General features: G+C 69.2%; 58 protein-coding genes and 1 tRNA gene (1 of these 59 only partly in view). 19 read left to right on the top strand and 40 right to left on the bottom strand.

Annotated elements, in window-relative coordinates:
• Positions 1 to 127 precede the first annotated feature (127 nt).
• From VHR41_06685 to VHR41_06605, 17 genes are all read left to right on the top strand, one after another.
• Positions 128 to 577: a DUF1801 domain-containing protein gene (locus VHR41_06685; GenBank protein HEX3233864.1), complete on the top strand. Its 450-nt coding sequence runs from the start codon at positions 128 to 130 to the stop codon at positions 575 to 577.
• A 239-nt stretch (positions 578 to 816) separates the two neighbouring features.
• Complete coding sequence (locus VHR41_06680; GenBank protein HEX3233863.1) at positions 817 to 1,605, top strand: hypothetical protein; 789 nt, start codon at positions 817 to 819, stop codon at positions 1,603 to 1,605.
• Between the two features lie 141 nt (positions 1,606 to 1,746).
• Positions 1,747 to 2,655, top strand: coding sequence for a diguanylate cyclase (locus tag VHR41_06675; GenBank protein HEX3233862.1), 909 nt, complete (start codon positions 1,747 to 1,749; stop codon positions 2,653 to 2,655).
• A gap of 85 nt (positions 2,656 to 2,740) precedes the next feature.
• On the top strand, positions 2,741 to 3,100 hold the full coding sequence (locus VHR41_06670; protein HEX3233861.1) for a response regulator: 360 nt from the start codon (positions 2,741 to 2,743) through the stop codon (positions 3,098 to 3,100).
• Between the two features lie 144 nt (positions 3,101 to 3,244).
• Entirely contained in the window at positions 3,245 to 5,299 is a 2,055-nt protein-coding gene (locus VHR41_06665) for an ATP-dependent DNA helicase RecQ (protein HEX3233860.1), read from the top strand.
• Between the two features lie 134 nt (positions 5,300 to 5,433).
• On the top strand, positions 5,434 to 6,699 hold the full coding sequence (locus VHR41_06660; protein HEX3233859.1) for a DUF512 domain-containing protein: 1,266 nt from the start codon (positions 5,434 to 5,436) through the stop codon (positions 6,697 to 6,699).
• Positions 6,696 to 8,018: a ribosome biogenesis GTPase Der gene (der, locus tag VHR41_06655; GenBank protein ID HEX3233858.1), complete on the top strand. Its 1,323-nt coding sequence runs from the start codon at positions 6,696 to 6,698 to the stop codon at positions 8,016 to 8,018. The genes VHR41_06660 and der overlap by 4 nt, the downstream gene beginning before the upstream one ends.
• Positions 8,015 to 8,635: a glycerol-3-phosphate 1-O-acyltransferase PlsY gene (gene plsY / locus VHR41_06650; protein HEX3233857.1), complete on the top strand. Its 621-nt coding sequence runs from the start codon at positions 8,015 to 8,017 to the stop codon at positions 8,633 to 8,635. The genes der and plsY overlap by 4 nt, the downstream gene beginning before the upstream one ends.
• Positions 8,632 to 9,630, top strand: coding sequence for an NAD(P)H-dependent glycerol-3-phosphate dehydrogenase (locus VHR41_06645; protein ID HEX3233856.1), 999 nt, complete (start codon positions 8,632 to 8,634; stop codon positions 9,628 to 9,630). Before plsY ends, VHR41_06645 begins: the two co-directional genes overlap by 4 nt.
• Entirely contained in the window at positions 9,627 to 10,001 is a 375-nt protein-coding gene (locus tag VHR41_06640; protein HEX3233855.1) for a MerR family transcriptional regulator, read from the top strand. The genes VHR41_06645 and VHR41_06640 overlap by 4 nt, the downstream gene beginning before the upstream one ends.
• Positions 9,998 to 10,747, top strand: coding sequence for a 5'/3'-nucleotidase SurE (gene surE / locus VHR41_06635; GenBank protein HEX3233854.1), 750 nt, complete (start codon positions 9,998 to 10,000; stop codon positions 10,745 to 10,747). The genes VHR41_06640 and surE overlap by 4 nt, the downstream gene beginning before the upstream one ends.
• Positions 10,729 to 11,397 (top strand): protein-L-isoaspartate(D-aspartate) O-methyltransferase, encoded by a 669-nt coding sequence (locus tag VHR41_06630; GenBank protein HEX3233853.1) that lies wholly within the window; start codon positions 10,729 to 10,731, stop codon positions 11,395 to 11,397. The genes surE and VHR41_06630 overlap by 19 nt, the downstream gene beginning before the upstream one ends.
• Before the next feature lie 3 nt (positions 11,398 to 11,400).
• Positions 11,401 to 12,027: a DedA family protein gene (locus VHR41_06625; protein ID HEX3233852.1), complete on the top strand. Its 627-nt coding sequence runs from the start codon at positions 11,401 to 11,403 to the stop codon at positions 12,025 to 12,027.
• Positions 12,024 to 12,299, top strand: a complete 276-nt coding sequence (locus VHR41_06620; protein HEX3233851.1) for an acylphosphatase — start codon at positions 12,024 to 12,026, stop codon at positions 12,297 to 12,299. The genes VHR41_06625 and VHR41_06620 overlap by 4 nt, the downstream gene beginning before the upstream one ends.
• Positions 12,296 to 12,832 carry an adenine phosphoribosyltransferase gene (locus tag VHR41_06615; protein HEX3233850.1) on the top strand — a complete coding sequence of 179 codons (537 nt, stop codon included), beginning with the start codon at positions 12,296 to 12,298 and terminating at the stop codon, positions 12,830 to 12,832. Before VHR41_06620 ends, VHR41_06615 begins: the two co-directional genes overlap by 4 nt.
• Before the next feature lie 201 nt (positions 12,833 to 13,033).
• Positions 13,034 to 13,107: transfer RNA gene (locus tag VHR41_06610), tRNA-Arg, on the top strand.
• 162 nt (positions 13,108 to 13,269) lie between these two features.
• Positions 13,270 to 13,818, top strand: coding sequence for a tetratricopeptide repeat protein (locus VHR41_06605; protein ID HEX3233849.1), 549 nt, complete (start codon positions 13,270 to 13,272; stop codon positions 13,816 to 13,818).
• 298 nt (positions 13,819 to 14,116) lie between these two features.
• Here VHR41_06605 and dapF read toward each other — a convergent pair whose 3' ends face one another.
• From dapF to VHR41_06520, 17 genes are all read right to left on the bottom strand, one after another.
• On the bottom strand, positions 14,117 to 14,944 hold the full coding sequence (gene dapF / locus VHR41_06600) for a diaminopimelate epimerase (GenBank protein ID HEX3233848.1): 828 nt from the start codon (positions 14,942 to 14,944) through the stop codon (positions 14,117 to 14,119).
• Complete coding sequence (locus VHR41_06595) at positions 14,941 to 15,660, bottom strand: polyprenol monophosphomannose synthase (protein HEX3233847.1); 720 nt, start codon at positions 15,658 to 15,660, stop codon at positions 14,941 to 14,943. The genes dapF and VHR41_06595 overlap by 4 nt, the downstream gene beginning before the upstream one ends.
• Positions 15,653 to 18,034, bottom strand: a complete 2,382-nt coding sequence (locus VHR41_06590) for a hypothetical protein (protein HEX3233846.1) — start codon at positions 18,032 to 18,034, stop codon at positions 15,653 to 15,655. Before VHR41_06590 ends, VHR41_06595 begins: the two co-directional genes overlap by 8 nt.
• Positions 18,021 to 18,947, bottom strand: coding sequence for a lysylphosphatidylglycerol synthase domain-containing protein (locus VHR41_06585; GenBank protein HEX3233845.1), 927 nt, complete (start codon positions 18,945 to 18,947; stop codon positions 18,021 to 18,023). The genes VHR41_06590 and VHR41_06585 overlap by 14 nt, the downstream gene beginning before the upstream one ends.
• Complete coding sequence (locus VHR41_06580) at positions 18,940 to 20,082, bottom strand: glycosyltransferase (GenBank protein HEX3233844.1); 1,143 nt, start codon at positions 20,080 to 20,082, stop codon at positions 18,940 to 18,942. Before VHR41_06580 ends, VHR41_06585 begins: the two co-directional genes overlap by 8 nt.
• Before the next feature lie 3 nt (positions 20,083 to 20,085).
• Entirely contained in the window at positions 20,086 to 21,042 is a 957-nt protein-coding gene (locus VHR41_06575) for a glycosyltransferase family 2 protein (protein HEX3233843.1), read from the bottom strand.
• The gene (gene rpoN / locus VHR41_06570; protein HEX3233842.1) at positions 21,039 to 22,559 is read right to left on the bottom strand and encodes an RNA polymerase factor sigma-54; all 1,521 of its coding nucleotides are present in this window, start codon (positions 22,557 to 22,559) and stop codon (positions 21,039 to 21,041) included. Before rpoN ends, VHR41_06575 begins: the two co-directional genes overlap by 4 nt.
• Positions 22,556 to 23,719: an LPS export ABC transporter ATP-binding protein gene (gene lptB, locus VHR41_06565; protein HEX3233841.1), complete on the bottom strand. Its 1,164-nt coding sequence runs from the start codon at positions 23,717 to 23,719 to the stop codon at positions 22,556 to 22,558. Before lptB ends, rpoN begins: the two co-directional genes overlap by 4 nt.
• Positions 23,716 to 25,125, bottom strand: coding sequence for a hypothetical protein (locus VHR41_06560; GenBank protein HEX3233840.1), 1,410 nt, complete (start codon positions 25,123 to 25,125; stop codon positions 23,716 to 23,718). The genes lptB and VHR41_06560 overlap by 4 nt, the downstream gene beginning before the upstream one ends.
• Positions 25,122 to 25,682 carry an LPS export ABC transporter periplasmic protein LptC gene (gene lptC / locus VHR41_06555; protein HEX3233839.1) on the bottom strand — a complete coding sequence of 187 codons (561 nt, stop codon included), beginning with the start codon at positions 25,680 to 25,682 and terminating at the stop codon, positions 25,122 to 25,124. Before lptC ends, VHR41_06560 begins: the two co-directional genes overlap by 4 nt.
• Positions 25,679 to 26,644, bottom strand: coding sequence for a KpsF/GutQ family sugar-phosphate isomerase (locus VHR41_06550; protein ID HEX3233838.1), 966 nt, complete (start codon positions 26,642 to 26,644; stop codon positions 25,679 to 25,681). The genes lptC and VHR41_06550 overlap by 4 nt, the downstream gene beginning before the upstream one ends.
• Positions 26,634 to 27,173: an HAD hydrolase family protein gene (locus VHR41_06545; GenBank protein HEX3233837.1), complete on the bottom strand. Its 540-nt coding sequence runs from the start codon at positions 27,171 to 27,173 to the stop codon at positions 26,634 to 26,636. The genes VHR41_06550 and VHR41_06545 overlap by 11 nt, the downstream gene beginning before the upstream one ends.
• A gap of 7 nt (positions 27,174 to 27,180) precedes the next feature.
• Positions 27,181 to 27,981: a 3-deoxy-8-phosphooctulonate synthase gene (gene kdsA / locus VHR41_06540; protein ID HEX3233836.1), complete on the bottom strand. Its 801-nt coding sequence runs from the start codon at positions 27,979 to 27,981 to the stop codon at positions 27,181 to 27,183.
• Complete coding sequence (locus VHR41_06535) at positions 27,981 to 29,696, bottom strand: CTP synthase (GenBank protein ID HEX3233835.1); 1,716 nt, start codon at positions 29,694 to 29,696, stop codon at positions 27,981 to 27,983. The genes kdsA and VHR41_06535 overlap by 1 nt, the downstream gene beginning before the upstream one ends.
• A complete protein-coding gene (kdsB, locus tag VHR41_06530) occupies positions 29,650 to 30,396 on the bottom strand; it encodes a 3-deoxy-manno-octulosonate cytidylyltransferase (protein HEX3233834.1) in 747 nt (248 codons plus the stop codon). The genes VHR41_06535 and kdsB overlap by 47 nt, the downstream gene beginning before the upstream one ends.
• A 92-nt stretch (positions 30,397 to 30,488) precedes the next feature.
• Positions 30,489 to 31,103, bottom strand: coding sequence for an aminodeoxychorismate/anthranilate synthase component II (locus VHR41_06525; GenBank protein HEX3233833.1), 615 nt, complete (start codon positions 31,101 to 31,103; stop codon positions 30,489 to 30,491).
• An 11-nt stretch (positions 31,104 to 31,114) separates the two neighbouring features.
• Positions 31,115 to 31,831: a hypothetical protein gene (locus tag VHR41_06520; GenBank protein ID HEX3233832.1), complete on the bottom strand. Its 717-nt coding sequence runs from the start codon at positions 31,829 to 31,831 to the stop codon at positions 31,115 to 31,117.
• A 107-nt stretch (positions 31,832 to 31,938) separates the two neighbouring features.
• Here VHR41_06520 and VHR41_06515 point away from each other — a divergent pair, with 107 nt between their 5' ends.
• Positions 31,939 to 32,676, top strand: a complete 738-nt coding sequence (locus VHR41_06515; protein ID HEX3233831.1) for an ABC transporter ATP-binding protein — start codon at positions 31,939 to 31,941, stop codon at positions 32,674 to 32,676.
• Positions 32,673 to 34,397, top strand: a complete 1,725-nt coding sequence (locus VHR41_06510) for a putative ABC exporter domain-containing protein (GenBank protein ID HEX3233830.1) — start codon at positions 32,673 to 32,675, stop codon at positions 34,395 to 34,397. The genes VHR41_06515 and VHR41_06510 overlap by 4 nt, the downstream gene beginning before the upstream one ends.
• 2 nt (positions 34,398 to 34,399) lie before the next feature.
• Here VHR41_06510 and VHR41_06505 read toward each other — a convergent pair whose 3' ends face one another.
• The 23 genes from VHR41_06505 to VHR41_06395 form a co-directional block, all read right to left on the bottom strand.
• Positions 34,400 to 37,501 (bottom strand): efflux RND transporter permease subunit, encoded by a 3,102-nt coding sequence (locus VHR41_06505; GenBank protein HEX3233829.1) that lies wholly within the window; start codon positions 37,499 to 37,501, stop codon positions 34,400 to 34,402.
• 16 nt (positions 37,502 to 37,517) lie between these two features.
• Positions 37,518 to 38,501 carry an HlyD family efflux transporter periplasmic adaptor subunit gene (locus VHR41_06500; GenBank protein ID HEX3233828.1) on the bottom strand — a complete coding sequence of 328 codons (984 nt, stop codon included), beginning with the start codon at positions 38,499 to 38,501 and terminating at the stop codon, positions 37,518 to 37,520.
• Positions 38,501 to 39,907, bottom strand: coding sequence for a TolC family protein (locus tag VHR41_06495; protein ID HEX3233827.1), 1,407 nt, complete (start codon positions 39,905 to 39,907; stop codon positions 38,501 to 38,503). The genes VHR41_06500 and VHR41_06495 overlap by 1 nt, the downstream gene beginning before the upstream one ends.
• Positions 39,908 to 39,910: 3 nt before the next feature.
• A complete protein-coding gene (gene xerD / locus VHR41_06490) occupies positions 39,911 to 40,831 on the bottom strand; it encodes a site-specific tyrosine recombinase XerD (GenBank protein HEX3233826.1) in 921 nt (306 codons plus the stop codon).
• Complete coding sequence (locus tag VHR41_06485) at positions 40,828 to 41,850, bottom strand: TerB family tellurite resistance protein (protein HEX3233825.1); 1,023 nt, start codon at positions 41,848 to 41,850, stop codon at positions 40,828 to 40,830. Before VHR41_06485 ends, xerD begins: the two co-directional genes overlap by 4 nt.
• A 44-nt stretch (positions 41,851 to 41,894) precedes the next feature.
• The gene (gene ispF / locus VHR41_06480; GenBank protein HEX3233824.1) at positions 41,895 to 42,371 is read right to left on the bottom strand and encodes a 2-C-methyl-D-erythritol 2,4-cyclodiphosphate synthase; all 477 of its coding nucleotides are present in this window, start codon (positions 42,369 to 42,371) and stop codon (positions 41,895 to 41,897) included.
• On the bottom strand, positions 42,368 to 43,426 hold the full coding sequence (mqnC, locus tag VHR41_06475; protein HEX3233823.1) for a cyclic dehypoxanthinyl futalosine synthase: 1,059 nt from the start codon (positions 43,424 to 43,426) through the stop codon (positions 42,368 to 42,370). The genes ispF and mqnC overlap by 4 nt, the downstream gene beginning before the upstream one ends.
• Positions 43,427 to 43,523: 97 nt before the next feature.
• Complete coding sequence (locus VHR41_06470) at positions 43,524 to 44,345, bottom strand: menaquinone biosynthesis protein (protein ID HEX3233822.1); 822 nt, start codon at positions 44,343 to 44,345, stop codon at positions 43,524 to 43,526.
• Complete coding sequence (gene mqnE / locus VHR41_06465) at positions 44,342 to 45,538, bottom strand: aminofutalosine synthase MqnE (protein ID HEX3233821.1); 1,197 nt, start codon at positions 45,536 to 45,538, stop codon at positions 44,342 to 44,344. The genes VHR41_06470 and mqnE overlap by 4 nt, the downstream gene beginning before the upstream one ends.
• Before the next feature lie 82 nt (positions 45,539 to 45,620).
• Entirely contained in the window at positions 45,621 to 46,664 is a 1,044-nt protein-coding gene (locus VHR41_06460) for an AI-2E family transporter (GenBank protein HEX3233820.1), read from the bottom strand.
• Positions 46,665 to 46,698: 34 nt separating this feature from the next.
• Positions 46,699 to 47,940 carry a beta-ketoacyl-ACP synthase II gene (gene fabF / locus VHR41_06455; GenBank protein HEX3233819.1) on the bottom strand — a complete coding sequence of 414 codons (1,242 nt, stop codon included), beginning with the start codon at positions 47,938 to 47,940 and terminating at the stop codon, positions 46,699 to 46,701.
• A gap of 1 nt (position 47,941) precedes the next feature.
• Positions 47,942 to 48,181 carry an acyl carrier protein gene (locus VHR41_06450; GenBank protein ID HEX3233818.1) on the bottom strand — a complete coding sequence of 80 codons (240 nt, stop codon included), beginning with the start codon at positions 48,179 to 48,181 and terminating at the stop codon, positions 47,942 to 47,944.
• 30 nt (positions 48,182 to 48,211) lie between these two features.
• Positions 48,212 to 48,952 (bottom strand): 3-oxoacyl-[acyl-carrier-protein] reductase, encoded by a 741-nt coding sequence (fabG, locus tag VHR41_06445; protein HEX3233817.1) that lies wholly within the window; start codon positions 48,950 to 48,952, stop codon positions 48,212 to 48,214.
• A complete protein-coding gene (gene fabD, locus VHR41_06440; protein HEX3233816.1) occupies positions 48,949 to 49,878 on the bottom strand; it encodes an ACP S-malonyltransferase in 930 nt (309 codons plus the stop codon). The genes fabG and fabD overlap by 4 nt, the downstream gene beginning before the upstream one ends.
• Positions 49,875 to 50,867 (bottom strand): beta-ketoacyl-ACP synthase III, encoded by a 993-nt coding sequence (locus VHR41_06435; GenBank protein ID HEX3233815.1) that lies wholly within the window; start codon positions 50,865 to 50,867, stop codon positions 49,875 to 49,877. The genes fabD and VHR41_06435 overlap by 4 nt, the downstream gene beginning before the upstream one ends.
• Complete coding sequence (gene plsX / locus VHR41_06430) at positions 50,864 to 51,877, bottom strand: phosphate acyltransferase PlsX (GenBank protein HEX3233814.1); 1,014 nt, start codon at positions 51,875 to 51,877, stop codon at positions 50,864 to 50,866. The genes VHR41_06435 and plsX overlap by 4 nt, the downstream gene beginning before the upstream one ends.
• Before the next feature lie 2 nt (positions 51,878 to 51,879).
• Positions 51,880 to 52,062 carry a 50S ribosomal protein L32 gene (rpmF, locus tag VHR41_06425; GenBank protein ID HEX3233813.1) on the bottom strand — a complete coding sequence of 61 codons (183 nt, stop codon included), beginning with the start codon at positions 52,060 to 52,062 and terminating at the stop codon, positions 51,880 to 51,882.
• Positions 52,063 to 52,069: 7 nt separating this feature from the next.
• Entirely contained in the window at positions 52,070 to 52,492 is a 423-nt protein-coding gene (locus tag VHR41_06420; GenBank protein ID HEX3233812.1) for a DUF177 domain-containing protein, read from the bottom strand.
• 100 nt (positions 52,493 to 52,592) lie between these two features.
• A complete protein-coding gene (ndk, locus tag VHR41_06415) occupies positions 52,593 to 53,024 on the bottom strand; it encodes a nucleoside-diphosphate kinase (protein ID HEX3233811.1) in 432 nt (143 codons plus the stop codon).
• A 117-nt stretch (positions 53,025 to 53,141) separates the two neighbouring features.
• Complete coding sequence (gene sucD / locus VHR41_06410) at positions 53,142 to 54,011, bottom strand: succinate--CoA ligase subunit alpha (GenBank protein ID HEX3233810.1); 870 nt, start codon at positions 54,009 to 54,011, stop codon at positions 53,142 to 53,144.
• Positions 54,008 to 55,147, bottom strand: a complete 1,140-nt coding sequence (sucC, locus tag VHR41_06405) for an ADP-forming succinate--CoA ligase subunit beta (GenBank protein ID HEX3233809.1) — start codon at positions 55,145 to 55,147, stop codon at positions 54,008 to 54,010. The genes sucD and sucC overlap by 4 nt, the downstream gene beginning before the upstream one ends.
• Positions 55,144 to 56,085: a carbamate kinase gene (locus VHR41_06400; GenBank protein ID HEX3233808.1), complete on the bottom strand. Its 942-nt coding sequence runs from the start codon at positions 56,083 to 56,085 to the stop codon at positions 55,144 to 55,146. Before VHR41_06400 ends, sucC begins: the two co-directional genes overlap by 4 nt.
• A 58-nt stretch (positions 56,086 to 56,143) precedes the next feature.
• Positions 56,144 to 56,639, bottom strand: the final stretch of a protein-coding gene (locus VHR41_06395; protein ID HEX3233807.1) for a UPF0182 family protein. It continues 1,958 nt past the right edge of the window; the window shows 496 of its 2,454 coding nt (coding positions 1,959-2,454); its start codon lies off the right edge, out of view; the stop codon is at positions 56,144 to 56,146.

Below are 56,639 nucleotides of genomic sequence, written 5' to 3'. Positions count from 1 at the left end.
TCAACTCCAGTCTCGAAGGTAACGTCAGACGCGCGATCGATTTCCATGAAGGCGACGAAGTCGATGCGGATGCGTTCAAGACGCTCGTGCGCGCGGCCGTAGCCCTGAACGAGTCCTGATTCAGCGGATGGCGGCGGCTAGAAAGAAGGCGAAAGTCGCAAAGAAGCGCGCCGCGAAGCCGCGCCTGCTCTCCGGCGGCAATCCTCAGATCGCGAAGGCGTATGGCGATGCGCCGGTGCAGGCCTATATCGCAGCGATGCCGGGCTGGAAGAGCGACGTCGGGCGCCGCCTCGACGCGCTCATCGTGCGAACCGTCCCCGGCGTGCGCAAGGCAGTCAAATGGAACTCGCCCTTCTATGGCATCGAGGGCCGGGGCTGGTTCCTCAACTTTCATTGCTTCACGAAGTACATCAAAGTGGCTTTCTTCCGAGGCGCGTCACTGCGCCCTCTTCTCCCCGGCAACTCCAGACACAAGGAAGTGCGCTACCTCGACATCCACGAGGACGATCAGCTCGACGAGGAGCTCGTGGCGAGGCGGATTCGGCGGGCATCGGAGCTGCCCGGCTGGGTCCCGTAGCGCCGGCAAAGTCCCATAGAGCCGGCAGCATCCCGCAAAGCACTCCCTCAGTGTGCACCGACCGGCCGGCACAGAGTGCAGGCAGCCTCCCGTCGCGGCCGCTTCATCGTCTGGCAATCATGACTCCAGGGTAAGTTACCTAGTGCGGGAAACTTACCTATGTGCTATGACATTGCCTCCCAGGAACTTAGACGACGCCGCTCTCTTGACCTCTCAAGGGCTGAGCCCTAGCGTACGGGGTGATCCCGTCACTGGTCTCTTCGGTCCCCCCACGCTCCGGCCGCTCCCCACTGGAGCTGGCCGCCATCCGCCGCGTCCGCGACGACGTGGCGGCCTTTCCCGCGTCCCTGGTCGTCTCGCTCCTCCTCTGGCCCGAGACCATCGCCGACTGGGCCCGGGCACAGCAGGTGACTCCGCCCCTGGTACACAATGCGCTGGCCGGCCGGAAGCCGTTCGTCCGGGTTCGGCAGGCGCTGGCGGAACGGCTCGACGTGCCGACGACGGTGCTCAGCGCGCTGATCGAGACCCGGTGTCCCGTGCCCCGTACGGTTCGACCCCCCGTGCCCCCGGTGGCGTTGGAGAGCGGTGCGGCGGCGCGGGACCAGGGATGGACCTGGCATCCCGCCGCGGGCGAGCGTCCCCAGCGGCGCGATGGCAGCAATCCGCTGGAGCGGAAGGTGATCTACCGGGTGGCCCTGGATATCGCGACGCTCCCTGCCTCGCTCGTGGTCCAGCTCATCCTGCATCCCACCACGCTGGCCGCCTGGTGCCGGATGCAGGCATTCCCTCCGTCGGTGGTCTACGCCCTTCTGGCCGGCACTCAGCGCGCCGCTCGGGTGGAGGCGGCGCTGGCTCGCGGCCTGCGCGTGGAGCCGGCCGTGCTCCGGGCGCTCATCGACGCGCCGCTTGGCCTGCCGCTGCCGCCCGCGCCACCGGATCCAGAGCCGGTGCCCGAGCGGCCACTCAGGCGTTCCGTGCCCCGGCAGCCAAGCCCGCTTCAGCTCCGGCTCGATCTCGATCAGAAATGATCTCGCCGGGTTGAGGCCGTCGAGCGCCTCGGTGCTTGACTCCCACGACATACTCCCCGATGTTTCCGTCCCCCTCGAGCCACTGCAGCACACTCCGCCCATTCCCAAGCACACGGCCGGAGCCTTTCTGAGGTTGCCTCGTTGAGCTCTTCCACCACCCGCGGCCCGTCGACCGTTCTCCTGGTCGAGGACAATCCTGCCGACACGTTCCTTGCCCGACGGATTCTGGCCGAAACCGATGATCCCACGCCGGCGGTGGAGACAGAGGACCGTCTGGCGGGCGCCATTCAGCGGCTCGCCCGAGGTGGGGTGGACGTGGTCGTGCTCGATCTCGGCCTTCCCGACAGCAAGGGGCTCGAATCGTTCGAGCGGCTCAGCCGCGAGGCACCGAGCGTGCCGCTGGTGATCCTCAGCAGCTTGGAGGATCAGGCGATCGCGGCCGAAGCTGTGCGGCGCGGCGCGCAGGATTTCCTGGTGAAGGGACGGTTCAACGGCGGCGTGCTGAGCCGCACGCTGCGCTACGCGATCGAGCGGCACCGGCTGCAGTCGCAGATCTTCGCGCTGTCGTTGACGGACGAGCTGACCGGCCTCTCCAACCTTCGCGGCTTCGAGGGCCGGGTGCTCGACGATCTCCGGCGGGCCAAGCGCCAGCAGAGCGAGCTGGTGCTCGGATTCGCCCGGTTGGAAGGACTCCGGACGATCAACGAGCGGTACGGCCGGGTCGAAGGCGATCGGCTGGTGCGCGACACCGCGACCATCCTGCGCTCGACCTTCCGCGAGACCGACGTTTTGGCGCGACCCGGCGGTGACCGCTTCACCATTCTCTTGCGCGACGCAGGATGTCACTCCACCGAACAGGCGCGTCACCGATTGGTGGGCCACCTGGACGACTACAACTCCTGCCTGGATCGCCCATTTCAGGTCTCCATCCGGCTCAGATTTTCCCGACAGGTGCCAACCCGGGAGGAGACGCTGGAAAACCTCCTGCGGTGCGCCGACATGGCGCTGCGCTCAGACCAGGACCAGACTCGCCATGCACCAACGCCCTGACCCGAGGAGAGCTGCGGCGGTCGCCGTACCCGCCAGCGACGAGATGCGTTCCCGTCCGGCCTCGGCGGACCATGCCGACCGGCGAATGACGGTGCTCGTCGCCGAGGACGAAGCCGAGATCCGCTCGCCACTGCGCCGGCTGCTCGTGGCGCAGGGGTTTCGGGTGCTGGATGCGGCCGATGGACCAGGCGCGCTGCAAATCTCCGAACGCCACGAGGGGACGATTCACCTGCTGCTCACGGACATTCTCATGCCGGGCATGAACGGCGGAGAGCTGGCGCGCCGCCTCCTGCTGGTCCGACCGGCGCTCCGAGTCATCTTCATGTCCGGCTACAGCGATGAGGCAATCACCACCAACGGCATGCTCACGCCGGGCGCGAAATTTCTGCAGAAACCGTTCAGCATCGAGGAGCTGGCCTGCCGGCTCCGTGAGGCGCTGGACTGACTCACTCCCCACACCGGTCGGCGGGTTTCCGCACCCTGTCGCGTCACCGCGGGTAGGCGATCCCATCGCTTCACACCATGCTCGAGTGTCTGAACGGAATCGGTCGCCCAACCGAGTAGATTTCTTCGTGTGACGAGCGCACCCGTGTCCTCCTCCCCTGCCGTGGCCCAACTCGAGCGTGCCCTGCACGCGCGCTTCGGCCTGAGCGCCTTCCGTCCCGGCCAGCGGGAGGCGGCAGAGGCGGTGATCGAGGGTCGCGACGTGGTAGCGGTCATGCCGACGGGCGCGGGGAAGTCCCTCTGCTTCCAGCTGCCGGCCCTGCTGCTGGGTGGTCTCACCGTCGTCGTGTCGCCGCTCATCGCGCTGATGAAGGACCAGGTGGACGGATTGCGTGCCCGAGGCATTCCGGCGGCCGCGCTCCACTCCGGTCTCTCGCCAGAGGAGCGCAGCACGGTGGAGGGCGAGCTCGCGCGCGGCGCGCTCGCGCTGCTCTATATCGCCCCCGAGCGGCTGGCCAGCGGGTCGTTTCGCGACCTGCTCGGGCGGGCTCGTCCGGTGCGGCTGGTGATCGACGAGGCGCATTGCATCAGCCAGTGGGGTCACGATTTCCGGCCCGACTACCGGCGGCTGGCCGGCCTGCGCGCGGAGCTCGGCGTGGCGGTAGCGGCGTTCACCGCCACTGCCACGCCGGAGGTGCGGGCCGACATCGCGGCGCAGCTCGGGCTGCAATCGCCGCTCGAGCTGGTCACCGGCTTCGAACGCTCCAACCTCACTCTCGCGGTCGAAAGCTGCCGCGGACGGGAGGAGAAGGAGGCGGCGCTCCGCCGGTTGCTCGCGGAGGTCGGTCCACCCGGCATCGTCTACGCCGCCACCCGCAAGTCGGTCGAGCTGTGGGCCGATTTCCTGGCGGGCCAAGGGCTCCGCACCGGGCGGTACCACGCGGGCCTGGGTGACGAGGAACGCACCCGGGTGCAGGAGGATTTCCTGGCCGGGCGGGCCGAGGTCATCGCCGCCACCAACGCCTTCGGCATGGGGGTGGACAAGGCAGACATCCGCTTCGTGGCGCACGCCGAGCTGCCGGGCAGCGTGGAGGCCTACTATCAGGAGGTAGGCCGGGCCGGCAGGGACGGCCGTCCTTCGCGCTGCACGTTGCTGTTTTCCGGCGCCGACGTGCGAACCCAGGAGTTCTTTCTGGCGGGCGCCAACCCGAGCGCGTCGGTGTTGCGGACCGTATGGCGGCTGCTGGGCGAAGGCGTGCCGGAGGAGGGCATCGGCGAGCGGGTCGGGGGCAACGCGGTCACCTCGATGAGCGCCGCCACGGCCACCCGAACGCTGCGCCGCGCCGCGGAGAGCGCCGGCATCCCCTTGGGCACAGGACCGCTTCCATTTCCGCTGGAGCCGCTGGCGCTCAAGGCGCGGCGGGATCGCGAGCGACTCGATACCATCATCCGGTATGCGTTTTCCCGCGGCTGCCGAACCCGGTTCGTCTTCGACTACTTCGCCGGCGGAGCTAGCCGCGGCGCCGCGCCACGCTGCGGTACCTGCGACGTCTGTCTCGGCTGGCGTCAGGGTACGGCGCGTCCACTCGACGATGCCGAGCTGCTGCGCGTCCGGATCGCGCTCTCCGGGGTGGGGCGGCTCTCCGGACGATTCGGTGTCGAGCGGGTCGCGCAGGTGCTGGTGGGAAGCCGGGTCCGGCCAGTGCTCGACCGCGGACTCGACCGGATTCCGACGTACGGGAAGCTCGCGGGAATGCCGCTGGAGGAGGTGAAAGATCTGCTCGGCGTGCTGGCGGACGCCGGCCTGGTCGAGCGCCACGGCATCGACGGAGGCCGGCCGGGCGCCTTCGTGCTCGCGCTCACCGCGGACGGCTTCGCCGTGGCACGGGGCCAACGCCGGCCGGAGCTGGCACTGCCCTCGGCGGCCACACCTCGTGGCTCGGACCGGAAGCGGGTCAAGCCCGCCGAGCCGGCCGTGGCGGACGACGTCGACCCGGAGTTGCTCGCCCGGCTCAAAGGCTGGCGCACCGAGGAGGCACGACGTCGGGGAATGCCGCCGTACATCGTCTTCCCGGACCGTACTCTGGTGGCGTTGGCGGCCGCGCAGCCACGGACCCGTGAGGCATTGCTTCAGGTGCGGGGAATCGGGCCCGCCAAGCTGGAAGCGTACGGGGAGAGACTGCTCCAGTTGCTGGCCTGACTCGGGTTGAGAAGTCACTTCCCCATTGGCAGGGAAGTAGCGTCGGATCTTGAATTTACCCCGCGGGGCGAGCATCTTTCCGGGCTTCGCCGGACCCAACTTCCCGCGGGATGAGTCAAGATCGCATGATTCGTGTGAGTGGCGTACAAGCCGATTCGATCGCCGAAGAGATGGGGCTCGCGGTCGGCACCGAGCTGATCTCGGTGAACGGGCGCGAGCTGGAAGACTTCCTCGATTGGGAATTCCTCACGGCCGAGGAGCAGTTCCTGCTGCACGTGCGGCAGCCCGACGGATCGGAAGTGGAGTTCGACCTCGAGCGGCCGCTGGGAGAGCCGCTCGGCGTCTCCCTCGAGCCGGTGCGGATCAGGCGTTGTGCCAACCGCTGTGACTTCTGCTTCGTCGACGGACTGCCCGACGGGCTCCGAGACGTGCTGTACATCCGCGACGACGACTACCGCCTCTCCTTCCGCTACGGCAACTTCGCGACGCTCACCAACCTCAAGCCCAAGGACGTACAGCGCATCACGGAGTACCGACTGTCGCCGCTGTACGTGTCGGTGCACGCCACCGACCCGACGGTGCGACGCTACCTCCTCCGGAATCCCACCGCGCCGGAGATCATTCCGCAGCTGCGGAATTTCGCCGAGCACGGAATCGAGTTCCACACCCAGGTCGTGCTGTCGCCGGGGGTGAACGATGGCGCCGTCCTGGTCGAGACCCTGGGCGATCTGTACGCGTTCGGGCCCGCCATCCTGGGGTGCTCCGTGGTGCCGGTGGGCCTGACCGAGTTCAGCAAGCATCATCTGGTACGCGAGCCCACCAGGGAGGAGTGCCGTGCCGCCATCGAGCTCATCGAGCGGCAGGCGCTGATCGCCCGCCGGGAGCGCGGGATTCACTGGGTCTTCGGTGCGGACGAGCTCTACCTGAGGGCAGGCGTGGAGCTGCCGTCGGCGGAGATCTACGACGGCTTCGACCAGGTGGAGAACGGCGTCGGCGCCGTGCGCTGGCTGCAGCAGCGGATCGCGGAGGAGGCGGCTGAGCTCACCGGATGGACCGGCCGACGCGTGGGCGTGGTGACGGGAACCGCCATGGCCGCGCTCATGCCGATGGTGCTCGAGCCGCTCTCACGCATCAGCGGCGCGCGGTTCGAGTTGATCCCGGTGGTCAACAGCTTGTTCGGCCCCTCGGTCACGACCGCGGGCCTGCTTCCGGGCGCCGCGATGCGCGACGCGCTGCTCGGCCGGGCGCTCGACCTCGTGCTGCTTCCGGGCGAATCGGTAAACGATGACGGACTCTTCATCGACAGCGTGAGTCTGGAGCAGCTCCGCGCGGCCGTCCCGATGGAAGTTCGCCTCTCGAAGGACTTCGCCGACGCCCTGCAGGAGCGGGTGGCGGCATGAGCAAGCCCACCGTGGCGATCGTGGGTCGGCCCAACACCGGCAAGTCCACCCTCTTCAACCGAATTCTCGGCGGACGGCCGGCGATCGTCTCCGACCGGCCGGGCACCACCCGCGACCGCCACTTCGGCGATGCCGAATGGCAGGGACGCAGTTTCTGGCTGGTCGACACAGGCGGCCTGGTGCCGGAGTCGGACGACTCGATGGATCGCGCGATCCGCCGGCAGGTGGAGTTCGCGCTGGGCGAGGCCGACGTGGTGATCTTTCTGGTCGACGGACGTGACGGGGTGAACCCGGTCGACAAGGCCATCGCGGAGCGGCTCCGCAAGGCGCAACGGCCAGTGGTGCTCGCGGTCAACAAGCTGGATGACCTCGAGCGCGCCACGGCGCAGTACGATTTCTACCAGCTCGGATTCGGCGAGCCGCTCGGGGTGAGCGCTCAGGTGGGGAAGGGCAGCGGCGATCTGCTCGATGCTGTGGTGGACCGGCTGCCGGCCCACGATCCGGCCGAAGCCGAGCCCGCCATCGCGGTCGCGGTGGTGGGACGGCCGAACGCGGGCAAGTCCTCACTGCTCAACCGGCTGTTGGGCGAAGAGCGCCATCTGGTCGCTCCCGAGGCGGGGACCACGCGGGACGCGGTCGATTCCCCCTTGCGGTATAAGGAAGCGCTGCTCAAGTTCATAGACACCGCAGGGTTACGCCGCAAAGCTAAAGTAGAAGATGATCTGGAGTTCTATTCCACGCTCCGGACCGAGCGCGCGATCGAGCGAGCGCAGGTCTGCGTGCTGGTGGTCGACGCGGTGGTGGGACTCCACAACCAGGATCTCCGCATTGCCACCGAGGCATGGGAGGCGGGCTGCGGCCTCGTGGTGGTGGTCAACAAATGGGACCTGGTCGAGGAGAAGGACGCCAACACGGCGCGGCGGGGACAGGAGGAGCTGATCGAGAAGGCGCCGTTCCTCCGCTACGTGCCGTTCGTCTACGTGTCCGCCATCACCGGGCAACGCGTGCGGCGAGTGCTGGACCTTATTCTGGAGGTCGCGGCACAGCGGGAGCAGCGGGTCCCCACGGCGGAGGTCAACAAGGTGCTCACGCAGCTGCTGGAGCGGAACGCGCCGCCGCAGAAACCCGGGGAAGAGGTGAAGCTGCTCTACGCGTCCCAGATCGCCACCGCGCCACCGACGTTCGCGATCGTGAGCAACCGACCGGACGACGTGCCCGAGCCGTATCAGCGATACCTGGTGCACGGGTTCCGGGCCGCCTGGCCGTTCACCGGCTCGCCGGTCCGGCTCAAGTTCACCCGGCGGGGATCCCGCCGTTGACGCGAACCCTCGCGTGGCTCCTGGCGTCGTATCTGCTCGGGGCCGTGCCGACCAGCTACATCGCGGGCCGGCTGCTGCGCGGGATCGATCTTCGAGAGCACGGCAGCAAGAACCTGGGTGCCACCAACCTCTATCGCGTGCTCGGGTGGCGGGTGGCGGTGCCGGTGGGCCTCTTCGATATGGCCAAGGGGCTGGTGCCCGTGCTCCTGTTCGCCCCGCGGGTGTCGCCGTCGCAGACGTTCGCGCTGGTGTGTGGTCTCACGGCCATGGTGGGGCACGTGTTCTCGGTGTTCGTGGGATTCAAGGGCGGCAAGGGCGTGGCCACGGCGGCGGGAGTGATGCTGGGACTCACGCCGGCCGCGCTGCTGGTGGCGCTCGCGGTGTGGTTCGGGCTGGTGGCGCTCACCGGCTACGTGTCGCTGGGCAGCATCGTGGCGGCGGCGGTGTTTCCCCTCGCCGTTCGTCTGCTCGATCCGCCGGAGCAGCCTGAGATCTTCTGGCTCGACGTGGCGGCGGCGGTGGGAATCATCTGGCTCCACCGCGCCAACATCGGCCGCCTGGTTCGGGGCACCGAGCATCGGTTCGGACGCCGGGCAGCGCCAGAGCCGCGGCCGTGAGCTCGATCGCGGTGCTGGGCGGAGGCAGCTGGGGAACCACGCTGGCCGACCTGCTCGCACGAAAATCGGAGTCGGTCCGGCTCTGGGCCTACGAGCCGGAGGTGGTGGACGCGATCAACCGGACCCACGAGAACCGGTATTTTCTGCCCGGCTTCTCGCTGGCTCCATCGCTGGCGGCGTGCGCCGAGGCCACCGACGCGGTCACCGGCGCCAGCGTCATCGTCTCGGCCTCGCCGAGCCACGCGGTGCGAGCGGTGGTGCGCCGGATCGCCGGCGCAGTCACGCCGGGCACATTGGTGGTGAGCGCCACGAAGGGGATCGAGACGGAGACCCTGGCACTCATGTCGGCCGTCTTCGCCGAGTGTCTGCCCCAGGCGCGCTTCGCGGCGCTCTCCGGACCCAGCTTCGCGCTGGAGGTCTGCCAGGGCCAGCCCACCGCGGTCGTCGCTGCCGCGCTCGAGCTCGACACGGCCCGGGATGCGCAACGGATCTTCGCGACCCCCACGTTCCGGGTTTACTCCGGGCAGGATGTCGTGGGCGTCGAGCTGGCGGGCGCGCTCAAGAACGTCATCGCGATCGCCGCGGGCATCCTCGAGGGATTGGGGTTGGGCCACAATCCACGCGCCGCGGTCATCACCCGGGGACTGGCCGAGATCACCCGACTCGGGATCGCCATGGGGGCGGACCCACTCACCTTCGCCGGCCTGGCCGGGATGGGAGACCTGGTGCTGACTACCACGGGAAGCCTGAGCCGGAACCGCGCGCTCGGAATGGCGCTCGCCGGCGGGCAGACGCTGGAGCAGTATCGCGCGGCGCATCGCAGCGTGGCCGAGGGCGCCAACACCTCGCGCGCGGGCGTGGCACTCGGACGCCGGCTGGGCGTGGAGCTCCCCATCGTCGAGAAGGTGTCGGAGGTGCTCTTCAGTGGGAAGCCGCCCCGCGAGGCGGTGACCGAGCTGATGGCGCGGGAGCTCAAGTCGGAGCAATGGCGATGACCACTACCCGACCGGTCCAGGAGTTCTACTCCATCGGCGAGGTCTGCGCCCTGACCGACCTCAAGCCGCACGTGCTGCGCTACTGGGAGAGCCAGTTCCGCTTTCTCAACCCGGCCAAGAACCGCTCGGGCAACCGGGTCTACAAGAGCCGCGAGGTGGAGTTGATCATGCTGGTGAAGCACCTGCTGTACACCGAGAAGTTCACCATCGACGGTGCCCGCCAGCGGATCGACCAATACCGACGGACGGGCGAGCTCCGGGTCTCGGCCCGCAAGGCGTTCGAGGTGGAGCTGGCCACCGAGGCCCGGACCACCATCGAGCAGGTCATCGCCATCCTGGACGGGAAGAGCGCTTCGGCCGGCGGCGGATGAACATTCTCGTCAGCAACGACGACGGGATCCTGGCACCAGGGCTCGCCCTCCTCGCCGAGGTCTGCCGGGACGTAGGGAACGTCACCGTCGTCGCCCCCGACCGGGAGCAGAGCGGGACCTCCCACTCGCTGACGCTGCACCGCCCGCTCCGGCCCGCCCGGCGACCCGACGGGGCGTGGCAGATCGACGGGACTCCGACCGATTGCGTGATGCTCGCGGTGCAGGCGCTGATGCCGGAGAAACCCGACTTCGTCTTCTCCGGGGTGAATCACGGTCCCAACATGGGTGAGGATGTGCTCTACTCCGGCACCGTGGCGGCCGCCATGGAGGCGGTGACGCTCGGTGTGCCAGGGATCGGCATCAGCTTCTCGGGCAATCAGCCGGAGACCATGGACACCTATCGAGACCTGCTGACCCAGCTCATCCGCCGGATCACCCGAGTGCCGGACTTTCCGGACCAGACGCTGCTCAACATTAACCTCCCCAAGGTGCCCGCTTCAGAGGTCCGGGGCATCCGGGTGACCAAGCTGGGCAGCCGCTTCTTCTCCGAGTCGCTCACCCGGATGAAGGATCCGTGGGGACGGGAGATCTACTGGATCGGGGGCGGCACCATCACCTGGACCGGCACCGAGAACTCGGACCACCTCGCCGTGGCGGAGGGATTCATCTCGGTGACGCCGCTGCACATGGATCTCACCAATTATTCCATTCTCGAGACGGTCAAGGGATGGTCGCTGGAGGGGTAGGGGAAGGGGACAGCTACGGCGGCTACCGGGGCCGGCTGGTCGAGAGCCTGCAGCGGAAGGGGGTGCGTGACCTCGCCGTGCTGCGGGCGGTGCGCATGGTCCCCCGGCATCTGTTCGTACCCGAGAGCGTGCGGCATCGCGCCTACGACGACGTGGCGCTGCCGATCGGGAGCGGACAGACCATCTCCCAGCCGTACGTGCAGGCCCGCTACCTTGAGCTGCTGGCCCTGACTGGGCGAGAACGGGTGCTCGAGGTCGGCACCGGCTCGGGCTACCAGACGGCGCTGCTCGCGCTACTGGCGGAGAGCGTGTTCAGCGTGGAGCGCATCCGGGGTCTGGCCCAGAGCGCTCGCGCGGCCCTGGAGGCCGCCGGCATCCGAAACGGCATCGTGCTGGTGGGTGACGGCACGCTCGGGTGGCGACCGTTCGCGCCGTACGATGCGATCCTGGTGGCGGCCGCGTCGCCCGAGATCCCAGGGCCGCTGGTCGAGCAGCTCGCGCCGGGAGGGAAGATGGTGATTCCCCTGGGCGACCGCGCGGCCCAGACCCTCACCGTGGTGCAGCGCGTGGGCGACGAGATACGCACCAGCACGGTGGCGGACGTGCGGTTCGTCCCCTTGCTCGGACAATTCGGCTTCTCCAACGAGTGACTCATGCTGACTCAGTTCTTCCACTGGCTCGCGGACACCGTGCTGGCGCTCGGCTATCCCGGCATCGTTGTGCTGATGGCGATCGAATCCTCGGTGCTGCCGCTGCCGAGCGAGCTGGTCATGCCACCGGCGGGGTATCTCGCCGCCAAGGGCCAGATGAATGGGTCGATCGCCATTCTCGCGGGCACCGTGGGCAGTCTCCTGGGTGCGCTGGTCAACTACGGGCTGGCGGTGTTCGTCGGAGAGCCGGTGCTTCGCCGCTACGGCAAGTTCGTCCTGGTTTCGGAGCGCTCGCTCGATCGGACGGAGGCGTTCTTCCGGCGGCACGGGGAGATCAGCACCTTCGTCGGACGGCTGCTGCCGGTGATTCGCCACCTGATCTCGATTCCGGCGGGAATGTCCCGGATGGCGCTGTCCCGCTTCGCGCTGTTCACCTCGCTGGGTGCCGGACTCTGGTGCTTCATCCTCACCTATCTCGGCTGGCTGATCGGCCGGCATGGCGAGCAGGTGGAGGCGGCGATCGGTCCGTATGTGCATCGCACGCTGGTGCACTACGTGCTGCCGGGCGTCCTGCTGCTGGTCGCCGTGTACGTCTGGTGGTGGCGCCGGCGGAGGAGCGTGGAAACATGACCGTGCGCTACCTGATCTCCGGCTCGGTGCAGGGGGTCGGGTTCCGCTGGTTCGTGGCCCGACATGCACGGAGCCTCGACGTCGGCGGGTACGCCCACAACCTGCCCGATGGCCGCGTCGAGGTCGTGGCGCGCGCCGCCGACCCGGGTCCGCTGGAGAAGCTGGAGGCGTTCTTGCGCGCGGGTCCAGCGAATGCCACAGTGGAGCGGGTAGATCGGGAAGACCTGGCCGACGAGAGCGGCGTCCCTACGAGGAGCTTCGATATCCGATGACGACACTGACCCCGCTGGCGCGGCATGTGCTCGATACGCTGCGGCCGATCCCCAACTTTCCCAAGCCCGGAATCGTCTTTCAGGACATCACACCGGTGCTGAGCGATGGGAAGCTGTTTCGCACTGTGGTGGGCGAGATGGCCGATCCGTTCCGGGACGAGGACGTCACCCACGTGCTGGGCATCGAGGCACGCGGGTTCATCCTGGGCGGGGCGGTCGCCACCAACCTGGGCGCCGGCTTCGTGCCGGCGCGGAAGCCCGGCAAGCTGCCGTGGGAGCGGGTGAGCGAGTCCTACGAGCTGGAGTACGGGACCGATGCGCTCGAGTGCCATCGGGACGCGTTGCCAGAGGGAAGCCGCGTGTTGGTGGTGGACGATGTGCTGGCCACCGGAGGCACGGCGCGGGCGGCCGGACAACTGGTCCTCGGGCTGGGCGCGGAGCTGGTCGGGTGGAGCTTTTTGCTGGAGATCGGCGGGCTGGGGGGGCGGGGGAAGCTGGAGGGTGCGCTGTGCCACGTGCTGGTCCGGAGGTGAGGGGTGCAGCACGGGTAGCGTGAGCGGGGTTGCCCGGAGCCGTGCAGGCATGCCATCTTGCTCAGCTGCTGCGGCTCCTCGCGACCTCCGGACTCCACGCTCACGCCAGCGCCAGCGATCGACCCGGAGCCGGCGGTACCAGGCTCGAGTAGTACCTGAGGCTGCCACAGTAAGATGTTTTGTTGACGTGACTTGCGACCTGCCCCCGTAGCTCAGATGGATAGAGCAGCAGTTTCCTAAACTGTTGGCCGCGTGTTCGAGTCACGCCGGGGGCACTGGTCCCGCGCGGGCGGGACGAGCACCATAACCTTTGCAGGACAGACATGGCAACAACCGTGGAAGCAACCACCCGGGAGCAGACACGCACGCCCACCGGTCCGGTACCGTGGTACCGGGATCGGAATCGGCAACTGCTGGCACTTAGTATTGGCGTCGCCGTGATCGTCCTCGCTGTCTGGCTGGTGGTGACGAGCGGGCGGCGGAAAGAGGAATTCGCGGCGAGGAGCCTCAACCAGGCACGCGCCACGGCGGAGGCCGGGAATCTGCCGCTGGCCTCGAGCGAGCTGCAGCGGCTGATCCAGACCTATAAGGGCACCGACGCCGCGCGGGAGGCGGTGATCACGCTGAACCAGGTCCGGTTGGTGAACGGCCAAAGCGAGCTCGCGGCGGTGGGGCTCCGGGATTTCCTTGCCAGCAAGCCACCCGCCAAGTACGCGTCGCCAGCCTACGGACTCCTTGGCGCCTCACTGGAGAACGCCAAGAAGTGGTCCGACGCGGGCGACGCGTTCAAGCGGGCCGCGGAGACGGCGGATCTCGACTATCTCAAGGCCCAGCACCTGGTGGATGCGGGCAGAGCCTACCGGGAAGCTGGTAAGGTGCAGGAGGCGATCGCGACCTATCGAACCGTGGTCGAGAAGTATTCCAAGACCTCGAGCTGGACGGAGGCGCAAGTGCGGCTGGCGGAGTTGACGGACGGGAAGATGTAGGGACGATCTCCGGTCGGGAGCGGACGTGCGAGGGGGGCTGCCTGGGGAGCGGCCCCTTTTTTTTGATATGGGGGGCGGTGGGGCGCTAAGGGCGGTAAGGACGGTAAAGACGGGAACGACGAAAAGGACGCCCTTAGCGCCCCTCCCATCACCATCCAAACGACGTATAAGATATGTTATGTTAACTTGCCCTGGGGATAACTGTGGAGAACTGATTGGTTTATCCCCTGCCTACGTCACAACTTGTTGTCGCTGATTGTCTTACGGAAATGGGGAAAGCTCACGCCGCACGCCTTGGTCAGGTGCCCTCCCAGACTCCACGGAACAGCAGCCGGCCTTGGCCGCCCAGCCACACGTCGGTTGCCTGCTTGCCTGCAGGCCGCGCCTGGACGATCAGCTCGGGCCCGCCCCGGGCCCTGAAGTGGACCGGCAGCGTGGCCTCGCCACGTACCGCCAGCGCGACCCCTGCCGCGACGGTTCCCGTGCCGCACGCCAGGGTCTCACCCTCCACCCCCCGCTCGTACGTGCGGATCAGCCAAGGCATGCCGGTCGCCGGGGGCGGACTCACGAAATTGACGTTGGCGCCGGCCGGGCCGAGCCGGCGATCGCGGCGGAGAAGCCGCCCGCGGCTGGGCAGATCGACAGCCTCCACGTCATCGACCCGAACCACCAGGTGGGGCACGCCGACGGTGGCGGAGCTGATCCAGCACTCGCCCGGCCCCGGATCGATTCCAGCCGCTGGCGCCGGCAGCTCGAACTCCGGCAAGCCGATCTCCGCCTCATCCCCAGCCACCGCGCAGCGGGCCCGGACCTCGCCCGCATCGGTCAGCAGCGTCAGCTCGCCGGCCGGCGCGAACTCGAGGTAGACCGCCAGCCGGGCGCTGCACAGCGCGGCGTTCCCGCACATGGCTGCCCGGGAGCCATCCGAGTTCCAGAAATCCATCCGGACGGCGCCGGCCCCATCGGGCGTCAGGATGACCAGGCCGTCCGCCCCGACCCCGCTCCGCCGGTCGCAGACCCGGGCGATGCGGCTGGCGGGCCACTGGTCGGGGCTGGTGGCCCGGCCGTCGAGCAGGACGAAGTCGTTGCCCGAGCCCGTCATCTTGTACACAATCGTGCCCCTCACAGCTGCCCCGCCATCGCCTTGAGCCGCAGCCACCAGACCATCCAGATCGCCTCCCGGACGATGCGCTTGTCCATCTTGCTCTGCCCTTCCACCCGATCGGTGAACACGATGGGAATCTCAACCAGCCGAAAGCCCTGCTTCCAGGTCCGGAAGCTCATCTCGATCTGGAAGGAATATCCATTCGACTTCACCTTCTCGAAATCAATGGCCTCGAGCACCCGCCGGCGAAAGCACTTGAATCCGCCGGTCGAGTCGGTGAGCGGCAGTCCGGTGACCCGTCGGGCGTATTCGTTGGCGCCGAGCGAGAGCAGGAGCCGGGAGATCGGCCAGTTGATCACGTTCACCCCCGCCCGGTACCGGGAGCCGATCACCAGATCGGCCGTCTCGATCGCCTGCAGGAACTCGGGCAGAAACTTGGGGTCGTGACTGAAGTCCGCGTCCATCTCGAAGATGAAGTCATAACCGCATTCCAGAGCCCAGCGAAACCCCGCGAGATACGCCTTGCCGAGTCCGGCCTTGTTCGGCCGGTGAAGCACGTGGATCCGGCGGTTGGCGGCCGCCATCTCGTCGGCCAGCTGCCCCGTGCCGTCCGGCGAGTTGTCGTCCACCACCAGAACCTCGATGCGCGCGTCCTGCTGCAGGATGAGCGGCACAATCAACGGCAGGTTGATCCGCTCGTTGTAGGTGGGCACCACCACCAGGGCCCGCTCAGGCACGGGCGGCCCTTCGGCGCGACCAGACGGGGTGCAGCATCAGTCCAAGCACAATAAGCATGGCGAGTGCGCTCACCAGCTGCCCTCGCGCGTAGGCCGCGGAGGCGAAGTAGAGGCGCACGTCGCGCGCGCCGGGAGGCAGCACCACACTCAGCAGCGTGTTGTCACCCCGCAGTACCGCCGCCGGCTTGGCGTCGACTTCCGCGTGCCAGTCGGGGTACCAGTTCTCCGACACGAGCAGGTAGGCCGGCCGGCTCTCCCGTCCGTCGAGAGTGATCCGCATCCGCCCCGGCGACCACTCGGCGAGCGAAGGCGTGACCTGGGCCGGGGCAGGCATCTGGCCGCCCCGGATGGCGTCGGGCGTCACCGCGGCCGTATCCGGATACAGCACGACGGCGTTCCGTGGAAAGCGGGGGTCGATCACCGTTGGTGCCACCTGATCGTCCGGCAGCTTGGCCGCTCCGGGAACGACGCGGACGTATGCCGGAATCGTGTCCCGCTCCAGCAGCACACCGGGCGAACCGGGCGTGGTCGGCACCGGACCCAGCACCCGATGGAAACCGGGCACGGCCTGGGCCTCGGGCACAAGGATGAAGCGCACGGCGAGCAGATCGAGCAGGCTCGGGCTTCCCGCGTACCGCCACTGCCCCTTGCCGCCGAGCAGCTCGTCGTAGAATCGCACTTCGTTGCCGTGGTAGCCCAGCATCATCTGAATATCGTACCCCATCAGGAACGACTCCGGGTACACGCCGACGTCGAGTACCCGGAACGGCTTGGGCACCGCGCGGAGGCGGGTGGTCAATGCATCGTTCCGGTAGGTCTCCGCGGCAGGCGGGCGGAACTGATAAAACAGCCGGTCGATGCTCCAGAGATCTCCGGTGACGACCACCGCGAGCGCCGCCGCGGCGAGCGGTCCCGCGAGACGGCCTTCCCGGATGGCCCAGAGCGCCGCGCCGCCGACCGCGACCACCAGCATCAGCCGGAGCGCGCCGCCCTGGAGCGCACCGGCGTTGGCTGCCACGCGGTTGGCCTGCTCCGCCGAAGCGAGGGCCGTCGCGAACGACTGGAGGATCCCCCCTGCCCCGAGCACCGCTACGCCGCCGATCACGGCCAGCGGAATGGCAAGCCCGCGGAGCGTCAGGTCACGTCGGAGGAGACGATCGACCCCGAGCCCAGCGTAGACGGCGGTCGGCAGCGCGACCAGAAAGAAGGCCATGCCCGGCGCGCGGACCTTCTTCATCATCGGCATGACCTCGTACCACAAGCGATAGAACGGGGTGTGGCCACCCCAGGCGATGAGCAGGAACAGCAGGGCGATGACGCCGAACCCGCGGACCAGCCGGGTCCTGCTCCGGTCACCAATACCCAGCACCGCCAGCACCACCACCAGCGCGCCGAGATACTCGGTGTGCAGCTTGAAGAAGTTGCGTCCCCAATAGTTCTCCAGCACACCATTGAACTGGGGAAGGATCGTGGTGACGATCTCCTCGGGCGGCATGGAGAACGCGGTGGCGTACTCCCATCCCGTGCTGGGCCCGCCGGCACCGCGCGGGGAGTACGGGATATACGCCAGGAACGGGAGCACCTGAATGGCCGACACGGCGAGTCCCAGCGCCACGGCGGCGAGCGCCAGGCCCAGCTCTCTGGGCCAGAAGAGGCCGGCGTGGCGATCGGGATCGAAGAAGACCAGATACACGGTCCAGAGCGCCAGTCCCACCAGCATGTAGTACGTCATCTGAAAGTGGGGCGCCAGCATGCAGAGACCCACCGTGAGCGCGAGCAGCCCATACCCACCGAGGCGCCGGTCGCGTATGGCCCGGAGCAGCGCCAGGAATGCCAGCGGGGTGAGCGCGGACACGAACAGCTTCCCATCGTGCCCCGGTTTGACCAGCGACGCCACGATGCCGCTGAGCTCGTACGCGAGCCCGCCCACCAGGGCCCCGGTCCAGCTTAGCCTCAAGGCACGCAACAGCGCGTACATGGCCCCGCCGGCCAGTACCAGATGGGCGAAGAACTCCAGGTTCATCGCCGTATCTACCGGCAGCATCCAGCGCAGCCAGGCGGACGGATAGAAGATGTCTCCGTGCAGCGCGGCGATGTACGGCAACCCACCAAAGAGATACGGATTCCACTGCGGGATGTGTCCGGTGGCACGGAAGAACTCCGCGCCGAACAGGCGGAAGCCGTACCCCGCCACGTATTGATCGTCGCCGAGGAGGAAGCCGCCGGAGAGCATCGGCCAGCAAAGTGTGGCCGCGGCCAGGAGAAAGACAAGCAGCGCGAGCAGCGCGGGCCGCCGGGGCTCAAAGGAGACAACGCCGCCGCGCTCGCCGCCGCGCTCGCCGCCGCGCTCGATGTCGCGCTCAGGGTGCGACACGCACTCTCCTCCAGGGAAAGGCGAGGAACGGGACCGCGGCCCCGAGCTCGGTGATGGTGAGCAGCAGCCGCGACGCGAGTGCCAGCGCGGTGGCCGCGGCGATGCCGATCGGCTGCTGCAACATCAGGATGAACAGTCCTTCACGGACCCCGATGCCGCCCGGCGCGAACAGTGCCAGGAAGCCGGCAAGATACGATGCCGCGAACACCGCGACGGCGGGAAGCCACTCCAGCCGCACGCCGGGGAGCAGCCCGCGCGCCAGCAGCCAGAGCGAGGTGCCGTAGCCCAGCCAGGCGACCAGGTTGGCGCCGATGCCGAAGACGATACCGCCCGCCGCCGGTGCCCGTTCCCCCGCGCTGCCCGGCGCGGCCAGCCGCAGCAGCCGCTGGAGGAGCGGTGGCCAGAGCAGCAGGCCGATTCCCACCACTGCCCCTGCCACGATGAGCCCGAGCGCCGCGCGGGCGCCGGGACGAGCCGCCTCGAGCGCGCTCGCGCCGGTCACGCCCGCGATACCGGCGCCGGTGCCGATCGCCAGCACCTGCAGAATCACCGCTGATCCGGTGGCCGCCCACGGCGCCACGCCGGCCCGCTGCGACATGAGCGCCATGCCGGCGATCGCCCAGACCTTGCCGGGGAGATACTTCCCCAGACTGGACACGGTCCAGATGCGGGCCGCCTCCCAGCCGCCCAGCCGTTGGCCCCACGCGGCCAGCATGATGCGCCAGGCCGCGATCAGGATCGCGTACATCAGCCACACGAGGATGGCGCTCAGCAGCAGCCACCCGGGTCGTACGCTCCAGTCCAGATCCTGGGAGCGGAGCTGGTCCCAGTTCCGCACCAGGGAGCGCGCGGCGAAGAGCACGATCGCGATTCCCACCAGCCACTGGGCCAGGCGGATCCACCGCCTATCCACCCAGGGCCTCGCGGTACCAGCCTTCGCAGATCTCCCCGACATGGTCCGGGGCCAGCCGGGCCCGCCACGACTCGCCCACGATCCGGGCCAGCTCCAGGCGCTGGGGATCGTGCAGCAGGTCGAGCGTCGCATCGCTCATCGCTTCGGCGGACGGCAGCGTCAGGCGGCCCGCGCCCGATTCGGGGATGACGTCGAGCACCCCGCCCCCATCCCAACAGCCCACGACCGGAACGCCGACCATGAGCGCCTCCGCGGCGGCGAGCCCGAAGCCTTCGCCCTGCGCGGGGAAGATCATCACATCCGCGCGCTCCAGGTAGCGCACGACCTCGGCCGAGGAGACCGCGCCGGCGAAGCGCACGAACGGGCTGATCCCGAGGCGTTCGACCTGTCGCTCCAAGGCGCCCCGCTCCGGGCCATCACCCACGATGGTGAGCTGCAGATCGTGGCCGCAGGAGGCGAGCACCGCGACCGTGTCGATGGCGAGGCTGACCCGCTTCTGCGGCGAGAGCCGGGCCACCACCACTGCACCGCCACCGCCGGTGGTCCAGGGAAACGAGCTGGTGTCGACCGGCATCGGCTGTATGTGGCCGGGCTCGACGTAGCGGCCGACACCCGTCTGGACCCAGCCGGCGAGCTCGCGCGAGACGGCAGTGACCAGCCTGGCACGCTGAAAGACCGGCCGCGCGAGCGACCGCGCGAGCCGCGAGCGGCGGAGCAGCGCCGCGTCGGTGCCGTGCACTGTGAGGACCATCGGGATGCCAGAAGGGACTGCCAGGCCCGCCGGGACCCACCAGTGTGCGTGCACCAGGTCCGCCCCGGCATCGATCTCCTCGCGGGCTGCGCGCTTGAGCGCCCGCCAGAGGCCGGCCAGTGCGCGCCACCCTCCTGGCCCGCGAAGCGCCGACTGCATGTTTCCCCGGTAGGCGATCGTCTCGGCGGCGGCCGAGGCGTAGCGCACCCGGCGCACCGGCACGCCATCGACTACCCCCTCGCCGGCTTCGCCCAGGTCACTGGGCGCCACGACCCGCAGGTCGACGCCGCGGCGGACCAGCGCGGCCGCCAGGGTGCCGAGGAACGCTCCGGAGAGATCCCCCGGCCAGCGAGGAAAGTTGTGCGTCAGAAACACGACCCGCACCGTTCAGTCCCGCAGGTCGAGCTTGTCCAGTCGAGCGAGCGCACGGGCGTGCGCCCGCGTCTCCTCTTGCAGGCCGGCGATCATCTCACCCAGCAACCCGAACCCGAAGAGCACGATACCGCTGATCACCATGGTCTCGACCAAGTTGAGCAACGGTCGGAGACCGATGTCGTAGCCAAACCGGAGCACCAGCGCCACGATGCCGGCGAGGAAGCCGATCACGAACAGCGCGGCGCCGCCGATGCCGAAGAAGAGCATCGGCTTGCGGCCGAAGCGAAGCTGGAACCAGACGCTGATCAGGTCGAAGATCCCCACCGGGATCCGCTTCCAGGTGAACTTCGAGGTGCCGGCCCGACGGGGGTACAGCGGCACCGGCACCGACGTCAGCCGGTAGCCGTCGGCGGCGGCTATGACCACCATGTACCGGTGCCAGTCGGGTCGGAGCGGCACGCCCAGCATGACTTCCCGGCGGTAGGCCTTGACCGAGTTGAGATCGTTGACGCCCACCCCGAACAGCCAGCGGCAGAGCCCGTTGTAGACCCCGGAGACGAAGGCCTTCTCGTACTTGCCCTGCTTGGTGCCGGTCACGATGTCGGCACGCTGGTGCAGGATCGGATCGACCAGCCGGGGAATGTCCTCGGGCAGATACTGCAGGTCCGCGGGGTAGAAGACGAACACGTCGCCCCGCGCCACGTCGGCGGCCGAGCGGAGCGCGTCGGCGATGCCCCGCTGGCGCCGGTGGGTCACGACGCGGAGGAAGGGGTACTCTCGCTGCAGCTCGCGCAGCAGCCGGGCGGTCTCGTCCCGCGAGCCGTCGTCCACGATCACGACTTCGAAGCTGAATCCGGCGGGGGTCAGGGCGGCGGCGCAGAGCCGGAGGAACTCGCGGAGGTTGTCGGCCTCGTCCTTCGCCGGAACGAGGACGCTGACGTCCAGCGTCTCGGCGGCGGCGAGGGTCATACCCGCTTCCGCATGCGCGCGGGCAGGATGCCAAGCTGATCCCGGTATTTGGCGACGGTCCGCCGGGCGATCTGGATGCCCTGCTCCTGGAAGAGATGGACGATCTGCTGGTCGGTGAGCGGCTTGGCGCTGTTCTCCTCGCTCACCATTTTCTGCAGCTTGGCCCGGATCGAGCGCGCGCTCGCGTCCTCCCCGGACGCGGTGGAGAGCGCGCTGGAGAAGAAGAACTTGAGGGGCAGCACGCCCCGGGGCGTCTGCACGAACTTCTCGTTGGTGACCCGGCTGACGGTGGACTCGTGCATGTTGATGACCTCCGCCACCTCGCGCAGCGTGAGAGGCCGGAGGTACTCGATACCCTTCTCGAAGTAGTCGCGCTGCCGGTCGACGATGAAGTTCATCACCTTGAGCATGGTCTGCCGCCGCTGCTCGATCGCCTGAATCATCCAATTGGCGCTGTTCATCTTGGAGGCGATGAACTCGCGATTCTCCGGCGTCATCTTTTTCTTGTCGCGGGCGATCTCCTGGTAGGAGCGGCTGAGCCGGAGCCGGGGCATGCCGGTGTCGTTGAGGAACACCTGATAGCGCCCGCCGATCTTCTCCACGATCAGGTCGGGAATGATGTAGCCGTCGCTCTGGGAGGCGTACTTGAGTCCCGGCTTGGGATCCAGCCGCGCGAGCTCGTCGGCCGCCGCCTGCACGCCGGCGGGATCCACTCCGAAGCGCTTGGCCAGCTCGTTCCACCGGTGGGCGATGAGATCGGGGAACGCCTCGTTGACCAGGCGATAGGTGAGCGACGTGGTGTCGGCCTGCTCGCCGAGCTGGATCAGGAGGCATTCGCGCAGATCGCGCGCGCCGATGCCGGGCGGGTCGAGCCGCTGAATGATGTGCAGCATCTCCTCCGCCTCGGCCATGGTGTAGAGCAGCGCGTCGGGCGGCGGAGGGCTGGCCGGCTCGGTCTCGCCGGGCTCGTCAGACTCTGCGTCGGGCCCTTCGGTCGGATCCGAGGGCTCGGGACGGGGGGCGACATGCCCGCTGACGAGCTGATTGACCGACTCGAGGATCTCCTCCAGGCTGGCGGCGAGATACCCCTCCTCATTGATGTTCCCCAGGAACTCCTCGCCCAGCAGCAGCTGCCGCGGGCTCAGGGTCATCATCTGGAGCTGCTCGCGGAGATGATCGATGAGGTCCCGGGTCTCTACCGTGACCGGCTCGGTGTATTCCAGCTGCTCGTACTGCTCCCGGGTGCCCCCGACCTCGAACCCGTTGAGCAGGATCTCCTCCCAATCCACCTCCTCCTCCTTCTCCTTCTGTTCCTTCTGCTCCTCGGCGGCCTTCTGCTCCGGCGTCTCGTCCTCCGGCTCCAGCAGCTCCAGGAAGGGGTTGGCCAGGAGCTCCTGCTTGAGGTGCTGCTGCAGGTCCATCATGGGCATGTAGAGCATGTCCATGGCCTGATAGAGCCGCGGATTGACCCGCAGCTCCTGCCGCATGCTGGTGTGCTGAGACAGGCCGGTCCTCATGCCACGGCCTCCAGGCGGGCGCGGAGGCGCGCCGTCAGGGTGGGGCCCAGGTAGAGCTGGGCGACCCGATCGTCGTATACGAGGTCACGCACGGTGCCGGAGGCCTGCACTTTGCCCTCGAACATGATGTAGGCCCGATCCACGATGTCGAGAGTCTGCTCGACGTTGTGGTCGGTGATCAGCACGCCGATCCCGCGGTGGCGCAGCCCGGCGACGATCGTCTGAATATCGTGGACCGCGATGGGATCGACGCCGGCGAACGGCTCGTCGAGCAACATGAACTTGGGGTCGGTGACGAGAGCCCGGGTGATCTCCAGCCGCCGCCGCTCCCCGCCGCTCAACGAGTAGGCTCGGCTCCGCCGGAGATGCTTGATCGACAGCTCGTCCAGCATGCGGTCCAGCTGCCGCTGGCGCTCCTCCCGTCCCAACCGCCTGGTCTCAAGGATAGCAAGAATATTTTCCTCGACGGTCATTTTCCGGAAGATGGACGGCTCCTGAGCCAGGTAGCCGATGCCGGCGCGGGCCCGTCGGTACATGGGGGAGCGGGTGAGATCGTGGCCATCGAGACGGACCCGCCCGGCATCGGGCCGAATCAGCCCCGTTATAAGGTAGAAGGTCGTCGTCTTTCCCGCCCCGTTGGGACCCAGTAGCCCCACGATCTCTCCCTGCCGCACCTGCACGCTCACCCGGTCCACCACCCGCCGTCCCTTGAAGCTCTTGGACAGGTCCACCCCCTCGAGCACGCTGGCCGACGTCCGCTGCGGGGTGACGATCTTGGAGCGCTGCACGGCGCGCCGCGCGGCCGCCAGCAGGGCCTGATACACCCCCTCCCGCTCCTCCGAGCTCCCGCTCCACCAGACGACCCTGGCCTGCACCGGCTCCCAACCGGTATCGGCGGTATCCAGAATCCACCCCTCGGTGGTCAAGCGGGGGAGGACCGAGCGAGCCAGGTGGTCGCGAACCTCGTCGCCGGAGATCTCCTGCTCCCCCAAGCCGCTCAGCTCGGCGTAGCAGGCGAGGTGCGCCTCCCGGTAGCTCATCACCAGGTCGGAGAAGCCGACGGTGTCGCCAGGGCCGGCCGCGCGCGTGATGGCGGCCAGCGCGATCGGCACCGACGGGTCGCGATCGCCGAGTCCCGCGATCCATTCGGGTTGGCTCACGGCGTCGCCTGCTTCGGCCGGACCGAGTCGGCAGGCGTGGCGGTCGAGTCGGCGGCCGCCTCCAGCTGGATGCCGTCGACCTTGCCACGGATGTCCACCCGGTCCACTCCCTCCGCCGGGGGCGGCCGCATGGTCACCACGATGGCATCACCGCGGGCGTAATTGATGGAGGGCCGCCGGGGCGCCTTGGCGTTCGGGTCCAGGTGATAGGATTGCGCCGACCGGCGGGCCTCGATCCGGCTCAACACCGAGCGCGCTTTCCCGGCGGAGTCCCGGGCCGCGAACTGGGCCACCAGGGTATCTCCCTTCATCCAGTCTCGATCCTTGGTCACCGAATCGATGTCACCACCCAGCCAGGCCCCGCCGAAGCCCCGCACCTCTCGGAGCCGCTGATCCGGCGTATCCAGCGCCAGGGAGTCGGCCCGCATGGCGTACTGGGGTGAGGTGGCGAACGGCCGGGTCTGCTTTCCCCAGGCCAGCGTCTGCTCCAGCTTCCGCCGCTTGAGATCGAGCACGATGGTGTCGGCCACCAGGTCCCAGTCGCGGTTGACAGCGTGGCCGGTGCCCTTGGCCACCACTCCCTTCAGCTCCCGGCGCTCCAGCGCCAGATCGATCCGCCGGCCGGTCAGCCGGAAGCTGTCGGGACCGAGGCCGCGGAGCGTCGGCTCTCCCCCGATGAGCGTGCCATCGCTCCCCGTCCCCGTATCCAGCCTCAGCGAGTCGCCTCGCGCCGCGAAGTCGCTCCGGTCGATGGTCACCTTGCCGCCGGCCCAGAGACGGTCGCTCCCCTTGAAGCGCACCCGGTCGGCAACGATGATGTACGGCTCGACTTCTTTGGCCGTGGCCGAGTCCTCGGCAAAGTAGCGGATCTTCGGCCGGCTCACGGCGTACATCTCCAGGGTGTCGCGGACCCCTTTGACCTCACGGAAGTAGTCCAGCGAGGGGCCGGTGAGAGCGGAGCCGCTCTTGAGGTTGTGGGTGACGACCCGACCCCGCGCTTCCCATCGCTCGCCGGCTTTGTAATAGGTCCCGAAGTCGGCGTCCATGGTGAGTGTCGAATCGCGGTATTTCACGTTGCCGATGAACTGCACGACGTTGCCAGCGTAGGCCGCGACGCTATCGCTGCGCATGGAGATCCGCTGGCCCCGGCAGCTCAGCCGAACGTTGCCCCCGGCGAAGTAGTTGGTCCCGGACGGGGTTTCGATCACGCTGCCCTGCCGGTCCACGTTGTCGACCTGAAAGATGCAGCGCTGCGGCTGCTCGGCGGGAGCGGCCGGTTGGGGCCCGGGTTTGGGTTTAGGTGCCACGGGCACCTGGGCCGCGAGTCCCCCGGCCAGAAGGAGCCCGGCCGCTGTCGCTACCGCGAGCTGGGGCCAGACGACGGCGCCCGTGAGCCGCCGCCTCATTGCTGCTCCTGTCCGGGCAGCAGCACGCCGTTGCCCGCCACGCCCCGGGGACGATCGGTCACCACGTTCTTGAAGTCGGGATCGGACCTGAAGCTGTTCCCTTCCAGGTGCTCGGTGCCTCGATCGAAGGTGAAATGCTGGTCGGTGGAGATGGTGTTGGCGGCATTGTCATAGCGCAACCGCTCGGTTTGAAGTCTCCGCTGATCGGGCGTCAGCACCACGACGTGCCCGTTGGCCTCCATCGAGCCGTCCTGCCAATGGTACGTCCCCCGCTGGGCGGTAAGGGTGGAGCTTTCCTCGCCCTTGAGGTCGTAGAAGACCACCTTGATCCGCCGCAGGTCGGTGATCTGGGTGTTCTCGTAGAAGTAGGCGGTATCCGCCTCCACCCGGCTCCGCCGCACGCCCTCCTTGGTCACATAATGGGAGAACCCCTCGAGCACCTGGTCGGCGCTGTCGGTGGCCTGCAGGGTGGTGGTCGGCTTGGCGCCGGACTCCTCGCACCCTCCGAGGGCCGCGAGGGCCAGCGCGCCGGAGACCACCCACCCACCCCGCATCATACCGCCCCCGCACGCATGAGGTCGTGGAGGTGTACCGACCCGAGGATGGTCCCGTCGGCCTCGACCACCGGAAGCGCGATCACCCCGAAGCGCTCCATGGTGCCGACGGCGGAGGCGGCCAGCTCCGCGGGCGAGGCGGTTTTCGGTGTCCGGGTCATCACCGCCACCGCCGCGCAGCCGAGGAATGCCGAATCCCGCTCGGCCAGGCGGGTGAGGTCGCCGGTGGTGAGCACGCCGATCAGCCGGCCGTCCTCAGCCACCATTGCGAGCCCACGCTCGCGGGCCAGGGCCACGACGGCCTCGTGCATGGTGGCCGTGGGCCCCAGAATGTGCCCCGCCGGCAGCATGACGTCGCGCACCCGGAGCAGGAGCCTCCGGCCCAGGCTGCCACCCGGGTGAAGCGCCGCAAAGTCCTCCCGGCGGAATCCCTTCACTTCGAGCAGCGCCACGGCCAGCGCATCTCCCAGCGCGAGGGCGACGGTGGTGCTGCTGGTCGGAGTCAGATCGTGGGGGCAGGCCTCTTCCGCCACGGCGGCATCGAGCGTCACGGCCGCGCACCGCGCCAGTGTCGAGTCGGTCTCGCCGGTGATGGCGATGATGGGCACGCCCAAGCGCTGCAGCGAGCCCAGCAATCCGAACAGCTCTTCCGACTCTCCGCTCTTGCTCAAGACAATGGCGACGTCCTGACCGCCGACGATGCCGAGATCGCCGTGGAGCGAGTCGACCGGGTGCAGGTAGGCGGCCGCCGTTCCGGTCGAGGTCAGCGTGGCGGCGATCTTCCGCGCCACCAGGCCCGACTTCCCTACCCCGGACACGATGACCCGCCCGGAGGCGGCGGCCAGCAGGCGCACCGCCCGGGCGAAGCGCTCGTCGAGGCGGCCGGCCACGCTCGCCACCGCCGAGGCCTCGACCTGGAGGACCCGGCGCCCGAGCTCGATCAGGACCGGCGTGTCAAACGGCACGGTGTGCCGGCTCCGTGAAGTAGCGTCGTAGAATGTCGGACCATTCCCCCCGAGCCTTCAGCAGTGCCTCGGCGATCTCGCGGACCGCGCCGTGCCCGCCCGAGGCGCGGGTCACGTAGGACGCGACGGCCTTCACTTCAGCCACCGCATTCGCCACCGCGATGGGCAGCCCCACCCGGCGGAGCACCTGGAGGTCCGCCAGATCATCTCCCACGAACGCGGCCTCGTCCCAGCCGATGCCCCGCCGCTCCAGCAGGTCGGCGAATGCGGGCAGCTTTTCGGGGCCCGCCACCTCAAGGAGCTCCTCGACCTTGAGCTCGCGGGCCCGCGCGGCCGTGGCCTGGGACGATCGGCCGCTCAGCCAGATGACCGGCAGCCCCGCGCTCCGCAGCAGCACCAGGCCGAGTCCGTCCTGGATATCGAATCGCTTGAGCTCGACCGCCTCCCCGTCCATCAGGCCGAGGAAGACGCCGTTGTCGGTCAGCACGCCATCGACGTCGAGCCCGAGCACGCGGATGCGACGCGCCACGGCCGGATCAATCATGCGCCCGGGCCCAGACGTCCAGTGTGCGGCCGACCAGCTCGTCCAGACGGTCGAGCGGCCACTGGGTCGCCGCGTCGCTCAAGGCGCGAGCGGGATCGGGATGCGTTTCCACGAAGAAGCCATCGGCACCTGCCGCCGCCGCGGCCACCAGGAGCTGCGGGATGAACTCGCGGTGGCCACCGCTCGCGCCCCCCGGCCCCTGCCCCGGCTGCTGCACCGCGTGCGTCGCGTCGAACAGCACTCGCGCGCCGGTGGCCTGACGCATCCGGGCGAAGTTGCGCATGTCGACCACGAGGTCGCCATAGCCGAAGAAGGTGCCCCGCTCGGTGACGGCGACATCGGTGCACCCGGCGCTCCGCACCTTGCCGACCGCGCCCGCCATCCCGTCGGCCGCCACCCATTGCCCCTTCTTCACGTTCACCGGCTTGCCCGTGGCGCCCGCCGCCAGCAGCAGATCGGTCTGCCGGCAGAGGAAGGCCGGGATCTGCAGCGCGTCGACCACGGCGGCCGCCGGCGCCGCCTGCTGCGACTCGTGGATGTCGGTGAGCACCGGCAGGCCGCTCGAGGCGCGCACCCGCTCCAGCACCCGGAGGCCCTCGTCCAGCCCGGGGCCTCTGGTGGCGCCGGGCTGCGCCCGATTGGCCTTGTCGAAGCTGGCCTTGAAGCAGACCGGAATGCCGCGTGCGTGCGAGAGCCGGGCGAGCGCATCCGCCACGCGCGGGAGCACGTCCCCCGGCTCGACCACACAGGGGCCGGCAATCAGAAAAGGGACGCGGCCAAAGGTCCATCCCATCAGCGCGCCAGCTCGACCAGCTCCTTCGGCGCGGGGGTGGGCGGCCCTCCCAGGCGGCGCCGGAGCGCGGCACCGACGAACCCGGCGAAGAGCGGATGAGGCCGGGTGGGGCGCGACTTGAGCTCCGGATGAAACTGGCATCCGATGAACCAGCTGTGATCGGGGAGCTCGATCGTCTCCACCAGGCCGCCGTCGGGTGACTGTCCTGAGAGACGCAGCCCGTATTCCGCCAACACGTCGCGGAAGGCGTTGCTGACCTCCCACCGGTGCCGGTGCCGCTCGCTGATCTCGTTGACTCCGTACGCCTGAGCCACCCGCGACCCGGGCCTCAGTCGCGCCGTATAGGCGCCGAGCCGCATGGTGCCGCCCAGATCGCTCACGTCCCGCTGGGACTGCATGAGGGCGATCACCGGCGACTCGCAATCGGGGGCGAATTCGGTGCTGTTGGTGTCCGGCAAACCGCAGACGTGGCGGGCGAACTCGATGATGGCGACCTGCAGGCCGAGGCAGATCCCGAAGAACGGCAGGTCGTTCTCCCGGGCCCAGCGGATCGCCTGTACCATGCCCTCCACCCCGCGCTCGCCGAAGCCGCCGGGTATGAGCAATCCGTCGAACTCCTTCAGCAGCCGGCCCGCGGCGGCCTGGTCGGTGAACCGGTCGCTGGGGATCCACTCGACCTCCACCTTGGCGTCGTGCGGAATGCCACCGTGGATCAGCGCCTCGCTCACCGACTTGTAGGCATCGTGCAGCGCGGTGTACTTGCCCACGACGGCGATCCGGACCCGGTGCGAAGGATGCAGGATGCGGTCGGTCATCGCCTTCCAGCCCCGGAGATCGGGGTCCTTGGTCTCCAGCCGGAGGCGCTGGCACACCTCGCGATCGAGCCCCTGCTCCAGAAAGCGCAGGGGGATCTCGTAGATCGAGGTGACGTCCGGGCTCTCCACCACGCAGCCGAAGTCCACGTTGCAGAAGAGGGCGATCTTGCGCTTGATGTCGGGAGAGATCGGCTGCTCGCTCCGGCAGATGAGGATGTCGGGCTGGATCCCGAGCTGCATCAGGTCCCGCACCGAGTGCTGCGTCGGCTTGGTCTTGAGCTCGCCCGCCGCGGCGATGAACGGCACCAGGGTCAGGTGGATGAAGAGCGCGTTGTCCCGCCCGACCTCCTGGCGGAACTGCCGGATTCCCTCCAGGAACGGCATCGCCTCGATGTCGCCCACGGTGCCGCCGATCTCGGTGATCACCACGTCGTGGCCGGGAGCGGTGCGCCGGATGGCGTTCTTGATCTCGTCGGTGATGTGGGGGATGACCTGAACGGTAGACCCGAGGTACTCGCCGCGGCGCTCCTTGTTGATCACCGTCTGGTAGATCCGTCCCGTGGTCACGTTGTTCTGTTGGGAGAGCGAGCGGTCGATGAAGCGCTCGTAGTGGCCCAGGTCGAGATCGGTCTCCGCGCCGTCGTCGGTGACGAACACCTCGCCGTGCTGAAACGGCGACATCGTACCGGGATCGACGTTGATGTAGGGGTCGAACTTCTGCATCGTCACGGCGAGCCCGCGCTCGACCAGCAACCGTCCCAATGAAGCGGCGGCGATGCCTTTCCCGAGGGAGGAGACGACGCCGCCGGTGACGAAGATGTATTTGGTCGCGTTGGGACCCGTGGTCATAGTCTCACCCTTGTAGTGCGTGCCAGTGGGCTTCTGCCCGTCGAAGGTCATCCGGCGTATCGATGCCTGGCAACGCCGGCTCGGCCAGGCGGCTCACCCCGATGGCGAGCCCATAGTGCAGCGCCCGGAGCTGCTCTAGCCGCTCCGCAAGCTCCGCCGGGCTCGGCTGAGCGCGGACCCAGCACTCCAGCGCAGCACGGGTATAGGCGTAGATGCCCAGGTGCTGCCAGTAGAGCTCGTCGGCCGGCTCGCCCGGGTCGCGGCGATGGGGAATGACGGATCGCGAGAAATAGAGGGCTCGGCCCCGCGCGTCCGTGACCACCTTGACCCGGGAGGGATCCGCCGCGAGTGCGGGCTCGAGCGGCGCGGCTGCGGTACCCACGTCGTCGCCCTCGTCCACCCGCTGGAGGGCGCCAGCCACGGCCTCGCGGCTCAGGAACGGCTCGTCCCCCTGGACATTCACCACCACGTCGAACCCGGCGAACTCGCGGCGCCGGGCCACCTCGGCCACCCGGTCGGTGCCCGAGAGGTGCCCCGCATCCGTCAGCACCGCCGGCACGCCCGATTGTCGGACGACCTCAGCGACGGCCGGCGCGTCCGTCGCTACCACCAGCCGCTCGACCAGTCCGTGCTCCATGACGCGCTGAATCACCCGGGTGATGAGCGGCTCACCGGCCAGCAACTGGAGCGGTTTGTGAGGGAGTCGGGTGGAGCCTAGACGAGCCGGAATGACACCAAGGACGCGCATCATGGAAGGTAATCGGACGCGGCAACTCAGTCAAAACTCATGCCGCCTCCCGAACCGTCCCGTTGGTAACGGCTATCAGCCTGCGGGCCAGAGTCTTAGGGAACACCAGCCGGGCTCAGGGTGGCGCCATCCCGGGTTAGTGCCAGAAAGTTCGTCAGGAGGCGTTTTCCCTGGCTGGTGCCGACCGACTCGGGGTGGAACTGCACCCCATAAATGGGCAGCGTCCGGTGGCACAACGCCATGATCTCACTGCCGGCCGGGCGGTCCGCGGACCACGCGGTGACCTCGAGCTCTGCCGGCAGACCCGCGGGCGAGACCACCAGCGAATGGTAGCGCATGGCCTCGAAGGGGCTGGGGATCTGCTGGAACAGCATGTGGCCGGAGTGCTGGACCATGGTGGTCTTTCCGTGCATCAGCCGGTCGGCCCGCACCACGCGGCCGCCGAAGGCATCGCCGATGGCTTGATGACCCAGGCAGACACCGAGCAGGGGCACCCGGCCGGCCGCGGCGCGGACCAGCGGGACCGAGATCCCCGCCTCGCGGGGGGTGCAGGGCCCGGGCGAGATGACGATGGCACCGGGCGAGAGGGCGAGGACGTCCGCGACCGTGAGCGCGTCGTTCCGGTAGACCACCGGATCGGCGCCCAGCTCGCCGGCATACTGGACCAGGTTGTAGGTGAAGCTGTCGTAGTTGTCGAGGACGAAGAGCATGGACTCCGAAGCTAGCGGGCGCGCGCGGAGTCCGCCATGCGTCGCGGCGCCGTCCTCGCCGAGTCGGCGCGGCGTGCCCCCTCGGACCGCAGGGAGTCGGCGAGACTCTCGCTTCGCCGGCTGATGGAATCGGCCATCCGCTCGGCGGCATCGGAGATCGATTCCGCGCGCGCCTCGACAGCGTCGCTGATGGAGTCGGCGAGATCGGAGGAGTCGGCATCGTCGCCGAAATCGCCTTTCCGCAGATCGTCGACCAGGTCCTGCGGCAACAACAGCGGCACGGTGATCTCACCCGGGTGGAAGACCGCGTGCCCGTACTCCACCAGCCCGCTATCCGCCCCTTCCTTGCTGCACCAGAAGGTGCCTTTGTTCCCGCTGCCGGTCCGGACGTGAATGCCGGGGCCGTGGCGATTTTCGCTATCCAGGTTGGCCGCCAGGCGGCACCCCTCCAGCCCACGGGCCAGAAGCGAGTCGGTGAGCTTCACCTCGAGCTGCACCGAGGACACCTTCTTGGGGGTCTCCCGGTACAGCACCAGACGCTGAAGGTTGCCCAGTTTGTTGCCGTTGAGCTGAAACGGGATGATCGCCAGGGGGATGCTGATGGGCCCGGTGCCGGCGACCACGTCGCTGACCTTGGCCATACCCCGGCGGGCCAGGGTGACCCCGATCATCCCCACGGCAAAGATGCCCAGCGCCCCGAGCGCGATCCGTATCCAGTAGTTTCGCATAGACCCTCCGCTCCGAGACCCAGCATCCGGCGGACGACGGTGACTGGAGTAAATATGTTTCATCGAGAGACGCTTCGCGACCTGCGAAAGTTTCACCGGGCGGCCCGGTGATCGAGGTCGACGGACTGCAAAAGCTCTACGGAGACTTCCCCGCCGTCCAGGGCCTGTCGTTCCGGGTCCAGCCGGGGGAAGTGCTCGGCCTGGTCGGCCCCAACGGCGCCGGGAAGACCACCACGATCCGGAGCATCGCCGGCATCATCATTCCGAGTGCCGGCCGGATCCGGATCGCGGGGCACGATCTGGCCGGCGAGCCGGTGGCCGCCAAGCGGGTGCTGGCCTTCATTCCCGATGAGCCGCATCTGTTCGACTACCTGACCGTCGAAGAGCACCTTCGTTTCGTGGGCCGTCTGTATCAGGTGCCGGAGGTGGAGGAGCGCCTCCCCGGCATTCTGGAGGAGTTGGGACTGACCGCCAAGCGGAGCGCGTTGCCGGGCGAGCTCTCGCGGGGCATGAAGCAGAAGCTCGCCATCGCCTGCGGGCTGCTGCACCATCCCGGCGCGCTGCTGCTGGACGAGCCGCTGACCGGCCTCGATCCGGTGGGGATTCGTCGGATGAAAGCGACCATCGTACGCCGGGCCGAGGAGGGAGCGGCGGTGATCCTGAGCTCCCATCTGCTGCATCTGGTGGAAGAGATCTGTACCCGGGTGCTCATCATGAACCGGGGCAAAGCGGTGGCCTTCGGCACCATCCCCGAGATCATTGCCGAGCGGCCCGAGATGCTGGGCCGGCGGCTGGAGGACGTGTTTCTGGCGCTGATCGGTCAGGAGGGGCCGGCCGAAGCATGATCCAGGCGTTCCGCTATCTGGCCTGGTGCACGGGACGCAACCGTCTGGCGCGGCAGCTCCGGCAGCTTCGGAGTCCGCGCTACCTCGCGGCCGTGGCGTTCGGGCTGGGATATCTCTGGCTCGTGCTGGTGCAGCAGCGGCCGGCACCGACGGCGCCGCGCGGCATCGAGAGCCGCTGGGTCGAGCTGCTGGCCGCGCTGGCGGTGGCCGGCACGGCGGCATGGGGGTGGGTCTTCGGGGTGGAGCGCCGGGTGCTCGCCTTCTCGCCCGCGGAGGTCACCTTTCTGTTCTCCGGTCCCGTCACCCGCACCGGGCTGGTGCACTACAAGCTGCTCCGGAACCAGCTGCTCATCCTCTTCAATTCGCTCCTCTGGACCCTGATCCTGGCCCGCGAGCGGTTCGGTGTCTCGCCCTGGCTCCGGGCGCTCTCCATCTGGATTCTCCTCACTACCCTGTCCTTCCACCGGCTGGGTGCCTCGTTTGTGCGAACCAGTCTGCTGGAGCACGGGCGGTTCGCCCTGCGCCACCGGGTGATGTCCCTGCTGGCGGTCGGCGCGGTGCTGATCGCGTTCGTGTGGAGCGTCCGGGACGCGCTGCCCGCGCTGGGCGAGGGGTGGTCCGAAGGGGCACCGAGCTTTCTGGCCGCTATCGTGGAGGCCAGCAGCCGACCGCTCTTGGGATCGCTGCTCCGTCCCTTCGAGATCATGGTCCGCCCGCTCACCGCGCCGACGCCGGATGCGTGGCTCCGGGCGGTCGGGCCGGCCATGCTTCTGCTGGTCCTTCACTACATCTGGGTGATCCGCTCGGACACGGCGTTCGAGGAGGCAGCCGCGGAAGCGTCGCTCCAGCGAGCCAAGCACCTGGCGGCGGGACGCTCGGGTGCGAGTGTCGTGCCGCGGCTGGCCCACCGGCGGCTCCCGCCGTTCCTTCGGCTTCGGCCCCTGGGCTGGCCGGCGGGCGCGATCCTCTGGAAGAACCTGCTGGCCGTGGTCCGCACTCGCCGGATCCGCAACACCGCGGCCGGCCTGGCGCTGGCGAGCGTGGTTGTGACCCTGCTGTCGTTCACCTCACATGGCGGCGTCGCCGAGCTGGCGGGCTGGCTGGCCGCGACGTGGGCCGGACTGATGATCGTCATCGGACCCCAATGGGTGAGGAATGATCTCCGGGGAGACCTGCTCAAGCTCGACCTGCTGCGAAGCTACCCGCTCAAGGGAACCGCGATCGTGACCGCGGAGGTGGCCGCCTCCACCCTGGTGCTCACCGTGGCCCAGCTCGCGCTCCTCCTGGTGGCCTATCTGGCGCTCCTGGGAAACGCCGGCGCCGAGCCTGGACTGAAAATGCGGAGCATCATTCTGGCCGCCGCGCTGGTGTATCTGCCGGCGATCAACTTCATGGGCCTGCTCATCCACAACGCGGCGGCGATCCTCTTTCCCGCATGGGTCCATCTAGGTGGGGGTCGTCCCGGCGGGGTCGAGGTGCTGGGCCAGAACATGTTGATGGTAGTCGCGTTCCTCGCGGTGCTCGGGCTCGCCTTGTCGGTGCCGGCGGCGCTCGGCGCGGGGATGTTTCTGCTGCTGGGAGATCCGGCCGGGCTCTGGGCGATCGTGCCGGGGAGCGTAGTCTTGCTCCTTGCGCTGGCGGGAGAGGCGATGCTTCTGGTGCGCTGGCTCGGCGGGGTGTTCGAGCGGACCGACCCGGCATCGGCCGGGATCGTGGGGTGATCCTACTCGACCTCCTCACCGGCAGCTGCGAAGCGGCCGAAGCGTAGGGCCAGGGTGGGCAGCACGAAGAGGCTGAGCAAAGTGGACGTGGTCAAGCCGCCCAAGATGACGATCGCCATCGGACCCTCGATCTCGCGCCCCGGGTCGCCGCTCCCCAGCGCCAGCGGAAGAAGGCCGAGCGCGGTCACCAGCGCCGTCATCAAAATCGGACCGAGCCGCTCCAAGGCGCCGCGGGTGGCGGTGGACCGACCCCAGGTCGCGCCCTCCTCCCGCACCAGGTGATCGTAGTGCGAGATCAGCATCACCGCATTCCGCGTGGCGATGCCGAACAGGGTGACGAAGCCGACCAGCGACCCGAGCGAGAGCAGCCCGCCCGTGGCGAAGACCGCGAGCACGCCGCCCACCAGCGCGAACGGAAGATTGGCCAGCACCAGCAGGAGCCGGCGTGCCTCCCCGAAGGCCAGCCACAGCAGCATCAGGATCCCCGCCCCGGCCAGCAGGCTGTTGCGGAGCAGCTCCGCTCGCGCCGCTCGCTGCGCGGTGCCGCTGCCCCCGATCTCGGCGTAGACGCCGGCCGGCAGTCTGGCCGACGGTCCGAGGGTGCGCTCGAGATCGCGGGTCACGCTCTCGACGTCGCGCCCGCGTACGTTCGCGGTCACCGTCTGCACCCGGCGGGCTCCCACGTGGCTGATGAGGAATCGCCCTGTCGTCCGTGCCACGTCCGCGACCTGGCCCAGCTCCACCAGCCGGCCGCTCACGCCCGCGAGCGGGAGGGCCTTGAGGTCCTCGGGCCGGGCCCGGCGCTCCGGCAGGAGCGTGACCACCACGTCGGTGGCGCGGTTTCCGTCGAAGGTCTGGCCGACCCGGGCGCCCCGGGTCGCCGTGGCAATCGCCGTGAGGACCTCGTTGGGGCGAAGACCGTAGAGCGGCAGCTCGGCCGGCCGGAGGCGGATCACCACCTCCGGCGCTACCGGCGGCGGATCGTACTGCACGTCGGCGGTGCCGCGCACGCGGGCCAGCGTCTGGGCGACCCTGCGGGCGGCCAGATCGAGACTATCGAGGTCATCTCCGAACACCCGAACGACCAGCTCCGCGGTGGACCCGGTGAGCGTCTCCTCGATTCGCTCCGCGAGGAATCCTCTGATGGCGAAGTTGACGCCGGGGAAGCGGGCGAGAACCGCCCGCAGATCATCCTGCACGGTCTCAGCCTCCCGGCCCTTGAGCGGCACCAGGTCCACCTCGAACTCGGTGTAGTGGGTTCCCCAGGTGTCCTCCGACAGCTCGGCGCGCCCGATGCGCTGAGCCACGGAACGAACACGCGGGTCCCGACGCAGCGCTTCCGTCACCCGGGCTCCCAGTCGCATCGATTCATCCAGCGAGGTGCCCGGGACGGCGGACATGTGTATCAGGTAGTGGCCCTCACGAAACTCGGGGAGGAAGGTGGCCCCGAAGAAAGGGAGCGTCGCCAGTGCAGCGAGACAGAGCAGCGCCGTAGCGGCGCCGACCGCGACGGGGCGGTCGGCCAGCCACTCGAGCCGACGGGCGTAGCGCGCCTTGATCCAGGCGAGCGCCGGCGACTCATGCGTCCGGTGACTGCGCCGGCCGAGCAGGAACAGCGTGAGGGCGGGCGTCACGGTCAATGCCACTCCCAGGGACGCGAGGATCGCCAGGATATAGGCCAGGCCCAGCGGCCGGAACAACGCGCCCTGCACCCCGGTCAGCGCGAGCACCGGGAGAAAGACCACGGCCACCACGAAGGTGGCGTAGACCACGCTTCCCCGAACCTCCAGTGACGCATCGAGCACCACGGCCGCGGCGCTCCGGCCCCGTCCTCCCGCGGCCCGGTGCTCCCGCAGCCGGCGGGCGATGTTCTCCACGTCGATGATGGCATCGTCCACCACCTCCCCCAGCGCGATGGCGAGGCCGCCGAGCGTAAGGGTGTTGATCCCGAAGCCGAGGAGGTCGAGCACGATGAGCGCGGTGAGCAGGGAGAGCGGAATGGCGGTGAGGGAGATGGCGGCGGCGCTGAGGTCGGAGAGGAAGACCAGCAGAATCGCGGCGACCAGCACCGCACCCAGCAACAGCGAGGTCACGATGTTCCGCAGGGCCAGGTCGATGAACTCCGAGGGCCGGAAGATCCTGGGATGCAGGAGCAGCCCGCTCGCGCGAATGGTGGGCTCCAGCCGCGCCAGGGCCGCTTCCACGCGCTGTGCTACGACCTTGGTGTTGGCGCCGAGCTGCGCCGAGACGACGATGACGAGACCACGCTGCCCCTGCACCCCCCCTTCCCCGATGCGGGGCTCGGCAGCCTCGACGACCCGCGCGATGTCGGTGAGGTGGAGGACCGATCCTCCCTGTTCCCGCACGACGGTCCGACCCAGCGCTTCGGGTGTCAGCGCCTGGCCCTCCGCGCGGATGGTGATCCGCTGATTCGGCTGGTCGATCACGCCTGCACCGCGAACGCCGGTGGCCTCACGGGCCGCGTCCGTCACCTCGGCAACTCCGATCCCGTAGGTCCGCATGCGTTCCGGATCGAGCTGGATCTGGAGCTGGCGGACCTCACCGCCGAACACCGCCACCTTGGACACACCCGGCGTCGCGAGCAGCCGGGGCCGCAGCACCCAATCGGCGAACGTGCGCTGCTCCGCCGGTGAGCGGGTTCCCGAGGTGAGGCCGATCACCAGCACGGTGCTGGAAGACGAAGTGAGCGGGGTCAGGACCGGCGGCTGAACCGTCTCGGGCAGCCGGCCCGCGGCCTCGCCCAGCCGCTCCGCCAGCGACTGCCGAGCGCGATAGATGTCGACGTGCTCCGCGAGTACCGCGGTGATGACGGAGAGGCCCTGGATCGACTGCGAGCGGACGGCGGCGATGCCCTCGACGCCGTTGATCGCGTCCTCAATCGGCTTGGTCACCAGGATCTCGACCTGTTCCGGCGAGAGCCCCGGCGCCTCGGTCTGGATGGAGACCTGGGGTGGCGCGAACTCCGGAAAGACGTCGAGCCGGGATCCGGCGACGACACCCGCTCCGTAGACCACCAGTGCAAGCGCCAACCCGATCACCACGCCACGGTGCCGGATGGCGCCTCGGACCAGGGTGGTCAGCATGCTGCCGCGGGCAGCGTCACTCGCCGGCCTCGTCCCCCACGGTCACCCGGGCGCGGAACTCCTCGGAGAGCAATTCCTCCGCGCCGGTGACCACGACGGTGTCCCCGGCCATGAGTGGCGCGCCGGCGAGCCAGCCACCGGGCGCCGGCCGCTCGGTGGAGAGTCGCACCCGCTCGAAGCGGCCCGGCGCGCGCTGCAGGTAGACCCAGGCGAAGCCGTCCCATTGCACCACGGCGCGGTCGGGCACCAGTACACCTGCCATCGCGCGCGTCTGCCCCGGTACCAGCGCCATCACCGGCGTGCCCGGCGTCGCGCCCGGCCAGGTACGGACGGCGCGGTAGAGATAGGCAGGCCGGCGGGTCACCGGATCGGCTTCAGGGGCGGGACCGACCAGGCGCGCGGAAATCCGGAGCGTGGTACCCGGCGGGCTGAGAACGATCGAACGTCGAGGCGAGCCACCGGCCGGCTCGGCCCACCCGACCCGCACCAGCGGCCGGCTGTAATCCACGATCTCCAGCAACTCCTGTCCGGGCTCGACGATCGCGTCCGGCTGCGCTCCCACCCGGGAAACGACGCCGGCGATCGGCGAGGCAAGCGGCCTGGCGTCCGACACCTGTGCGATCGGCACGCCGGCCCGCACCTCGGTCCCCAGACTGGGCCAGCGCGCGCCCCCCGGTACGGTGAGGCGCCCACCCACGGGAGCCCGCAGCACTGCCGTGCGCTCCGGCTCCGCCACCACCTCGGCGGCGAGCCGTTCCTCCGGCGCCCGGGATATCGCACGAAGCGGCTCCGTCGCGAGCCCGATCCGCCGGCTGTCCGCCGAATCGAGCGACACGAAGACGGCCTCCCTGCTCTCCTCCAGCCGACTGGCCGCGACCACCGGCGCGTCGCGCTGGGCCTGGAGCTCGACCTGCCGGCGATGCGCCCGGTACAACAGGATCAGGGCGGCGGCGAGGCCCAGGGCGAGCACGATCGGCAGAACCCGGCGGGCGGTTCCCATTAGTGGCTCACGCCTGGCATGGCGATCTCCTCGCGCGGGTCCGGCCATCGCTCGCCGGGGGCTCCCTGCCACATGGCGAGCGCGGCATCCAGCGCGAGCGCCGCTGATCGAACCGTCCGCTCAACCGCGCGACTCGCCCGCTCGGCTCGCGCGACGCCGAGCTGCGCCAGCGCCGGGTCCAGTCGCGTCGTCTCCCCGCGCTGATATGCGGCCTCGGCGAGTGCCAGCGCGCGCCCCGCCACCACCGCTTGCGAGTCGGCTCCCACCTGCTCGAGCCGGCCCCCGCGACAGCCGGCGACCGCCACACCGATCTCGACCAGCACCGAGTCCTGCACTTCGGCGATGTGGGCCGCGGCGGCACTGCGTGCGGCGATGGCCTCCGCGATCGGCGCGCGATTCCGAAAAGCGAGCAGCCCGGGTGCCGCCAGTGCCACCGCCCAGCGGTGCACACCCTGATCCCAGATGAACCCTGGCCCCAGGCCCAGGTCGGGATACTGCCGAGCGACTTGGAGGTAGAGCGCGGCCTCGGCAGCGGCATAGTCCGCCAGCGCCTGTCCGACTTCGGCACGTCGGGACAGCGCGAGAGATGCCAAGGAATCCGAATCGAGCGAATCGCTCGCTTGACAGCCGGCGGTCGGCGAGACCACGACCGCAACGGAGTCGAGCGCCCGCGCTGGGAGACCGACCACCCCGGCCAGCCGTGCTCGGGCTTCGAGCATCGTCCGCTCCGCCGACCCCACCGCCGCGCGCGCCTCCTGCAGCTCGCCGCCGGTCCGGGCGAGCTCGCTGCTGGTGAGCGCCGCCTCGGCGAACCGCTCGCGCTCGAATCCCAGGATCCGGGCGACCGCCGACAGCTCCCGATGCGCCTCGTCGAGCTCGGCGGCCGCGAGTGCGACGCTCAGGGCGGCGGCCCGGGCGTCCTGGACCACTCGCCAGAAGGTCAGGTGCAGATCGCTTTCCGCCCGCGCGGTTCGGGCCCGCGCCTGCTGCACCCGAGCCCCGCGCTTGCCGCCCAGCTCCACTGTCAGGAGCCCGGCCAGCGAGACGACCCAAGGCGAGTGCGCGCCACTTCCGGAGACCGCTCGCTCGATGTCGGCCTCCACACCAGGGGCAGGCCGGGCACCGGCGCTTCGCTCGCCGACCTGCGCCGCTCGCCACTGGGCCCGCGCCCGTGCCAGCTCAGGGCGCAGCAGCAGGGCCGCCAGCGCGAGCTGGCGATCGGTCCAACGCGCCCTCGCGGGCGGCTCGGCCCAACGCCTGACGTAGGCCACGAGGGCCGAATCATCGAGCCGGCGCTGACGATAGGCGGCGGGAAACGTTGCCGGATCGACCGGCTGGGCACGGTAGCGTACGCAGGCGGCGGTGGCGAGGGCCAGCAGGAGCGACACCACGCTGGAAGGTCGCATCGCTCAACCTCTGGGATGAAACTGCTTGTGCACCGACCGCAGGTACTCGCGATCGACGTGGGTGTAGATCTGGGTGGTCGAGAGGTCGGCGTGTCCCAGCATCTCCTGCACCGCCCTGAGATCGGCGCCGCCTTCCAGCAGGTGGGTGGCGAAGCTGTGGCGCAGGGTGTGCGGGGTGACCCGCTTGGTGATCCCCGCGCGCGCCGCCGCGCGCTTCACGATGCCCCACGCCCCGACCCGGGAGAGCGGCTCGCCCCGAGCATTGAGCAGCACCTTACTCTGGCTCCGCCCGCGGTCCAGCTCCGGCCGTATCGTGTGCAGATACACCGACACCGCACCGATGACGCTGCGGCCGATCGGAACCAGGCGCTCCTTCCCACCCTTGCCGAAGACCCGGACCAGGTTCTCCGACAGCAGTAGATCGGTGATCGCCAGCCCGCAGATCTCGGACACCCGGAGCCCGCCGCCGTAGCCGATCTCCAGCAGCGCCCGGTCCCGCCAGGCGAGCGGCTCTTCCACCCGGGGCGAGCCGAGCAGCGCCTCGACCTCGGTGACGCTCAGCGTGGGCGGCAGGACCCGGCCGCGCCGCGGGCTTTCCAGCCGATCGCTCGGGTTGTCGGTCAGTCGGCCTTCGGAGACCAGGAATCCGAAATAGGTGCGGACTGCGGAGACTTCCCGGCGGATGGTCGCCGCGCTCAATCCCAGGTCCTTGAGCAGGTAGACGAACTCCCGCAGCAGCGGCCGGGTGACCTTCTCCGGGTGGTGCACCCCGCGGGACACGGCGAACTCGCCCATCCGGTGTAGATCGCGAAGGTAGGCCTCCACGGTGTTGGCGCTGTGTCCCGACTCGAGCGAGAGGTAGTCGCGGAAGCCCTCCAGCCAGAACTCACGGGAGATCCGTTCACGCAGGTCCGCGACCGTCACGGGCTCCTCTGTTCCTCCAGCCGCCGGCGCATCTCCGACAGCTCGGCGGGCGGAATGGCCAGCAGCTCGGCCGCCAGGTGCATCAGACGCTCCTCGTGCTTTCCGATCGCGCCGTCGCCGAAGGCGACGGTCCACATCCGTTCCACCAGCTCCAGCCGCTGGGTCCGCGAGGAGCGCTGCCGCAGGCGCTTTGCATAGTCGGCAAAGCGGCTGCGCCGGAGGGCCTCCGGGGCCGGGGCCGGCGGCTCCGACGAACCGCCCACGCCCCAGCGGGTCCGCAGATGGGCCGCGACCAGCTCCCTGTCGGCCGGCGTGAGAACCGGGTCCGCGTAGGCCAGCTCCAGGACCAGCATGGCCGCCGCCACGCGCGCGGAGCCCTCCGCGATGTCGGTCCCGGCCAGGAAGGTCGGCGCGGCGGGCTCAAGCGCGTCCTGGGTGGCGTGCCAGACGCGCTCCCGTTCGCGCGCGCGTCGACGACGCCAGCGCCACGCCAGCACGACCGCGATCAGCACCACGGCCGCGATCGCCAGCGTCGTGTTGACGCGCGCGAGGACCGCACTGATCCGGCTCCACTCGGCTCCGATCACGGCGCCGAGCGCGATGATGCCGCCGTACCAGATGGCGGAGGCGATCCCCATCGGCACCAGCGTCCGCACCACGCCGAGGCCGACCAGCCCCGCAAAGGGCGGCACCACCGCGCGGAGGCCGGGAAGAAAGCGGCTGATGAAGATGCCGATCGTCCCGAAGCGGAGATATTCCCGCTCGATGACCGCGAGTGAGCGCGGCGCCAGCAGGCGGCGGCCGGTGGGGCTAGCGAAGAGACGCCGGCCATAGCGGCGTGCCGCCAGGTAGACCCCGGCGGCTCCGGCCAGGTTGGCGGTCCAGGTGACGGCGAAGACGGCGAACGGCGTGGTCACCCCGCGATTTGAGAGGAACGCGCCCAGCGCGACGGCAGCGTCGGAGGGGACCGGCGGAGCCACGTTCTCGACCGCGGCGAGCAGAGCCAGGACCGCGTACACCGCCAGTGGCGGGAGTTGTGAGACCCAGGCGAGCAGGGACTCGATCAGCGGGCCTCCAGCAGGGCCACCGCCATCACGGCGAGTCCTTCGCCCCGTCCGATGAAGCCCATCCCTTCGTTGGTCTTGGCCTTCACGCTGATGGCCCCGGCCGGCAGCGCGAGCCGCGCGGCCAGCGACGCGGCCATCGTTGGCAGGTGGAGCTGCAGCCTGGGAAGCTCGGTGATGATCGTGAGGTCCGCCTGCACCAGCCGCTGTCCCCGGCCGCGGATCAGCTCGTGCGCCGTGCGCAGCAGCTCCATCGAGTCGGCGTCCTTCCACTGCGGATCGCTGTCGGGGAAGAGCTGGCCGATGTTGCCGGCGCCGGCGGCGCCCAACATGGCGTCGGTGAGCGCGTGGGCCACGGCATCGGCATCGGAGTGCCCCGCGAGACCACGCGAATGGGGAATGGTGACCCCGCCGAGAATCAGCGGGCGTCCCTCGACGAAGCGGTGGGAGTCGTAGCCGATCCCCACACGGGTCACGCCGCGGCCGGCTCCGGGATGACGCTGTAGTCCTGGCGGCGGCGCATCGGCGTGTAGCCGGCGTCGCGGATGAGGCGCTCGATCTCTCCCAGCGTGGTGCGGTAGGTGGTACCCGCCGCGGAGACCACGTTCTCCTCCATCATCAGGCTGCCGTAGTCATTGGCGCCGAAGCGGAGGGCCACCTGCCCCACCTTATGCCCCATGGTGACCCAGGAGGACTGAAGGTTGGGCACGTTGGTGAGGACGATCCGGCTCATGGCGAGCATGCGGAGATAGGTCACCGCGTCCGTCTTCTGGTAGTGCGACATGCCCGGCGTGCCCTCGGGCTGCAGCGGCCAGCAGATGAACGCGGTGAATCCGCCGGTGCGCGCCTGCAGCTCGCGGACCCGCAGCAGGTGCTCGATGCGGTCCTCGTCGGTCTCGCCCAGTCCGTACATCATGGTGACGGAGGTCTTCATGCCCTGCCGATGGGCTTCCTCCTGCACGCCGAGCCATTCCTCGGTCTGGGCTTTCTTTCGGGCCACCCGCCGGCGAACCTCGTCCACCAGGATCTCCCCGCCACCACCGGGAATGCTGTCGAGCCCCGCCGCCCGCAGCTCCCGCACGACCTCGGCGACGCTCAGTCCGAAGCGCTCGCTGAAGAAGACGACTTCCGAGGGGGAGAAGCCGTGAATGTGAATCGGGTGATGGACCTTGATGTAGCGCATGAGCTCGAGGTACCACTCGAACGGGATGTACGGATTGTGCCCGCCCTGCAGCAGGATCTGCACGCCGCCGATGGCCTTGCACTCGTCGATCTTGGCGCCGATCTGCTCGAAGCTGAGGACGTAGCCTTCGGCGTTTTTGGGGCGGCGATAGAAGGCGCAGAACTGGCAGTCAGCCACGCAGACGTTGGTGTAGTTGATATTCCGGTCGATGATGTAGGTGACCATACTCTCCGGATGCTGCCGCCAGCGCTCGGCGTCGGCGAGCTCGCCGAGCTCCAGGAGCGGGGCGTGCTGGTAGAGGGCCAGCAACGCCTTGAAATCACTTGATGTGCGATCTACAACGCTCATAGCCACTGTCAGTTAGGCGGTTCACAAATAGAGCGCTTCGCTCTCACCTGCGCTACCTTGCCGTCCTTGCCGTCCCTGCCGCCCTTGCCGCCCTTCCCTACGCCGCCGCGATGAACGACAGCGATCCATCCGGAACCAGCCCCTCCTGCGCCAGCCGACGGAAGAAGTCGGTGAGGCCGGCCAGATGACGGTACGATAGCGCATAGTCCAGATCGCCGAGATACTCGCGGCAGACCGCTTCAGCGACGCCGGTGCTCGCGGCCGCGGCCGCGGCGAGCTGGTCCAGATGCTCCAGCCCCCAGGCGCGCGACTCCAGCAGCCGCTGGTGCACCGCCTGCACGCCCGCGGGTGCGGCCTCGCGGCGGGCCGCCCACACCGCGAAGACAAACGGCAGGCCGGTCCATGCCTTCCACTCCGCGCCCAGATCGACTCGCACCGGATAAAGCTCCTGCGCCGCCAGCAGCAACGCCGCGTCCCCGATCACCAGCACCGCTTCGTGGGGCAGACCGGCCAGCCCGGTCAGGTCCGCGGCTTCAGCGCGGGCGGTGGCGTAGCGCGGCCGCACGCCCCAGCGATGACGGGAGACCAGATCGAGCAGCAGCACCGACGTGCGCGAGGAGGCGGTGAGCAGCACCGTTCGACCGTCCAGCTCCTCGACCGGCCGGCGGGAGAAGAGGGCCACACTGTGGACCGGACCGTCGCACGTGATCGCCAGGTCAGGCAGCAGGTGATACGCCGCCGCGTTCCGGGCATACTCCACCGCCGACACGACGCTCACCTGCAGCTCGCCCGCCGCGAGCAGATCGTTGAGCTCCGAGGCGGTGCCCGTCACCAGCGACGCGGGCATCGGCACCAGTCCCCGATCGATGGCGCCGTACACGGGATAACAGTTGATCCAGGGAATCCGTCCCAGCCTCATGCGGCGTGCACCACCGGCAGTGCCGCCCCCCGGCGGAGCGCCGGCTCCGGCGGTGGATCGTCGAACTGCTCGCGGACGGTTTGATAGAGGCTGTCCCGCTCGACCGGTCGCTTCCCGGCTCCCCGGATCAGCCGCACCAGATCGAGATAGGGCATGTGCATGGCGGTGTGGGCCCCCGCCTCGTGATAGATCCGCTCGTAGACCACCGTGCCCTCCACGTCGTCGCAGCCGAAGCTCAGCGCGATCTGGGAGAGGAACGGCGTCACCATGGGCCAGTGGGTCTTCACGTGCGGCACGTTGTCCAGGAAGAGCCGGGCCACGGCGATGTTCTTGAGATCCTCGTAACCCGTCGTGGCGGTCCCCACCCGCCCCATCTCCTCGCCCAGCTCGTTGTGGTCGGGGTGATAGGCCAGCGGGATGTACGTGAGGAACCCGCCGGTCTCGTCCTGCAGCGCGCGGAGACGTTCCAGGTGCTCGATCCGGTCCGCCGGCGTCTCCACGTGTCCGTAGAGCATGGTGCAGTTGGTCGGAATGCCCAGCTCGTGGGCCACCCGGTGCACCCGCAGCCACTCCTCCCCGGTGAGCTTCCGCTCGGCGATGGTGGCACGCACCGCGGTGCTGAACACCTCCGCGCCGCCACCGGGAAGACTGGTGAGGCCCGCCTCCTTCATCGCCAGGAGCACCTCGCGCTCGGAGATCTTTTCGATCCGAGCGAGGTGCGCGATCTCCACCGCGGTAAGCGCCTTGATGTGGACGTGGGGGAAGCGCTCCTTCAATCCCCGGATCATGTCGGTGTAGTAGGCCAGCCTGAGCTTGGGATGCAACCCGCCTACGATATGGAACTCGCGGGTCGGCATGCCGCGCGCCTGCTCCGCCTCGTGGAAGACCTCTTCAAGCGAGCGGGTGTACGCGCCCTCCTCCTTCGGCATCCGCGCGAAGGAGCAGAACACGCAGGTGTTGCGGAGCACACAGACGTTGGTCGGATTGATGTGCTGGTTGGCGGAGAAGAAGACCCGGTCGCCGTTCCTGCGCTGGTTGGCGGTGTCGGCCAGGCGGCCCAGGCCGAGCAGATCGCTGGTGGCGTAGAGCGCGAGACCATCCCTGGCGGACAGCCGCTCGCCCTCCATGACTTTCCGCGCGATCGAGTGTAGCGCGGGATCCCGAAGCCGGGTGGGATCGAGCTCGCCAGCCATCGTATCTCCTTGGGGCGCAGGGAGTAAACAACCCCCTCAAAGGTACACCGCCCCCGCCGGTCGGGGCCAGGGACCTCCCGGCTCACTCGGCCAGAAACTCTCCTACCGCCTCCAGGCCTTCGATGTGGTCACCCATGATCTTGGCCGCCGCGATGACCGGCACCGCCAGAAAGGCGCCGGGCACGCCCCAGAGGAACCACCAGAAGAGGACTCCCACGAGCACCGCCACCGGATTGAGCCGGAGGCGCCGCCCGTACGCGATAGGACTCACCAGGTTGTTCTGCAGCGTGCTGATCAGGAGGTAGGCCCCAGGCGCCAGCAGCGCCTGGCCGACGCTGTCGAACCCGCCCAACCCGACCGCCCCCAGCGCGAGCAGCATGAAAGCCGCGCCGAGGTAGGGAATGAACTCCAGAAAGAACGTGAGCACCCCCCAGAGCGCGGGACTGGGCATGTGGAGCAGCCACATCGCCAGCGCGACGACGACCCCCTGCCCCAGGTTGATGAGTGCCGTCGCTCCCATATAGCGGGAGACCGCGGCCTCCACCTCGTGCGCGATCCGCACCGCCGTGACCTTGTCCCCCCGAAGCGGCAGCACCTTGACCAGCTTCTGGAGGAAGAGGTCGCCCGAGGCGAGCAGCAGGAAAGTGAGCAGCAGGACCTCCACGATGCCCCCCACCAGCGATGTGGTGGAGCCCAAGATTCGGACCGCGATCCCCGGCCCCGGCGGGGACGAGGCGGTCTGGCCCTCGCCCTGGCCGCCGCTTTCGACCCGCTCGGCGGCGCTGGTGATCTGCTGGAATGGCCGGCGGAGCTTCCTGAGGCGGGCCTCGGCCTCGTTCAGGGTCTGCGGCGCCTTCGCGATCCACCCGCGAACCGGGTCGGCCAAGGCGTTCGCGCCAAGGGCGACGGCGCCGAGCAGCACCACCAGCACCGCCGTGGCGGCGGGGGCGGTGGGGAGCCGGGCCGCCTCCAGCCAGCGGACCAGCGGCCGGAGGAGACCGGTGAAGAGGATGGATAGAGCGATGGGGATGAAGAAGTCGCGCCCGAAGTACAGCGCGCAGATCGTGGCCAGCGTTGCCAGAATGATCACGGCGGCCGAGCTGGCCGGCGCCCGCTCCGTCGTCACCCGACGCGACGGTTGGAACGGGTGGGACGCCGCGCTACGGCTCCCACCGCTTGACCCCCAGCGTCACGTTGTGTCCGCCAAATCCGAACGAGTTGGAGAGCGCCACGTCGACCCTCCGCTCGACCTTCTGATTGGGCGCCGAGTCGAGATCGCATTCGGGATCGGGGGTGAACTGGTTGATGGTCGGTGGAATGACCCCGCACCTGACCACCAGCAGCGAGACCGCGAACTCGAGCGCCCCGGCACCGCCCAGCAGATGGCCGGTCATCGATTTGGTGGAGCCGAAGACCAGCCGGTACGCCTGCTCGCCGAACACGGCCTTGACCGCCTCGGTCTCGGCCACGTCGCCCTGCGGAGTGGAGGTGCCGTGGGCGTTGATGTAGCCCACGTCATTGGCGTCGATGCCGCCGTCGGCGAGGCAGGCCCGCATGGCGCGCTGGGCGCCCTCACCGTGCTCCGCGGGCGAGGTGATGTGATAGGCATCCGCGCTCAGGCCGTAGCCCACCACCTCGCCCAGGATGCGGGCACCCCGCTGCTCGGCGTGCTCCTGACTCTCCAGCACCACGATCGCGCCGCCGTCTCCCAGCACGAACCCGTCCCGATCCTGGTCGAACGGCCGGCTGGCCGTCTCGGGCGAATCGTTCCGGAAGGACAGCGCTTTCATGTTGGCGAACGCGGCGACGGTGAGACCGGTGATGGCGGCTTCCGATCCGCCGGTGACCATGGCGTCGGCGGCGCCGTACCGGATCATGTTGTACGACTCGCCGATGGCGTGGGCCGACGAGGCACACGCCGACACCGTGGCGAAGTTGGGGCCCTTGAGCCCGTAGCGGATCGAGACCAGCCCGGGTGCGATGTCCGGGATGAACATCGGGACGAAGAATGGGGAGACCCGGTCCGGACCCTTGAGCACGTACGCCGTGCAGTTCTCTTCGTAGGTCTGCATGCCCCCGATGCCGCTGCCGATGACCACCCCGGTGCGCTCGGGCGAGGGAAAGCGTCCTTCGAGCCCGGCCTGGCTGACGGCCTGATGCGCCGCGGCCAGGGCAAACTGGGCGAACAGATCGTACCGCCGGGCTTCTTTCCGGTCGATGTACTGCAGCGGGTCGAAGCCCTTGACCTCGCAGGCGAAGCGGACCGAGAGCTTGGCCGGATCGAACTTCTTGATCGGCGCGGCGCCCGGGGTGCCGGCAAGCAGCGCGTTCCAGGTCGACTCGACATCGGTTCCGACGGGGGTCACCAGGCCGAGGCCGGTGACGACGACACGGTGCGGCAAGTTACTTCCCGATCTTCTCGTGCAGGTAATTCATCGCGTCGCCGACGGTCCGGAGCTTCTCCGCATCCTCATCCGGGATGTCGATGTCGAACTCCTTCTCGAATGCCATCACGAGCTCCACCGTGTCCAGGCTGTCCGCGCCGAGGTCTTCCATGAAGCTGGCCTCGCTTGTGAGCTTCTCCCGCTCGACGCCCAGCTCCTCGACGATGATGTCCTTGACCTTCTCTTCGACGTTGCTCATGTCGTCCTCGATTGGAGATTCAGGATCGCCTCAGATGACCATTCCACCGTCGACCACCAGCACCTGGCCGGTGACATACCCGGCCAGGTCGGAAGCCAGAAAGAGCACGGCCCCGGCGACGTCCTCGGGCCGGCCCAGCCGTCCGAGCTCTATGGCCTGTAATAATGTAGCCCGCGCCTCCTCGGGCAAGGCAGCGGTCATGTCGGTCTCGATGAAGCCGGGCGCGACGCAGTTGGCCAGAATGCCGCGGCCGGCGTACTCCTTGGCGATCGACTTGGTGAAGCCGATCAGTCCGGCCTTGCTGGCCGCGTAGTTGGCCTGGCCTTTGTTGCCCGTGAGGCCCACGATGCTGGTGATGTTCACGATGCGGCCGGCGCGCCGCTTCATCATCCCCTTGAGGACCGCCCGGGTGGTGTGGAACGCGCCCTTGAGGTTGGCGTCCAGCACGGCATCCCAATCGGCCTCGCTCAGCCGAAGGACGATGTTGTCTCGGGTGAGTCCGGCATTGTTGACCAGGATGTCGATCGGGCCGAGCGCCGCTTCCGCGGCGGCGATGGCGCGCTCCACCTGGTCGGCATGCGCCACGTCGCAGCCAACCCCGACGGTCCGCTCGCCGAACTCGGCCGCCACCGATACCGCCCGATCCTGGTCCCGCCCGACGATCGCGACCTTGGCGCCCGCCCCGTGCAGCGCCCGCGCGATGGCGAGCCCGATGCCGCGGGTACTGCCGGTGACGAAGGCCGAGCGGCCGGTGAGATCGATCGCCGTCATGCGCGCGCGAGGAACTGCTCGACTTCCGCAGCGGTGCCCAGGGTGACGGTCGTCGCGCCCGGCAGGATGCGCTTGGCAAGCCCGCTCAGCACGTTGCCCGGACCCAGCTCGACGAAGGTGGCCCCGGGGGCGAGCACCGCCGCCTGGCGCATGCACGCCACCCAGCGAAGCGGAGCGGTGAGCTGATCGACCAGCAGCCGTTTGGCGTCGGTCCCGGTGCGCACCGGCTCCCCGCTGGCGTTGGCCAGGACCGGGAACGCCGGGTCGGCAAAGGGAACCTCCGTGAGTGCGTCGTGCAGGCCGTCGATGGCCGGCGCCATGAGCGGAGAGTGGAACGCGCCACTCACCTTGAGCGGCACCACGCGTTTGGCACCCCGCACCTTGCACGCGTCCCCGGCGCGGCCCACGGCGGCGACATCACCCGAGATGACCGTCTGATCCGGGGCGTTCAGGTTGGCGGCCACCACGATGCCATCGGGTCTGGAAGCCGCGTCACAGGCCTCATCGACCTGCTCCGTCGGCAGGCCGAGCACGGCCGCCATGGCACCGGGTCGCTGCTGTCCCGCCTGGTACATCAGCTCGCCCCGGCGGCGGACCAGCCGGGCGGCCGCGGGTGCGGCGAGCGTCCCGGCCGCCACGTGGGCGCTGTACTCGCCGAGGCTGTGTCCCGCCGCGGCGCGGGCGTCGGCGAACCGGTGACCCACCACCGCCCAGACGGCGGCCGAGTGGGCGAGAATGGCGGGCTGGCTGTAGTGGGTGAGCGTCAGCTCTTCCTCGGGTCCCTCCCAGAGGATCCGGGACAGATGGATTCCGAGGGCGTCGTCGATGGCGGCGAAGGTATCGCGGGCGGCGGGAAACCGCTCGGCGAGATCGCGTCCCATGCCCACCCGCTGGGATCCCTGCCCCGGACACATGAGGACGCTCACCACCGGGCGACGGCGCTCCCCCAGGTGAATCCGGCGCCGAATGCGACGAACAAGACGACCGATCCGGGCCGAACCCGCCCTTCCGACACGGCCTGATCGAGCGCGAGCGGAATCGAGGCGGACGAGGTGTTCCCGAACCGGTCGACATTGACCATCACCTTGGACATCGGCAGGCCCGCGTGCTTGGCGGTGGCCTCGATGATCCGGAGGTTGGCCTGGTGCGGCACCAGGACATCCACGTCGTCCGCCGTGAGGCCGGCCTGGCGAAGCACCGCGTCGCACGCCTCGGCCATCGCCAGCACGGCCGCCTTGAACACCTCGCGTCCCGCCATCTTCATGTAGTGCGATCGCTCGCAGACCACCTTCTCGCTGATCGGATCGGCGGCCCCACCCCCGGGGCGATAGAGCAGCGGGGCCAGCCGGCCGTCCGACTTGATGTAGGTGGCGAGGAGCCCGCGTCCGGGGCTGGTCGAGCGGCGGAGGATGGAGGCACCAGCGCCGTCGCCGAAGAGGATGCCGGTGGACCGATCCTGGAAGTCGGTGATGGTGGAGAGCTTTTCGGCGCCCACCACCAGCACCGTCTCGCTCTGTCCCGAGGCGATCAGTCCCTCGGCCACGGTGAGGGCGAAGATGTAGCCGGGGCACGCGGCACCGACATCGAACGCAGCGGCCTGGTCGGCCCCGAGCAGGGCCTGGAGATCGCAGGCGGTGGAGGGCAGCAGGCGATCCGGGCTAGCCGTGGCGAGCACGATGGCGTCCAGGTCGGCCGGGCCGACGCCGGCGCGCGCCATCGCGCTCTCGCTCGCCTCCCGGCTCAGCATGGCCACACTCTGCTCCGGCCGGGCGATGCGGCGCTCCCGGATGCCGGTGCGCTCGACGATCCACTGGTCCGAGGTGTCCAGCGTCCGGGCGAGATCGGCGTTGGTGAGCACGTCGGGCGGCACGCCAACGCCCACGCTCGCGATCTCCGCGAAGGGACGCGCCATCATGAGCTGGCGGCGGTTTCGCGCTGAGAGAATTCGGCCGCGATGTGCTGGGTCAGACCGGCGCTGACCGCCTGCACCGCGACCCGGATGGCGTTCTTGATGGCATTGGGACTGGAGGAGCCGTGGCAGATGATGGCCACTCCGCGCACCCCCAGGAGCGGCGCGCCGCCGTAGGTGGAGTAGTCCAGGTGACTGACCAGCTCGCGCATGCCCGGCCGCTCGAAGACGTCGGGGGCGCGGTCACGGATCAGGCTCACGAACACCCGCGCGGCGGACTCGTAGAACTTGAGCACGATGTTGCCCACGAACCCATCGCAGACCACCACATCGACCGGAACCCGGCGCTGTGGTCCGGGGAGGATATCGCGGCCCTCGATGTTGCCGGCGTAGGTGAGCCGGGGCGAGCGCTTGAGGAGCTGGTGCGCCTCGCGGACGACGGCGGTGCCCTTCTCCTCCTCTTCGCCCACGTTGAGGAGCCCGACCACCGGATTGGGCCGGCCCAGCAGGTCTCGCACGTAGACCGTGCCGAGATAGGCGAAGCCGACCAGCTCGCGGGCGGAACAATCGAGGTTGGCGCCGCCGTCGAGCACCAGGACCGGCTCGGCACCAGTGGGGAAGAGCGTGGCCACCGTGGCACGCTCGACGCCGTCGTGGAGACCAAACAGCAGGGTGGAGGCGGCCAGCGTGGCGCCGGTGTTGCCGGCCGAGACGAAGGCGTCGGACGCGCCGTTCTTCTGCAGCGTCAAGCCGACGACCACGCTGGAGTTCGGCTTTCGGCGCACCGCGGCCAGCGGCTTCTCCGCCATGCCGATAACGTCAGCCGCCTCGTGGATCTCGAGGCGGCTGCGGTCGGCCCGGGGATAGTTGGCGAGCTCGGTTTCGATCACGTCGCGACGCCCGACCAGTTGCACCACAAAATCGTCGGGCAGACTGGTGAGCGCTTCAATGACCCCGGCGATCTCCGCCTGCGGGGCGCGGTCGCCCCCCATGGCGTCCACCGCGACGCGGATCACGCTCAGACGTCCTCGACCTCGACCTGCTTCTTGCCCCGGTAGTAGCCGCAGGAATCGCACACCCGATGGGACAGCTTGGGCGATCCGCACCGGGGACACGCCTGGGTGGCCACGCTGGCCGCAACGTGGTGCCCACGCCGCAGACGCTTCCGGGCCTTCGAGGTCCGACGCTTCGGAACTGCCATGATGTCCTCAAACGGGTTCGGCGGGGGTACGACAGGCGCAGGGCCCCGCGTTCAGATCCGCCCCACATCGGGGACAGAGTCCAGCACAGTCTTCACGGCAGAGGAGCAGCTCGGTCTGGATGGCCAGGGCGAGCTCCTCGCGCACCGACTCGGCGACGTCCACCTGGGTGGCGCGCTCGGGGAGCGGGTAGAAGTCGGGATCGTCGGCGGCCTCGGAGTCGGTGCTGAACACCGCCGCGGGGACCTCGATGTCGACCTCGTCGAGCACCTCGGTGAGGCACCGACGGCACTCGCCCCGCACCACGGTGTGCAGGTTGCCTCGCCAGAGGTAGGTGCCCTCGCCGGCGGCCTGCAGTTGGCCCTGCACCGACACCGGCCCCGCGAGGCCGAGCTCCAGACCATTCAGGACAGGATCATCGGGCTGGAGCACGCCGTCCGTCCGCACGGGACCCCGTTGGAGGTCCCGAATGTTGACTCGCAGCATAGCCGCTTAAAGTAACTGTGACAACAACTTGGGGCAAGACCGCGGATCAGCCCCAGAGCCCCGCCAGCTCCCCTTCCGGGAAGAAAAATCCCACCTCTCGAGCTGCGTTCTCCGGGCTGTCGGACGCGTGGATCGCGTTCCGGCCCTTGGACTCCGCGAAGAGCTTTCGAACGGTGCCCACCGCCGCCTCGGCCGGGTCGGTGGCGCCGATGACGGTCCGGAGCGTGGCCACCGCATCCTCCCGCTCGAGCGCCATCGGCAGGCACGGGCCGCTGGTCATGAAGCTGACCAGTCCCGCGAAGAACGGCCGCTCCCGATGGACCTCGTAGAAGGCGCCGGCCTGCGCTTGGGTGAGCCGGACCAGCCGCGCCGCGCGCAAGCTGAATCCCGCCTGCTCCAGGTGCGCGATGATCTTCCCGGCGTTCCGCGCCGTGAGCGCGTCGGGCTTGAGAATGCCGAGGGTGAGCGAAACGGCCACGAAGCCTCCAGACAGGATGGTTGAGCTGGCTCGGCCGATCCGATTCCTTCGGCCGATTCACCACGGAGACACGGAGGACACCGAGACGGCACGGAAAGGCTGAGCAGCAGCGCTGGCTTAGACCTTCGCCTGGAGCAGCTCGACCACGTCGATCGGCCGACGCATCACCCCGATGCCCGCGGCCGCGAACGCGGCGAGCTTCTCTTCCGCGGTGCCGGAGGAGCCCGAGATGATGGCGCCGGCGTGGCCCATCCGCCGACCCTTGGGCGCGGTCTGCCCGGCGATGAAGCCGACGACTGGCTTGGTGACGTGCTCCCGAACGAAGCTGGCGGCCCGCTGCTCGTCGGTGCCACCGATCTCTCCCAGCATGACAATGGCGTCGGTGCCGGCGTCGGCCTGGAAGGCCCGGAGGCAATCGATGAAGTCGGTGCCGATGATCGGATCGCCGCCGATCCCGACGCAGGTGCTCTGCCCGATGCCGTTCCGGGTGAGGTGGTTCACCACCTCGTAGGTCAGCGTACCGCTGCGGGAGACCAACCCCACCCGTCCGGGAGCGCAGATATTCCCCGGAATGATGCCGACCTTGCTTGCACCCGGGGTGATGAGACCGGGACAGTTGGGCCCGATGAGCCGGGCCCCGCGCGAGCGCACGAACGGCAGCGCGCGCGCCATGTCCAGGACCGGCACGCCCTCGGTGATGCACACGATGAGTGCGAGCCCCGCGTCGGCCGCCTCGAGCACCGCGCCGGCCGCCATCGCGGGCGGCACGTAAATGACCGACGCGTTGGCCCCGGTGTCGGCGACGGCCTGGGCCACGGTATTGAAGATCGGGACCTTGTCGTCGAACCGCTGGCCACCCTTGCCCGGCGTCACCCCGGCCACCACGGTCGTACCGTATTCCAGCATCTGCCGGGTGTGGAAGGAGCCCTCCCGGCCGGTGATCCCCTGCACCACCAGGCGGGTGCGCCGGTCGATGAAGATACTCACGCCGCCTCCCGGGCCAGCTTGACCACCTGCTCGACGGCCTGGTCCATATCGCTCAGCGCCCGCATGCCCACACCCTCGAGGATGCGGATGGCCTCCGCCTCGTTGGTGCCGGTGAGCCGGATGACGATCGGCACGCTCACCTTGAACTGGCGGGTGGCCGCCACGATCCCGTTGGCCACGTCGTCGGTTCGGGTGATCCCGCCGAAGATATTGAAGAGGATCGCTTTGACGTTGGGATCGCTGGTGATGATCTTGAGCGCGCTGATGACCTTTTCCGGATTCGAGCTGCCCCCGATATCGAGGAAGTTGGCGGGCTCGCCCCCGTAGAACTTGACCAGGTCCATCGTGGCCATGGCGAGCCCCGCGCCATTCACTACGCACCCGACGTTGCCGTCCAGCTTGATGAAGGACAGATTGGCCCGCCGGGCCGCCACTTCGCTCTGTTCCTCCGCGCTCTCGTCGCGCAGCAGGGCCAGGTCCGGGCGGCGGTCCAGCTCGTTGTCGTCGACCACGATCTTGGCGTCCAGCGCCAGGACCCGCCCGTCCGGTGTAGTGACCAGCGGATTGATTTCCGCCAGCGACGCCCCGTTGCCGGTGAACACGCTGTAGAGCTGCTCCATGATCCGCGAGGCGGCCCGGACGTGGGCGAACTCGCGATAGAGACCGAACGCCAGCGTCAGCGCCTGGTGAGGCAGCAGACCGTAGACCGGGTCGACCGGCAGCCGGGTGATCTTCTCCGGCGTCTTGGCCGCGACCTCCTCGATGTCCACGCCGCCGGCCGCGCTCACCATGAAGACCGGGCGCTGGGTCTCGCGGTCCATGATAAGGCCCACGTAACTCTCGGTGGCGATGTCGGCCGCCGGCACGATCAGCACCTTGTGGACGGTGAGCCCCTTGATCGTCATACCGAGAATCTGCGAGGCGTAGTCCGCGGCCTCCGCCGGGTTACGGGCCAGCTTCACCCCACCGGCCTTGCCCCGGCCGCCCGCATGGACCTGCGCCTTGATCACCACGGTGCCGCCGATCCGTCGCGCGATCGCTTCTGCCTCCGTCGGGGTGGCGGCGACGTCGCCCTCGAACATCGGAATTCCCGCCGCCTTGAGCAGGGTACGGGCCTGGTACTCATGCAGGTTCACGGTTCCCTCGTGATGGTCGTGCCGGTCTCACCGCGCAGCGCGGCCGGGCCCTCCGACAGTCGGGCGATGATGCTGCGCCGGCCTCCCGCCCGGACGAATGCCGCGGCGGCTTCCACCTTGGGTCTCATCCCGCCGGCGTCCAGCGTGTCCCCGGCCACCAGGGCGTCGGCCTCGGCCAGGCTCATGCGCCGGATGGGCCGCGCGGATGGCGTGCCCCAGCCGGCGAAGACCGCGTCCACGTTGGTCAGAATCATGAGCACCTCGGCCTCGAGCTGGGCCGCGAGAATGGCCGAGACTCGGTCCTTGTCGACCACCGCGTCGAGCCCTTCCAGTCCGAGCAGTGGGTCGTCGTACACCGGCGGGCCGCCGCCACCGGCGGCGATCACGATGGTACCTTGCTCCAGCAGGCGGCGCACCACGGGGAATTCCACCACGCCGAGCGGCACGGGACTGGTGGCCATCCGGCGCCAGTTGCCGGCGCCGTCGCGCCCCACGGACCGTCCCACGTCGCGCAGCCGCTTGGCTTCCGCGTCAGAGAGTGCGTGGCCCACCGGTTTGCTGGGCCGGCTCAGGGCCGGATCGAACTGGTCGACCAGCGTCTGGGTGATGACCGTCGCGACCTCGCGACGCACCCGCGCGGCCGCGAGCGCGTTCTGCAGCGACTGCTGGAGCATGTAGCCGATCCAGCCTGCCGTCTCGGCGACGAGCACGCCCAACGGCAGCGGCTCGACCAGCCGGCGCGCCGCGTCGTTGCGCAGCAGCTCGTCGCCCACCTGGGGTCCGTTGCCGTGCACCAGCACGATCTCCCAGCCGTTCCGCGCCAGCTCCACGATCGGCGCCATGCTCTCGCGCGCCCGACGGAACTGGTTGGTGACGGTGGGTGGCTCTCCCGCGTGGGCGAGCGCGTTGCCGCCGAGCGCGAGCACCGCCGTCTTCACGCGGACCACCCTCGCAAAAAGCCTTGCAAGCTAGTCCCGGCCCCAGGGGCGAGCAAGCTCACGGTCCCCCGGAATCCGCGGGCAGTCCGAGCGTCTTTCGCAGCGCCTCCCAGGCCCGGCCGAACTCCGCCCAGTCCGCGCCGCGGAGCGCGGAATCGGCGCGGAGCAGGAGCTGCCGCGCGTCGTCCAGACGGGTGGCCGGACCGGCACCCGCGATCGCGGGCACCGAGGCGCCCAGCAGATTGCTCCACGCTTCCGCCAGTGTGTGGCCGGCACCCAGACGCTCACCCGGCGCGGCCACGCTCACCCACACGACCGCCGGGCCTCCGTTGGCGCGCCGGGCGAAGCTCATCCGGTAGCCGACCACACCGGCGGGGCTCAGATCGAAGCGCAGCGGTCCGTGATCGAGCCGGCCGCCCTCGTCCCGGATCGAGTCGTTGAGGGCCGCGTAACTGGGGAAGCGCGACCAGCGCGTCTCCAGCGTGCCTCGGGACGGAAGCGCCGCGGCCGAATCGATGCGCGCCAGTCGAAGCGCGTCGCCGTCTTCCTCCCGG

Source organism: Gemmatimonadales bacterium (assembly GCA_036265815.1).
Taxonomy (GTDB): Bacteria; Gemmatimonadota; Gemmatimonadetes; order Gemmatimonadales; family GWC2-71-9; genus CAVVWJ01.
Note: the sequence above shows the minus strand (reverse complement) of the source record. Positions and strands in the feature narration are given on the sequence as shown.

Coding starts and splice junctions, on each gene's coding strand:
- surE (HEX3233854.1), top strand. CDS start 9,998: ATGAACATTCTCGTCAGCAACGACGACGGGATCCTGGCACCAGGGCTC.
- rpmF (HEX3233813.1), bottom strand. CDS start 52,062: ATGGCAGTTCCGAAGCGTCGGACCTCGAAGGCCCGGAAGCGTCTGCGG.
- VHR41_06560 (HEX3233840.1), bottom strand. CDS start 25,125: ATGAGGCGGCGGCTCACGGGCGCCGTCGTCTGGCCCCAGCTCGCGGTA.
- VHR41_06575 (HEX3233843.1), bottom strand. CDS start 21,042: ATGACCCTCGCCGCCGCCGAGACGCTGGACGTCAGCGTCCTCGTTCCG.
- VHR41_06625 (HEX3233852.1), top strand. CDS start 11,401: ATGCTGACTCAGTTCTTCCACTGGCTCGCGGACACCGTGCTGGCGCTC.
- mqnE (HEX3233821.1), bottom strand. CDS start 45,538: ATGGCTGGCGAGCTCGATCCCACCCGGCTTCGGGATCCCGCGCTACAC.
- VHR41_06435 (HEX3233815.1), bottom strand. CDS start 50,867: ATGATGGCGCGTCCCTTCGCGGAGATCGCGAGCGTGGGCGTTGGCGTG.
- rpoN (HEX3233842.1), bottom strand. CDS start 22,559: ATGAGGACCGGCCTGTCTCAGCACACCAGCATGCGGCAGGAGCTGCGG.
- kdsB (HEX3233834.1), bottom strand. CDS start 30,396: ATGATGCGCGTCCTTGGTGTCATTCCGGCTCGTCTAGGCTCCACCCGA.
- VHR41_06615 (HEX3233850.1), top strand. CDS start 12,296: ATGACGACACTGACCCCGCTGGCGCGGCATGTGCTCGATACGCTGCGG.
- VHR41_06640 (HEX3233855.1), top strand. CDS start 9,627: ATGACCACTACCCGACCGGTCCAGGAGTTCTACTCCATCGGCGAGGTC.
- der (HEX3233858.1), top strand. CDS start 6,696: ATGAGCAAGCCCACCGTGGCGATCGTGGGTCGGCCCAACACCGGCAAG.
- VHR41_06525 (HEX3233833.1), bottom strand. CDS start 31,103: ATGCTCTTCGTCCTCGACAACTACGACAGCTTCACCTACAACCTGGTC.
- VHR41_06470 (HEX3233822.1), bottom strand. CDS start 44,345: ATGAGGCTGGGACGGATTCCCTGGATCAACTGTTATCCCGTGTACGGC.
- mqnC (HEX3233823.1), bottom strand. CDS start 43,426: ATGAGCGTTGTAGATCGCACATCAAGTGATTTCAAGGCGTTGCTGGCC.
- VHR41_06500 (HEX3233828.1), bottom strand. CDS start 38,501: ATGGGAACCGCCCGCCGGGTTCTGCCGATCGTGCTCGCCCTGGGCCTC.
- VHR41_06670 (HEX3233861.1), top strand. CDS start 2,741: ATGACGGTGCTCGTCGCCGAGGACGAAGCCGAGATCCGCTCGCCACTG.
- lptC (HEX3233839.1), bottom strand. CDS start 25,682: ATGATGCGGGGTGGGTGGGTGGTCTCCGGCGCGCTGGCCCTCGCGGCC.
- kdsA (HEX3233836.1), bottom strand. CDS start 27,981: ATGGGATGGACCTTTGGCCGCGTCCCTTTTCTGATTGCCGGCCCCTGT.
- VHR41_06510 (HEX3233830.1), top strand. CDS start 32,673: ATGATCCAGGCGTTCCGCTATCTGGCCTGGTGCACGGGACGCAACCGT.
- fabG (HEX3233817.1), bottom strand. CDS start 48,952: ATGACGGCGATCGATCTCACCGGCCGCTCGGCCTTCGTCACCGGCAGT.
- VHR41_06495 (HEX3233827.1), bottom strand. CDS start 39,907: ATGCGACCTTCCAGCGTGGTGTCGCTCCTGCTGGCCCTCGCCACCGCC.
- VHR41_06620 (HEX3233851.1), top strand. CDS start 12,024: ATGACCGTGCGCTACCTGATCTCCGGCTCGGTGCAGGGGGTCGGGTTC.
- VHR41_06520 (HEX3233832.1), bottom strand. CDS start 31,831: ATGCGAAACTACTGGATACGGATCGCGCTCGGGGCGCTGGGCATCTTT.
- VHR41_06450 (HEX3233818.1), bottom strand. CDS start 48,181: ATGAGCAACGTCGAAGAGAAGGTCAAGGACATCATCGTCGAGGAGCTG.
- VHR41_06505 (HEX3233829.1), bottom strand. CDS start 37,501: ATGCTGACCACCCTGGTCCGAGGCGCCATCCGGCACCGTGGCGTGGTG.
- VHR41_06685 (HEX3233864.1), top strand. CDS start 128: ATGGCGGCGGCTAGAAAGAAGGCGAAAGTCGCAAAGAAGCGCGCCGCG.
- VHR41_06535 (HEX3233835.1), bottom strand. CDS start 29,696: ATGACCTTCGACGGGCAGAAGCCCACTGGCACGCACTACAAGGGTGAG.
- VHR41_06630 (HEX3233853.1), top strand. CDS start 10,729: ATGGTCGCTGGAGGGGTAGGGGAAGGGGACAGCTACGGCGGCTACCGG.